This window comes from Flavobacterium sp. SLB02, from assembly GCF_009664855.1.
Classification (GTDB): Bacteria; Bacteroidota; Bacteroidia; order Flavobacteriales; family Flavobacteriaceae; genus Flavobacterium.
This window is the reverse complement of the sequence record NZ_CP045928.1, coordinates 3,941,206-3,998,876: the sequence shown is the minus strand read 5'-3', so window position 1 is coordinate 3,998,876 and position 57,671 is coordinate 3,941,206. Positions and strand designations below refer to the sequence as shown.

33 protein-coding genes (1 of these 33 running past the window's edge) are annotated in these 57,671 nt (G+C 32.8%); 15 read left to right on the top strand and 18 right to left on the bottom strand.

What is annotated here, in order from left to right; translation table 11 throughout:
* Positions 1 to 90, bottom strand: the beginning of a protein-coding gene (locus GIY83_RS14625) for a hypothetical protein (RefSeq protein WP_208682104.1). 1,398 nt of this gene lie to the left of the window's left edge; 90 of the gene's 1,488 nt are visible here — the first part of the coding sequence; it begins with the start codon at positions 88 to 90; its stop codon lies beyond the left edge, outside the window.
* 247 nt (positions 91 to 337) lie between these two features.
* Here GIY83_RS14625 and GIY83_RS14620 point away from each other — a divergent pair, with 247 nt between their 5' ends.
* Complete coding sequence (locus GIY83_RS14620; RefSeq protein ID WP_208682103.1) at positions 338 to 1,294, top strand: hypothetical protein; 957 nt, start codon at positions 338 to 340, stop codon at positions 1,292 to 1,294.
* A complete protein-coding gene (locus GIY83_RS14615) occupies positions 1,269 to 2,000 on the top strand; it encodes a hypothetical protein (RefSeq protein WP_208682101.1) in 732 nt (243 codons plus the stop codon). Before GIY83_RS14620 ends, GIY83_RS14615 begins: the two co-directional genes overlap by 26 nt.
* A 266-nt stretch (positions 2,001 to 2,266) precedes the next feature.
* Here GIY83_RS14615 and GIY83_RS14610 read toward each other — a convergent pair whose 3' ends face one another.
* The 10 genes from GIY83_RS14610 to GIY83_RS14565 form a co-directional block, all read right to left on the bottom strand.
* Positions 2,267 to 3,337, bottom strand: a complete 1,071-nt coding sequence (locus GIY83_RS14610; RefSeq protein WP_208682099.1) for a tyrosine-type recombinase/integrase — start codon at positions 3,335 to 3,337, stop codon at positions 2,267 to 2,269.
* Positions 3,338 to 3,406: 69 nt separating this feature from the next.
* Positions 3,407 to 4,069 carry a hypothetical protein gene (locus tag GIY83_RS14605; protein ID WP_208682097.1) on the bottom strand — a complete coding sequence of 221 codons (663 nt, stop codon included), beginning with the start codon at positions 4,067 to 4,069 and terminating at the stop codon, positions 3,407 to 3,409.
* Positions 4,070 to 4,071: 2 nt separating this feature from the next.
* Entirely contained in the window at positions 4,072 to 15,936 is an 11,865-nt protein-coding gene (locus tag GIY83_RS14600; RefSeq protein WP_208682096.1) for an RHS repeat-associated core domain-containing protein, read from the bottom strand.
* A 16-nt stretch (positions 15,937 to 15,952) separates the two neighbouring features.
* Entirely contained in the window at positions 15,953 to 16,669 is a 717-nt protein-coding gene (locus tag GIY83_RS14595) for a hypothetical protein (protein ID WP_194616290.1), read from the bottom strand.
* A 7-nt stretch (positions 16,670 to 16,676) separates the two neighbouring features.
* Entirely contained in the window at positions 16,677 to 18,890 is a 2,214-nt protein-coding gene (locus GIY83_RS14590; RefSeq protein WP_208682094.1) for a PKD domain-containing protein, read from the bottom strand.
* A gap of 100 nt (positions 18,891 to 18,990) precedes the next feature.
* Entirely contained in the window at positions 18,991 to 22,002 is a 3,012-nt protein-coding gene (locus GIY83_RS14585) for a hypothetical protein (RefSeq protein WP_208682091.1), read from the bottom strand.
* A 118-nt stretch (positions 22,003 to 22,120) separates the two neighbouring features.
* Positions 22,121 to 26,098, bottom strand: a complete 3,978-nt coding sequence (locus GIY83_RS14580; RefSeq protein WP_208682089.1) for an Ig-like domain-containing protein — start codon at positions 26,096 to 26,098, stop codon at positions 22,121 to 22,123.
* A 6-nt stretch (positions 26,099 to 26,104) separates the two neighbouring features.
* Positions 26,105 to 31,792: a hypothetical protein gene (locus GIY83_RS14575; RefSeq protein ID WP_208682087.1), complete on the bottom strand. Its 5,688-nt coding sequence runs from the start codon at positions 31,790 to 31,792 to the stop codon at positions 26,105 to 26,107.
* Positions 31,789 to 32,388: a hypothetical protein gene (locus tag GIY83_RS14570; RefSeq protein WP_208682084.1), complete on the bottom strand. Its 600-nt coding sequence runs from the start codon at positions 32,386 to 32,388 to the stop codon at positions 31,789 to 31,791. The genes GIY83_RS14575 and GIY83_RS14570 overlap by 4 nt, the downstream gene beginning before the upstream one ends.
* A complete protein-coding gene (locus tag GIY83_RS14565) occupies positions 32,375 to 32,875 on the bottom strand; it encodes an OmpH family outer membrane protein (protein WP_208682082.1) in 501 nt (166 codons plus the stop codon). The genes GIY83_RS14570 and GIY83_RS14565 overlap by 14 nt, the downstream gene beginning before the upstream one ends.
* A gap of 1,097 nt (positions 32,876 to 33,972) precedes the next feature.
* Here GIY83_RS14565 and GIY83_RS14560 point away from each other — a divergent pair.
* The 13 genes from GIY83_RS14560 to GIY83_RS14500 all read left to right on the top strand — a co-directional run bounded on the left by GIY83_RS14560 (position 33,973) and on the right by GIY83_RS14500 (position 45,394).
* Positions 33,973 to 34,815: a toxin-antitoxin system YwqK family antitoxin gene (locus tag GIY83_RS14560; protein WP_208682080.1), complete on the top strand. Its 843-nt coding sequence runs from the start codon at positions 33,973 to 33,975 to the stop codon at positions 34,813 to 34,815.
* Positions 34,815 to 36,026, top strand: a complete 1,212-nt coding sequence (locus GIY83_RS14555) for a hypothetical protein (RefSeq protein WP_208682078.1) — start codon at positions 34,815 to 34,817, stop codon at positions 36,024 to 36,026. Before GIY83_RS14560 ends, GIY83_RS14555 begins: the two co-directional genes overlap by 1 nt.
* Positions 36,004 to 36,345 (top strand): hypothetical protein, encoded by a 342-nt coding sequence (locus GIY83_RS14550; RefSeq protein WP_229029111.1) that lies wholly within the window; start codon positions 36,004 to 36,006, stop codon positions 36,343 to 36,345. Before GIY83_RS14555 ends, GIY83_RS14550 begins: the two co-directional genes overlap by 23 nt.
* Complete coding sequence (locus GIY83_RS14545; protein WP_194617065.1) at positions 36,326 to 36,826, top strand: type II secretion system protein J; 501 nt, start codon at positions 36,326 to 36,328, stop codon at positions 36,824 to 36,826. The genes GIY83_RS14550 and GIY83_RS14545 overlap by 20 nt, the downstream gene beginning before the upstream one ends.
* The gene (locus GIY83_RS14540; RefSeq protein ID WP_208682076.1) at positions 36,823 to 37,944 is read left to right on the top strand and encodes a type II secretion system F family protein; all 1,122 of its coding nucleotides are present in this window, start codon (positions 36,823 to 36,825) and stop codon (positions 37,942 to 37,944) included. The genes GIY83_RS14545 and GIY83_RS14540 overlap by 4 nt, the downstream gene beginning before the upstream one ends.
* Positions 37,945 to 38,016: 72 nt before the next feature.
* The gene (locus GIY83_RS14535) at positions 38,017 to 38,451 is read left to right on the top strand and encodes a type IV pilin protein (protein WP_194617063.1); all 435 of its coding nucleotides are present in this window, start codon (positions 38,017 to 38,019) and stop codon (positions 38,449 to 38,451) included.
* A 1-nt stretch (position 38,452) separates the two neighbouring features.
* Complete coding sequence (locus GIY83_RS14530; RefSeq protein ID WP_208682074.1) at positions 38,453 to 38,935, top strand: prepilin peptidase; 483 nt, start codon at positions 38,453 to 38,455, stop codon at positions 38,933 to 38,935.
* Entirely contained in the window at positions 38,935 to 40,341 is a 1,407-nt protein-coding gene (locus GIY83_RS14525) for a GspE/PulE family protein (RefSeq protein WP_208682072.1), read from the top strand. Before GIY83_RS14530 ends, GIY83_RS14525 begins: the two co-directional genes overlap by 1 nt.
* Before the next feature lie 4 nt (positions 40,342 to 40,345).
* A complete protein-coding gene (locus GIY83_RS14520) occupies positions 40,346 to 42,250 on the top strand; it encodes a type II secretion system protein GspD (protein WP_208682071.1) in 1,905 nt (634 codons plus the stop codon).
* 2 nt (positions 42,251 to 42,252) lie between these two features.
* A complete protein-coding gene (locus tag GIY83_RS14515) occupies positions 42,253 to 43,440 on the top strand; it encodes a hypothetical protein (RefSeq protein WP_208682069.1) in 1,188 nt (395 codons plus the stop codon).
* A complete protein-coding gene (locus tag GIY83_RS14510; protein WP_208682067.1) occupies positions 43,433 to 43,957 on the top strand; it encodes a hypothetical protein in 525 nt (174 codons plus the stop codon). The genes GIY83_RS14515 and GIY83_RS14510 overlap by 8 nt, the downstream gene beginning before the upstream one ends.
* Positions 43,941 to 44,894 carry a hypothetical protein gene (locus tag GIY83_RS14505; protein WP_208682065.1) on the top strand — a complete coding sequence of 318 codons (954 nt, stop codon included), beginning with the start codon at positions 43,941 to 43,943 and terminating at the stop codon, positions 44,892 to 44,894. Before GIY83_RS14510 ends, GIY83_RS14505 begins: the two co-directional genes overlap by 17 nt.
* 2 nt (positions 44,895 to 44,896) lie before the next feature.
* Complete coding sequence (locus tag GIY83_RS14500) at positions 44,897 to 45,394, top strand: hypothetical protein (protein ID WP_194617056.1); 498 nt, start codon at positions 44,897 to 44,899, stop codon at positions 45,392 to 45,394.
* Between the two features lie 304 nt (positions 45,395 to 45,698).
* On the opposite strand, the gene GIY83_RS14495 is transcribed toward GIY83_RS14500, so the two are convergent.
* From GIY83_RS14495 to GIY83_RS14465, 7 genes are all read right to left on the bottom strand, one after another.
* Entirely contained in the window at positions 45,699 to 46,364 is a 666-nt protein-coding gene (locus GIY83_RS14495) for an aspartate/glutamate racemase family protein (RefSeq protein ID WP_208682063.1), read from the bottom strand.
* Entirely contained in the window at positions 46,364 to 47,356 is a 993-nt protein-coding gene (locus tag GIY83_RS14490; RefSeq protein ID WP_208682061.1) for an L-histidine N(alpha)-methyltransferase, read from the bottom strand. The genes GIY83_RS14495 and GIY83_RS14490 overlap by 1 nt, the downstream gene beginning before the upstream one ends.
* A 71-nt stretch (positions 47,357 to 47,427) precedes the next feature.
* A complete protein-coding gene (locus GIY83_RS14485; protein WP_208682059.1) occupies positions 47,428 to 48,891 on the bottom strand; it encodes a BCCT family transporter in 1,464 nt (487 codons plus the stop codon).
* Positions 48,892 to 48,902: 11 nt separating this feature from the next.
* Complete coding sequence (locus tag GIY83_RS14480; protein WP_208682057.1) at positions 48,903 to 50,264, bottom strand: mercuric reductase; 1,362 nt, start codon at positions 50,262 to 50,264, stop codon at positions 48,903 to 48,905.
* A gap of 39 nt (positions 50,265 to 50,303) precedes the next feature.
* Positions 50,304 to 51,443 (bottom strand): ergothioneine biosynthesis protein EgtB, encoded by a 1,140-nt coding sequence (egtB, locus tag GIY83_RS14475; protein WP_208682055.1) that lies wholly within the window; start codon positions 51,441 to 51,443, stop codon positions 50,304 to 50,306.
* Positions 51,444 to 52,456: 1,013 nt separating this feature from the next.
* Positions 52,457 to 55,273 carry a pitrilysin family protein gene (locus tag GIY83_RS14470; RefSeq protein ID WP_208682053.1) on the bottom strand — a complete coding sequence of 939 codons (2,817 nt, stop codon included), beginning with the start codon at positions 55,271 to 55,273 and terminating at the stop codon, positions 52,457 to 52,459.
* Positions 55,274 to 55,408: 135 nt separating this feature from the next.
* On the bottom strand, positions 55,409 to 57,671 hold a 2,263-nt coding region (locus GIY83_RS14465), incomplete at its 5' end, for a S9 family peptidase (protein WP_208682051.1).

The following is a 57,671-nucleotide window of genomic DNA, read 5'->3' as shown; positions in this document are numbered from 1 at the left end:
ATTTTCTTTATCTATTTTTTCATCCAATAAAACAGTTTGGGCTGATAAATTGAAAGTTGCTAAGAGCATACATAAAAGTATTTTTTTCATACAATTTGTTTTGTTAATTTGATATCAAATATAAAATATTTTAACAAAAAAAAACTTCAAAAAAGAAATGTTTTTCTTAAAAAAAATGACCTGCATTTATCGCGTTTCAATTACTATTTATTCAATCATTTTCTTAACTTTGAAAATGCAAAAAAATGCCTAAAAGCGTATTTTTACAATAATTAAAACAGTAAAAAGTTCTCATATTTAAAGGGTTAAAAAGCAATTAGATTACTATCCTTTTGGAATGCTCGTGCCGAACAGACATAAATCTGCGGATGATTACCGTTATGGGTTCCAGGGACAGGAAAAAGACGATGAAATTAGAGGCGGTGAAGGAAATTCGTTGAATTATACTTATCGTATGCATGACCCGAGAATTGGCAGGTTTTTTGCCGTAGATCCACTAGAAAAATCATTTCCATGGAATTCTCCTTTTGCTTTTAGTGAAAATAGAGTAATGGATGGTATTGAATTAGAAGGATTAGAATTTGTAAAAAAACAAAACCCAAAAGCAACAGCTTTATTAATTGTTCCAACTGATGCGGGAACAAAAGGTTACACCTGGACTCCAATGTATGAAGATGCATTGAAGAATAAAAGTGTAGACATAATGAAAGTATCAAACTTAAATGATATTCCAGATTATCTTAAAAAAGGAATTAAAAGTAAATATAAAAATCTTTTATTTGCTGATCACGGGACCGTACCATATTCTGGACAAGTTATAGGAGGTCCGTCGTATCATATAGGTGAATTAAAAGATGGACATACAAGGAATTTTGAAGCAATTTCAAATTATCTAACAAAAGATGCAAATGTTATCTTTTTAGGTTGTTTTGTAGGTGCTCCACAATATGGCGGAGTGGAATATCTCAAAACATCAGCAAAGGCTTTTAATAGAAAAGTTTATGGGAATCAAGGTGAATCTTTTATTGGTTACACATTTAAAGATCTACCAATTAGTGGCTATCCAAGAACCTATGAATCTTATTTTAAAGAAGGTATTGAAAATGTAGGAAAATGGTCATTAGTATTACCTAGTGGAAAATTAAACGAGAATATTGGGAATATTAAAATTGATGCGTTTGGAACTCCTTCAACAACCACTGAGATTTCATACAAGCCCTTACAGGAAGATATGAAAGAAATATTAAATAAATTAAAAGCTAAAAAAAGTGAAAAGAAAAAGCCAAGGGGTTAAAGCCATTATAATTTTATTTGTTTCAAATTTTTTCTTTTTATCATGTAATAAAATAAAGGATCGAATTATTGAATCTAATCATTTTGATATATATAATCTAGATCAAAAATCAGATTTTAAAAAAAGTACAAATTGGTATTGTAAATATTATTATTATAATGATACTATAAGGAAAATTACTTTTTTTAATAGTAAAAATGATACGGTAATTAAAACTGATTCTGTCATATACACAAACAAAAAAAAATATTTGATAAATGTATCTTCTATTATATTTGATTCTGTTAAATTAAATATAATTAAAATCACATTTACCAAGGGAAGGAAAATTCAAAGACATTTTCTAGTACAAAAAGAAAATAAAGTACATTTAGTTTGTGTTGATATTGAAAAAAAAAATATGATGTTTCTTCGTAAAAGAATAGACACAAACATTCACAATATTGAATTTAAAAACATTAATGACTACTTAAATAAAATCGAAATTTCTGAAAATGAACAATATTATTTTTCCGATTTTAGAAATTATAGAATGTATTATAAAAATAGAAAGTTATATACAAGTATGTCGCATTATTTTAATGGAGGTAATACAAATGATTTTCCAAAAGAATTTGATTATAATTTCAACAATGAGTATTTAGATTTAGACAAAAATGATGACTTAAAATATCTAATGGACAAAACTTCTTATATTGAAAATTAGGGTAACAGACTACTCTAATGTAATAATGTAAAGACAGCGTGGAAATTCTTTCCGTTCCGAGTTATTATATTAGACATAAAATAAAAAAACTACAAACATAAAAAGTTGTAGTTTTTTTTTTATACCTAACTCTACGAAAAGTTTTAATAAATAAATTTGTTGTTTGCTGTGCGAATGTCCAACTTCACAGTAACAATTGGGTACATAGAACATTTTTAAAACAAGAAAACCTAATAGTAGAAATAATTCCAGTGATAGGTTTTACTTTAATAACTCTCCAATTTTCTATGAACTTTTTCAATTTCTTTATCCATATAAGCCTGCGCATAATGCACATATCGATTAAAAGAAATGCTGGCATGACTATGTCCACTAATTTTGCGAACTAAATGTTCTGGCATACCTAAAATTAATAACGTTGTTATAGCAGTTCTACGCATCATATGAGAACTCATCTTATCGCAAAAGCGATTTTTTGTTGTATCAGTTTTTTTAGTCAAAAGTTGAGTTTTACCTTGCCTTTCTCTTGAAACTTCGATAGGATTAGTAAAACCAGCAAGCTCTCCAATATGTTTTAAACACTTATTAAAATTGAATAAGCTCGTATTTCCAAAAAGGGTTAACTTATTGTTTGGGGAGGTATACCGTTGAAAAATAATTATTGCATAAGCTGATAGTTTAATAAAACTAAAAGTTTTAGTCTTTTTAGACTTGAGTTTTAAATACCATTCCCCATCAATTTTTTCAAAGTTTTTATTGGTTAATAAAAAGATATCAGAGTAACGCAAACCAGTAGAACACCCAAAGACGAAGATATCTTTGATGCGTTTATAACTTGGTATAAGTGTTTGTTCAAACTCTTTGTCATGAATCAAAAATTTCAATTGTTCCGGAGAAAGTACAAAGATTTCAACTTCTTCTTTACGGACGTAAAACAAACGTTGAAAATCACCTGTATTTAAATCTTTATCGTTTTTTAAATAGTTAAAAAACACACGAATCACTTTAATATTTGCTCCAACATAATTATCATGACAACCTTTTTTATATAAAAAATTTGTAAATTTTAGATAAAATTTTTTCCAGTAACTTTTCTCGGATGTCAATTCGCGTTTGTCAAGTTTCGAAGCATCACAAATACGCAATTCAAATTTTGCATAACTTGAAAACTGAATAAGATTATTTAATACATATTTATAGTTTTGTATGGAATCTGGTTTTATTTTTTCCCCATTTTTTTTGAGTCGCTTTCCGCTTTCCGTTTCTTTTATAAACTGTTTGAATAAGGGAACAATTGGACTCGTTTTTTTCATGTTTATGATTTTTTCAAAATACAATTTAAATAAAAGTAATGGAGTTGTAGCAAAAAAAGTACAACCTTTAAAGGTTGTACTTTTTTTAGTTAATTATTTTATATTGTCTTCTATTATTTTGCAATCATATATCATTACAGTAGAATAATACACTTCTTGATCAAAAAGTTGAAAATTGAAATCAAAATACACTCTTTTTTTAATTAACCTTTCTTTTACCTCCTTATTTGGCATTAATACGTACCCATTGGATTCAATTATCAAAGGAGTCTTTCCTTCGTTTTTTAATGTTGGGAAAATTTCCTGAAGTAACTCTTTTCTGAATTTTTCTTTAATTCCATTAAATTCTATTTTTCTTATTTCAACAAAATCTACTATGTTAGACGGAAGAAATGATATACAATCAGTATTTTTATTTCCATTAAATATTCTTTTTGCTGCTATAGTGTCATAATATTTTTTAAAAATTTGAATATTTTTTATTTGTGGTATTATATAATAAATATCTCCTTTTTTTTTCAAATACTTAAGAATATTTTTCTTGGTACTCGAAATTTTGATAATTTTTTTAATTTCGGTTTTTTTTAAATTTACACTAGGTTTAAAAATAATATTTGCAATTTGATAATTTACAACACTATCATTTTGACTTACAATATTACCAAATTTAACATAGTAACCATAATCATCGTAACTTTTCTGGGAATACATATTTGCTGTAATGATTGCAAATAATAATAAATAAATTTTCTTCATAATTACGGTGTAGGACTTACTGTTACATTTTCACGAGTTGGTGTAGAAACCTTATCAGGTGATAATAATTCAAATACATTCTCATCAAAGTCTATTCTACTATTTCCCATTGATTGATTATCCCATCTTGATTTTAATAAGTTTATAAGATCTGTGTAAGTTGGTGGACCAAGAGGTCCCAATGTCATAACTCCACTCGTACTAAAATATTTGGTAGTTTCATCTTTACCAGCTGTATAAGTTTGATTATGTTGTAAACCAAAAGTATGTCCGATTTCGTGCGCAATTACATTAGCATTACTTCCACCATACATAGGTGGATGCCCTTTTGCAACCAAAGTAGCAATTTGCTCTCTGAAAGTTCTAGCATTACCTTTAGATAGGCCGGAAAAATCGTCTGTTATGGTTGTTGTTTTTGAACTTATATAATTACCATCGGATTCTCCTGCTTTTATATTTAATGTAGTTGAGCTTAGAACCGTTTCACCTTTTTCATTAGTTTTTGCGGCCCATATAAACTGTTGATTATCTACATCCTCAGTTCCGTCTGCTTTTAGATTACCACCGTATACATTCGAATATTTTTTTAGTGACTGTGCTTTCAACGCTTCTTCTAATGAAGCTTTTTGTTCTACTTTAAAATTTAAGTGTACTGTAAATTCAACGTCATTCAACAATACCTTACTTCCATCTAGAACTTTCCACAAATCCATACCACTTTGTATTTCAGCAGTATGTTTTTCAGAAGAGGTATATATAACATAATTTATCTGCATAATTTTATTACCTTTTTCATCGATGAAAATTGTTATTGTAAAATCTCTTCCATCAGAATCCTTAAACATTAAAGGACTATTTCGAGCAAAAGCATAAGGAGATAAAGATGGATATTTACCTTCCTTGGGATCTCTAGAAAACCATCTTCCAATTCTTGGATCATACATTCTCGCTCCAAAATCAATACTATTACCTTCTCCTCCTTTAATTTCATCATCTTTTTCCATCCCATTAAATCCATAACGGTAATCATCCGCAGATTTATGTCTGTTCGGCACGAGCATTCCAAAAGGATAGTAATCTGAGTAACTAAATATATCAGGACTAAAGGTAGTAAAAGCGACTGTATTTTCTGTCGATTCTACACTTGTTGTTACATTATCTATAGCAAACAACTCAAAAGCACCATCTTTAATTTTAGTTCTGTACCACTGCAGATTACTTACAACTCCCTGCGCAGTAAATGTTATACTTTGTCTGCCTGAAATATTATCTGTTTTTTGAGCTATCGTATTTGAAAAATTCATTACTTTCAAATTGATACCCGACGATGAAATCAAATCTAAATCATATGTTATTGTATATTTTTTACCGGCAATAGTACTCATAGAGTATGAAATTCCAGAACCAACATCGCTTACGCTCGCTACTAATTTATTAGTATTTGTAGTCACACTCACTGTATTTGAAGCTCCAAGACGATTCCAATTAGCGCCATCTGTGATACTTGTCCAACCTGTAAAACTAAAATTATCAAGTGTTTCCTGACTTGGTTCATTAGCAACTTTAATAAGTTTTCTGTCACTAATTACACTTAGTACATTTCCTAAATGATTAGAAAGTTCATAACGCTTGTCTCCTACCAAACGAATTGTAGTCTCAGGAATAGCGACCACAGTTGTTTTACCAACACCTTGATCTAATCCTTCGCAAGCGTCACCAATACCATTATTATTGGCATCTTCCTGAAGAGGGTTGTTTATTGTTTTACAATTATCACAAACATCTCCTACTCCATCTTTATCGTAATCTGCCTGATCATAATTTGGAATTAATTTACAATTATCACAAGGTCTAACTATTCCCTCTATGATTACATCATCTCCTCTTCCATCTCCATCGGTATCTGTTTGAAATGGGTTGGGATAAGCGCAGTTGTCGCACACATCTCCTACTTTATCAGGAGCAAAACCTAAAGCGACCTCAGTGGTATCTTCCTGCTTAGGATTAAATACATCCGGACAAATGTCATCTTTATCTATTACACCATCTCCATCGCGATCTTTATCTGCCAATCCACAAAATGTAGTACTATAACCAATACTATTTAATGCCATAGGAATATTAGTAGATGATATTGGATGATTGTTTACATTATTTGTAATACCAGGTCCTTCATCAAAACTAAATGCATTTATCTTTATTGGATCTGTTCCTTTTCCGTTACTAATGCTATAGGTAAAATCACACATTTCATTTTTTAATGAAAGTTTATTTACTTTATATTCATTTGGACGATCTTCAATTTTTGCAGCTCCCAAAGTGTTATCTGGCATATTAATTTCTAAACGTCTGTCATTTCTTTTTAAGTTTTCATCATTCTGTCCAGTCAAAAGCAATTCTGTTTTTGAAACAGTAGAATAAATGTTTCCATTTAATGTAATTACAACTTCATATTCAGCAGTCTTTGTATTTAATTTAACTTCTGCATTAAAGTCCCATTCTCCTTCAGGAATCGCTTTAGTTTTGGTATCGATTGTATAATCAACCTGCTCGAGATAACTTCTAAAAGAATATTTCTTTTTTCCTTTTCTATTATAATCATGATGTACACGACGGTATTTTATCAATGATACTGTTGGTACGTAACCCGCACTTTCTTTTCTAACTGTTAATAATACAGTACTTCTATAAGAAAATGAATTCGATTTTGGAAAACTACCTTCTTTGGAAATACCATTTAAGGCTGCTACTGATAAATCTACATTAGCACTATTAGTGGAACCTATTTTAAAATGAGAGCTTAATGTAACCGCTTTTGTTTTAAGTGATTTATTGTTAAACAAATTAAGTTTACTATTTGAATCTGACCATGTTGTAAACCCTGTTGTAGTATCAAATCCCAGACCAAAAGTTGGCGGTACACTTTCTTGACTCACCATCGCAAAGGCAGATCTGGCACTCATTAAGTTCGATTTTTCTGCAAATGCTGCAAAATCATCTTTGGATATTTCTTTATTATGCTCGTATTGTTCTATACCTAAACGACTGCTTCCATATATAGATTGTTCAACAAGGTAGTAATTAGACACACCTGCTGCTGTAACCATTTCATAGGTACTCATAGGATTTCCTTGGGCATCACGCTCGTAATATGTAATTGTTGTTGACGTAGATGTAACAACTTTTTTAGAAGTTCTATTTCCTAAACCATCATATTCAAAACTTATTACCGTACCATTCTTTTTAGTTACTTTATTTACTTTACCATCAACTCTCCAGTCAATATCAATTCCTTCCAGTTTATCTGAAGTTAATTGCCCAATTGCATCATAAGTATAATTATCATCAGATTGATTATCTATGTCTAATGAAGTGTCATTTAAGTTTTTGCTATTTGTAAAAATACCAGCTCCAACAGCATCTTTTACATTTTGTAATTGATTTGTCCTTGTTTTATAATTATAAGCTGATGGATCTCTATCCAGATGAGTTTTATTTAAATAATTGTATGTTAAATGATCCATCTCGACAATAGAGCCATCTTCCTTAGGTGCAAAACGATTTAACTTTTGTAAATTTCCGTTTCGATCGTACCAGTAATTTGATTTGTATGAAGGCGTTGAAACCCCGGCAAGTATTGACTGGCTACTCATGCTCTTAATACGATTAAGCTGATCGTAGGTATAATGATTGAATTGAGATGCTAATGGATTTCCGTTAAGATCCGCTAATGTGGTTACCATATCCTTGATATTTCCATTATATAAATTAGCGGCACTCTCGTTATTTCCGGTTTTAGTCAAACTAAAAACGGTTGCATCGGTCGTATTTGATCTCGAAAGATAATCTCCTTTATAGTAATTCAAAGCAAATCCAAATGCATCTTTCGCTACATTTAATCCATCTTTACCTGCGTCTGAGTTAATCTTTAACTCTTCGGAGTTAACTCCTTTTAGCCATCCTTGAAGTGTGTAGATATAATCTAAACCTTGCACTTTTTTGTCTCCTATTTCTACACGTGCCAACGGACCATGATCATAATAGAGGTAATTTGCTTCTTTCTCCCAGATTGTATTGTCTTTACTGGTATAAACTTGCTGTATTCTATTATCTGCATCATAATCATATTTATGAATAAACTGATCCACTTTTTCAGGCTGATAGGTTACTTTATTTACATTTCCGCTTATTAGATCATAATCATAAACAATCTTTTTAACTTGCTGATTTAATGCAGTTAAATCGCCATTATTATTGGTATGATGCAGCATTTCTTTTACATTTCCGTGCACATCATAATCGTACAAAATAGCATTATTGTAAGCACTTGAAGCCTCAACAGAAGTAAGCTCTTCCATTAATTGATCATAATACAATATGGCAGTAACTCTTTTATGGCTGTTATTTACACCATAGTCTGTGAACCAGGTTTCTGAATTCTGCATTGGAAGATCGTACAAAGTTTTTGTTACTTGTTCGGTTTTTAAAGTGACATTATATGGATAATGATCTTCTACAGCATCCACTTTAATTAAATCTGCTTTTGGTTCAAGACTTACTGCTAATCTTCCTAATTCATTAATTACTGCAGGAGTTTTTAATGTTAATTGTCCTGCTTCCATTATACGTCCCAGCTTATCATAGCGCGTGTAGCTAAGCTGAGATAATGTTTTTTGTTTTTCATTTTGTGACGCTATAATTCGACCCAATTGATCATAAGCAAACACAGTTACTCCTGCATCCGGAGTTTGTTGCCACACCAGTTGATTTAATGAGTTGTAACGATATTGCGTTTGCATGTCATTTAGAGGAACTACTTTTATTCCATTTACATCTGCCAAGTCAACTTTTTCTGTATCATTTGCTCTTACGCTATCAATAGTAAGATCTGATGTAGGGGCTAATCTCTTAACTCCTTCCGGCGGTACTGTCTGAATTAAATTTCCTGCCTGATCGTAATAGTACAGCGTATATTGATATTCCTTGTCCGAAGCTGTTTTAGTAAGCTTTTCAGTAATTCCTTCTAATGCTTCCTTTGTATAGTTTCTAATGAATTCTTCTCTTTTAGCGCTAAAAAATGTGTCTTCTAGCTGTTGTTTATTAGATGCTTTTACAGTTGCCGCATACAATTCGCAAGGAGTTTTTATACTTGCGTTTTGATCTTCCAGACTAAATCTTGGAATCATTACCGCAGGTACACATTTTTGGTAATCTGCCACATATTTATCTGCAAACTGATTCCATGTGATTGCTTCCTCTGTAGGATTTGGCACATCAATTCTAACTAAATAGTTAAAATATTCATTAATTACACCATGAGTATCTTTGTTGCCATAATGTAATCTTGTCGCCCCAAATTTATCGATACCTAAAAACAAAGCGTTAGAACTTTTAATTGATCCTTTTTTAAATTCTTTTAGCTTGGTTAAATAATAAAGGTAATCATCACTGATATATCCGAAATTAGCTTCACAGAAATAAGTTCCATTTATATTTAAATTTTCATCCAGGACATACCCAGGAATTATTGTGTTCAATTCTGCTTTAAATGCACTCCATTTCTCTGTACAAATTACTGGTTCTGGAATTGCCGGAACACAGATTGCCGGACAAGCAGCAACTGCTTTACTTAAACTTCTGGCAGATCTCGAAGTAACAGACGGTAAATTATAACCTGTTATTCTAATTGTACCATCTTCATTTTCTATTGTTTCATAATAAGGCTGGTCACTTAATGCAAAGTCTCTTAATGCAGACTTTGATGCTCTAAGCGATGCTAATTTAAAACTAAAGAAATTACATATCTGGTAGGAATAACCAGCAGATTCACTTGAATGAACATTATTATAAATATTCACTTCTTCATTTACTGCTTTATTATTAATATCTGTATAATAAACTTTTGCAGATACTTCATCAGTAATATCCAAATAACCAATTTTTTTAATTGCATTGGCATCTTCAATCTGTAAGCTGATACTGGCATCGGTTTTATTGGTTGAATTCTTAAATACTATTCGATAAAAAGGTGTATCACCACCCTCAGGAATGCTCTTAGAAACCGTAAATGATGTAAGCTCAATGGGCGTGTTGTATCCAACTGGTCTTTGCGCATAACGAGTATTTCTTGCTACCTGAAATTTCTCAATCAAACCTGACTCACCAATAAAATGACTCATCTTTAAATTAGCAGCCGAATTTTGTGAAATCCCAAATGTATTTTTTTCTATAGCTTCACTTATAACATCTCTTAAATTTTCTTCATAATTAGACTCTTCAGATTTAGAATTTTCGCATGTAGTAATCATTGATGGAACTACAACAGGTATATAATCTTGGAGGGATCTACAAAAATCGAATGATTTTGATGTAGTCGATCTTGGTGTAAAACTTGTTAAACATGCAAATTGTGGATATACTGTAACAGTGTTACCTATTTTATCTGTATAAACAATTTTAAGTCTATTTTCATTAATTATGTCAAGAGAATTAATAGTTGCAACATTAAAAAGAGGAAGGTCTCTAATATCAATAAAATTTCTTCCTACATCAGCTCCCACATTAAGGTCTGACCATCCTATTGATACCATGTTACTGAAAGATGGCATAATAGATATATTATAATCTGTAAGAGTAACAGGTAATTTGTAAGTAGGGTCTGTTGTTTGATCATTGCGTCCAGACTGAAAAAATTCAATTAATCTAGATGCCTCAATAAACTTAGACATAGCTGCATTATTAACTGATAAAGTATTTGGTGTACTGTAACTTCCTGTTGCAGGAAACTGAGAACCATATTGATCAATACAATCATTCAAGACATTAAGAAGATTGTTCTCGAAAATACGTTCTGGTTCTGGTTTTGTACAATAGCTTACAGATGTACCGTTATCACAATTATCTCCAATTCCATTTCCATCATGATCATCTTCTCCACAAGGAGCGCAACAGGTAAAATATAATGGGGCTTTTAAATTACCAGTAGAAATTTTTGCATTAATTTGACGTATTCCTATAAGTCCTTTGAGTTTAATTTTTACTAAATTAGAAGAACTACTTGCCAATAAACTTCCAATTGATACTCTTGAGATCGCTTTTGTTCCCAAATGGGTATTACCCAATTGTAAAGTAACACGTTTTTGATAGTTTACCGTAATATCAGCATTGTACCCTGCACTATATCCTGGATTATTCCATGTAACAATATCGCCAGGCTGAATTCCCAAATACTCATATAAATATCCATTAGTAAAGTTTGAATTATTTACAAGATTTACATTACTCCCCACTAAAGTTCTACTATTTTGTAAATCAAGTATTAACTCATTAAAAGCATTGCTAAATCGTTCTTGTTTTCCACAACTGGCAGATAATGCATTTGCAGGGGAATAGTCGGCTATATTTATTTTTGTTGTTCCTTCTACTAAAACCTCTTCGGGCGTATAACAATCGGGTGAAGTTCCTTCTCTTTTTATTGTAGCAATAATTTGAAATTTATAGGTTCCAAAATTCCTGTCATAAGAATTTGGCAGATAATATAGATTTTTAAAATCTACAATATCTTTCCAATCCAGTGCAGTTGTTACACCACATGGATTTACATGATTACTTGTATTTATAAATTCTAAAATAATAGGAGTAGAAATTGGTAAATCACCACTTGTAAAACCTATTGTCAACTTATTTGACGTATCTTTTGTACTGACAATTTTTGGTGTTTCAAGAGAAGTACTTAAATTAAAACCACTATTTACCTGTGCATCAAAAAGACTACGTGTCAAATAAGGCATACTAGTTGTTGGAATTCCCTGAGGCACAACTAATCCCTGACTTTGAATTGTTCTGTCTACCATCCCTTTTAAGAAATTCTCTAAAGCAAGATAACTTGGGCTTTTTCCTGTCTCTAAATAAACTCTTGAATCTGCCTCTGCTGTTGCAACTGCTAGAAGATCCATGTCGTCCATACTAGAATCATAACCATAATCTGCACCAATAAAACGTTTTTCTTTTAATGCAAAAAGTGCAGAAAGGGCATCAGAACAAGCTAATTCAACTTTTGTACTTGATGGATTAGTTATAGGTACCGGAACAGCGTCTGGATTTGGTGTACGGGCAATTAAATCCAGAATTCTTTGATAATTTGTTTTTGTTTTACCAGATGCAACTCCAGTATATTTCTTTAATAAGGTCACAAAATTATCAGAACTTTCAGGATTCCCGATACACTCGTTATAATTATTGTTTTTTATGGCACTAATGTGTGCTAAAACAGTTCGTGTTTTGTCTTTTAGTCCAACATAGTTAGCTTTAAAATTGGCCCAAATTCTTTCTTTTGTAGTCAATTCTGCAATATTATTATTAATTCCAAGAGCCCTGATTTTATTTAATAAATCAGCTTGTGAAAGATTCATAAAAGAATTGTAGGCAGATTCAGGCGCAATACCATTTGAAAAAACAGCAAAGTAATACGCTGTTTGAAGCATATTCATTTTTTTTGTACCAGTTTTCATTCCATCAAAATTTGATGTAAGGGCCTCACGCATTATATCTTTACGCACTGCAAAATCTTCACCATTCTCACCATTCTCACCATTGTATGAGTTAGGGGAATTGTAAAAAGGATCCTCTGTAGTATCAATATTTAATAATTTTTCTAAAATTCCGTTTGATGCATAAACAGATTCGTCTATCTTTTTTGTTTGGGCATTATAAGATTCTTTCTGGAAAAGCTCTGCATCAAATGAATTTGAATTTAATCCCGCACTATTTAGTTTATCACAAATTCCTAAATTATATGCATAATATTGGTATTCGGGATGAAACTTTACAAGAGCATTTGCCCAACTGTTTCTCCAGTTACTTACAAAATAAGCAACCTCTTTTAGGTACTTTGGTTCTGCTAAATAGTCATTTGGATCTTCACTTTGAGGATCGTGCTTTAATGCAGTCAGACTAACTCCTTCTAAAGCTGGTTCAAAAACGGCTGCTTCCGGATGTCCCGCTACTTTACTTATTAATTTTACTTTAACATATGAAATAGATCCATCTTCTTCTTTATAAAATCCTCCCTCAGGATTTTTCCATGAATTATTACTGATCTTTACAGTAACATCAAGACCTGTATCTTCATCTTTATACGTTTCTGTAGAAAACCCACCATATGATAAATCATTGTTTATATTAAATACACTTACCGGATCAAGAGGGGCATCAATGGATGGATTATTTTTAACATCTTCATCACTAACATCAGACTCTGCTTCAAGTCCTTGGACAGAACCGTATTGTCCGTGAGGGCTAACATCTCTTAGCAGCATATCAAGATTAAGATCACATACATTTACCGGCTGCTCACACAATTCTCTACAACCTTTTAGCAAACCTCTAAATTCAAACTTGAAGCTTTTTTCATAATTGTCACGATCGTTCTCATTAAGTTCCAGAACGGTCAACATATTCTTTTTTACATAGTTATTTTCTGCAATAACTATGTAAGATTCTCTACGAGAAACGTCTCCTAACTTATTATCATTAGAAAGTGTTGCCTGAAATGATGTATACTCTGCATCTGTAAGATGACTGCGTACTAAACCTTCTTCACAACTTCTACAAGTTATAGTACAATCTGCTGCTGTAACATCAGCTTCTAAAGCTGTTAGATCCGGAAGACAAATTTTATTATCTTTTAGTTGTTTTATATAATCATCTGCGTAAAGATTTAAGATAGTATTATCAATACTAAGATCTTTACTTAAAGAATAAGCTCCTACACTTAAAAACTTACCCTGATCTAATGCATTAAATGTTCTTGCAGGAAAACTCAACGCAGATGAACTATTTGCACTTAAACTATATAATCCAATTTTTGCTGATAAAGCATCTGCACCTGTCAATAATTCATCTGCACAATCATTTTTAAGACTAATAGACCAATCATAAACAAATGGATAAAATTTACCGTTTAGACAAGCATCTGTAAATGCATTTTTTGTTTTATCAAAAGAATATTCAAAAGTAACGGCCTTACTATTAATCACTGAAATAACAGAATTTAATTTTATTCCGTCTTTTAATACACTATTTTCTCCAGAAGCATAAGGATCATTGTTTGACAAGAGATTGGATGTAGTGGTAAGATGCAAACTTGTATCTTTTTCATCATCTAATGCTTCTAAACTTCCTTGTCTATCTCCTGCCATAGCTGTTGCTACAGTTCTTCCCTGAGGGTCTAAATAGCTAACGCTTATTTGGCCGTTGGGATCAATTATTGTATTTTTTTTATAATGGGAATAATCACCAACTTTATATCCAAAAAGCCTATTTAATTCCTCTTGTGAAGGTTGAGAATAAAAGTAGCGCATTTCATGCCCTTTTCCTATTTGATGATCTGGACCTACGCCTCCTTTACTTTTAATTCGGCCAGTATTATCCGGAGTATATTCTATTTGAGAAAAAGGATATCCCTGAGCATCGGGAACTAAATCCTGAAAAGTATTACTGATTGTATTATTTGTCGAATAATATTTACCAGATCCATCTCCATTTGCAATTGTAGGAACTAGAATCGGTTGGCAATTTTTAATACTATCTTTTAAATCCCAATCAAAATCTTTATGAGAAAATATTGATCCTTTTGTGTTTTTATTTAGATCATTGTAAAAATGAATTGCTGAAGATTCTAAAGGACTTGGCAGTACTTCGATAGCTGCTCGACCTTGATTATCATAAATTACCTCACCAACTATTGCTTTATTATTTGAATTTATTTTAGTTACAGTTTGACGATTACGTAATGATCCGTCAAAATAACTGACAACTTCTTTTTTCTTTCCATCTTCAGCAAATGAAGCTTGATATTGCCAGTTTTTTGCCCCTAATTCATGAGATTGGTCTATTTCAACATACGTCCAATCACTAACAAAATTTAATCTTTTATTAATTTCAGAAACAGACCATCTTCCATTATATACTTTTGTTAGATCATCCAAAAATCTTCCAACAGCCCTAACCCTGTAAATTACATAACCACTAGAGTAGACAATAGGAATTCTGTAAGAAGTTTCTTTTGTCTGGATTCTTGTGCTATTTAGCATAAAATCTTTCTCGGTCAAAGCAATGTCTTTACTATCCTTCTTGGCAATGCCGTTAGCTCCAAAATTATCAATCCAGGTCCACTCTAATTCATATTCCAGAGCCGGTGCGTTTAGATTTTTCTCCCACTTAATTATTAGTTCATCTGCATTGCTGGCAGCCGATGCTTTTGAAGCAGTCGTCCCTGTATACTTAATAAATTCTGCGCTAGGTAAAGCGGTAGTATTTTGTAAATTATAATATCGGTCTGTATTAAACTTTAATGCCAGATATGGAGCGTTGTGAATTCCAGGAGACGAATATGTTATTGAAGTAACTTGTACTGTTGCTTTATGAATACCTGGAAGTTTATAGACCAAATAGTCATTTAGTTTAGCTCCTTTGGTTACATTATCATGAGTTATTTTTAATGTAATTATAAAGGGATCATCATGTTGTTTTAATTTTCCATTCTCTATATAACTTAAATCTTTTAGTCCCAAATTATTATAAGGAATTATCGAAAGCTTAATAGTACAATCGTATATTTCTTTATAAGCATTAGCATTGGAAATATCATCATTGAATCCAAAATGAATTGATACGGCATCATTTACCGAAACAAATAATTTCTTGTCATTTAAATCTGAAAATCTAGGATCTTCTACACTTAATAATGGATTTTTTAGTAATTCATCGCCCTGCTTATAATCTGTTTTTCCCTCCTCTTGCTGTCCAAAAGAAAACAAACTAAAAAATAAAAATATTACTACTATAAAATTTTTGTTGATATACATATATCTATAATTTATCTTAATTATTATTGGCAACATTTCTTTGGTCTATTATCTCATACTTTTTTAATTGTTGAGATAAAACAATTTTTCCTCCAGAGGAATTAAAATAGGTTTCACTTTTAAATAATGAAACATTTACCGGATTCCTGTTAAAACTGCTATTAGTTATTTCCAGCCTGGGATAATGCACATCTGCTTTGCGATAATCCTTAGAAAAATCAGATGGCGTATTATAATAAAAAACCTGTTTTTGTATAAAATAAGTTTTGGATACACTAACAACAATCTTTGAATACGGTATACCTGTAAATGATTTTGTAGTTAATGTAATTTCCCAATGTGTTTTAAGATCAATACATTTTTCAATTTTGCATATCTCAAGCAATGGCTTTATGTCAAAACCTCCCTTATAATCGGGAATCGGTTTATTGATTTCAATCATTTTTTCAGGATGACTGATTTTTAAATTGACTTTTTTAGTATTCAAAATCTCGGTGTTACCAATTTTGGTGTACATTTCATTTTGTGCGTTTTTATAAAACACGCCACTATAGCTTTCCTCTACTTTTTTTGAATCAAAATCCTTAAAGAGAACGTAATTCATTTTATATTGAAGAGGTTTTGCTGCTGCATAATGTTCTCCTACTTTTTTGAATATTTCTTTAGCATCTTGTGAATATCCCAAAGTGCAATAAAGCAGACCCAAAACACTTATTATTTTTTTTAAGAACATTTTTTAATTATTGTGGGTTGATAAAATTTCCAGAACGCGTTTCCTGAATAGTTTTGATTCCTTGACTTGTTTCTTTTTTGACACGAACCAATCCTCCTTCATTGTCATACTCATAGAAAGTACTGTAGTTATTCTCATCTAACTCAGACATTAATTTGAAAGTTTCTGAATCATAGACAAATGTCTTAAGACTTCCTTCCATGGGATGAATTCTTAAATCATCAAAATAAACCGGTATACCTGTGTTATTATTAATTAAGACTACTCCCGCAGTAATCGTATTTTCAGGTACAGTAAACTTTCCTGAAATCCTCTGCCAGCCATCAATAATAGCCCCTGATGGCTTTAGGGTAACGGTATTAATCACTTGAGATGGTGCTGCAGGATCGCTTGGATCGGGATCGACTGCCTCTGCATCATCATAAAACACAATATTTATTTCGGTATTTTCATAATTTTTAACCTGAATATTTGTTTCTTCCTTTACCCATGCACTTAATAAATATTCTCCATTAGCTTTTGGCTGAAATGAGAAACAATTGCTACAATAATCTTTTACAGATAATTTTCCACAGCCAACTCCAGCTTTTATAATATTATCTGAAAAATAATACGGTTCATCGTTTAGCATTGTAAAGTCATTGTGTGCAAAATAAGAGGCACTATCAAAACCATTAATTCTCTCTAATGGAAAAGCATTGTCTTGATAATCAAACAAATACTGCAATGACTTACCTAAATACAATGAGCTGGTTGAATCGTAACTCCCTTTTCGAAGTGATGGCACAAAATTAGGATCTTGGTTGCGTGGCGTACCTGGATCTGCAAGAACATTATCTACATAAAAACCATTATTGATACCTACAACATATAAGTGAGGCTTATCTTCACTTTTATCAGGCGAATTTTGATAATTATCAAATTTTTGCATAGTTGTTTTTAATGCCTCCGGATTTGTTGTCTGACATCCGTCTGTAATTAAAAACACTAATTTTGGTTTTAGATTAAAATTTGATGTAGTTACTAAGTCAAGACCACTTTTCCAGTAATCAGATCCTTCGCTTATCCCATTACCAGGTGTTCCATATCTTCTGCCATAATTTTCAATCCAATTGTAAACAACTCCATCCTTTAAAAGATCTCCCTTAGAAACAGCACGTTCAAGAATATGATCATTACGTAAATTGCCGTCAGTATCAGAAAGACCAATTAAAGAGATCCACATTTTATTACCAGTTTCATTAACTACTGCCTGCTCATATATAAAAGATTTTAATTGTGCTCTAATTCTCTTTGCCTCCGTTTCATCTATAGATCCAGATTCATCAACCACAATCGCAATATGGTTTTTACAATTTTCTCCTCCACCATCATCTTCTTCACACAAACCAACAGTTATCTTTTCCTGAAATACGGTCTCACATTTGCCTTCTCCGGTTGCCACTAATTTTATAACAAAATCTCCGGGAAGAGTTGGTGTATAAGTATACAAGCCTGTTTTATTTATTACCTCATTGACCAAAACTCCTGCAGTATTTGTGGCTGTCCAGGTATATTTTAAATTAGTTGATGTGGTTTCGAAAGCAAAATTTATTGGTTTTCTAACACAAAGTCCAGAATCTTTAACTTCAATATTCTTTGTAGAATATGATATACAGCCACTTGCATCTTTAACTTCAAGAGTAATTCTATAAATACCTGGAAGGGTGTATTTTTGATAAGCAATTGCCGTAGTCGCAGAATCTTTTACCGTTACATTGTCCAGATCATAAAAAACCCATTCATAGGTTGCACCAGGAGAAGCAGGCTCAATAGAAAATTTAGTATTAACACCACTATTAACTATCTGATTTTCTTCCATAACGGCACTTAATGCTTTAGCAGAAACTTTAGCATTAATTAATATATTCGAACCATTATTTGCCGAGATTAAGCTGCTTTTTGATGTTTCACTATTTTTCAACTTTAACTGCTCTTGTAAAGCTTTCTCTTTTTCAAGAACTTCTAAAAATCTTTTAGTTTCTTTTTCTCTTAATTGATTAATATAAAATTCAATAATATCATCACCAACTCCGTTAGCTCTGTACTGCGCTGTTAGTGTCGGAACGTCTATACCTAGATAGTTATCTGGAATATCTTGCGAATACATTGAAGTAATGGAACATACTACCAGACATAAAGTAAGGAGCCAGTATTTTCTTATTGTAAAAGCTTGTAGCATAATTAATTCTCTTTATGAGTAGTTATTTTTTTTTACATTCACAGGTTTGTCCTGTTCTTTTTTATATCGCAACCAAAATAATATTATGGTAGTCCCTAGATCAATCTCCTATTTTAATTTCACTATTAATTGGAGAACAAAATCTTGAAGGACAAAAATCTATATGTCTAACTTGTGTCTTACTATTACAATCTGCTGTTATACCCCCGTTGTTGTCAAGTGTTTTTCTACAAGTTGTCAAATATTGTTCTGAAGAAATATATAAAGTAGTATCAATTTTCAGGTAAGAAGGATCAATAAATCCTACTTCTGGATTATAAATCAGTCCATTTTCTTCAACAAACGAAACATCATTTTGACTATCAGCTGTAAAAGAGAATTTCACACTAGTTATCTTGTTTTGAGCATTTTTGGTTGAAACAAAATTATAGATCTTATTACCCCCTCCGCTACTTATATATGGTCTTAGAACAAGCAATTCTGCTGGAGCGCTTCCATTAATTTGAGCATCACTTTCACCATTTATTTTTCTGGTAAGTATATTTTTCATTAGATTCTCAAAAAGCGTTTTCATTTCTGCTGCGTGTGGATTCGTCAAAGTACATGAATTACAACCCACACCTGTATTGTTATTTTCCAATGTTAACTTATTAGAATTTGCCGAAAGTATATTACAGCCACCTACTCTAAAAGAGAAACTATTAAATGCTTTTCCTTCTGTGCCGGTAACTCTTCCCTTAAAAATTACATCTACATAGTCTCCTGGAAGTAAGGTTAGATTATTTAAAAATGTGGCTCTAAACCAATTAGAATTGTCACAAGAAGAAGTCCAATTTGGTAAATTACCTGATGATTTAGGAGGACAAAACATATCCCTATCCATACTCACATCATTATTAGCATATGTAAAATTTGCAGAAAGTGCTGTAGCTGAATTTAAAAAAGCTTTAGGAAGATCACAATTATAATTTATATTAAGAGTACTATTTCTTGGATTAGACCCAAACTCAAAAAAATCGCCAATCTGTGGTCTTAAGTTAATTAATTCAGAAAGAACTACAGGTGTGGAACCAGCATTAGAAAACTGCATTTTAAAATCCACGACCTCTCCATTTTTTACATTAATGCCAGTATCATTCCATTCATTTGCTAATCCACACTTTACAAACATTTTACTCTTCACATAAGTGAATGAAGATATTGTGATAATATTATCCTGAGGCTGGCCGTAAGTTCTTGATCCATAAACCCTTGTGACAATTGGTATTTGAGCATCTGCAATTACATTATTTTTAACTCTAACATTAAATTCAATAAATAAATATTTTTTTGAACAAGGAAAGTTAAATCCTGACATTGTAACTGTTCCAGGTTCTCCATATACAGGAGTTGATACATTAACCGTTCCTAATTCTGGTATGTAAAAACTAGGATTTCCTTCTAATCGTTTAAATTGATCAGATTCATAATTATTATAATTATCGTAAATGTATCTAAATCCTCCTTCGTAGACTAATCTATTATCTAACTTTATAGTAACTGAGTTATTAGTATCTCCTGTTCCATTATTATTGATTCTTTGTCTATATATCATTAACTCGCCCGGAACAGCTGATGCATTGAAATTGTTTTCATAATTTTGAGTTGCTTTTCTAACCTGGTTATAAATTGATAGGTTTGGATTACAAGAATCGACTGTCCTACTAGTATTACCTTCGAAAATTGTCTTTCCAGATGAACTGAAATTTAACTTAAATGTTAAGTTCCATGGTGCTGGCTGAATAGCTAATTCATCATATTTTAAATTTAACCAAAATGATGTCTGTGGTGCAGAAATCGTACATGAAGTTTTAAACTCTACTTTTCGTGTTAGAGAACCAGGAAAAGGTGTCGACTGTTTATTACCTGCTGCATCAATATAATTAACTTCATATAGAGTTCCACAAGCTGTTTGATATCGACTAGCACTTGAAACTTTTACTCCAATTGGAATATCAATAACAAATACTCTATTATCATAAGCCGGATGAAAAGGAGGCATATTGAAATAGATCAGAAATATTGGATCATTTTGCGGACAAGATGGGCAAGGAAGATTACCAGTACTTGAGATAGTAATAGCTTCTAATTGACCTTCTCCCCCTGTTTCACCAGTAGCACAATTTACATTTGAACAAGTTGCCGGATTTACTGAAGTTTGTAAATATGAACTGCTTTTTGCTGTTTCTGTATATTGTAATTGACAATCTTTCTTCTTTCCTGTCACATAAGCCGTAATCACTTTTTGTCCACTGACACAATCATTTTCTCCATCAAGACAAGGATAAGTTATAAAAAAATCATAAACAACATTAGATGTTGCAGGAGACAATACAATATCAGGAGTATCAAAAAGTATTTTTTGTATATTCCCCGCTGTTGATATACTTACATTATCTACTGGTATATAAGTATTATTTTTGTACACTCCTAAGACAGTTGCACATTTATCTAATTCTATATTTACTTTTGCATTATTAATATTAAACCCTTTATTTCCATCATTATAAACTTGAACTTGATAACGAAGTACTTGTCTAGGACATACTGGCTGGCTTACGCTTGTTAATAGACTAAGACTTACTCTAACTGGATTTGCAGTGCGTGCAGTAACTTCAATACTGCCTTTTTGCTCTGAAACAACAGTACATCCAATATTAGTAGTAGTTGCTACAATTTCCTGCGTAACATCATCACAAATACCCGGCTTAAATTGCATAGCAATATCCATTGTTAAACTTTCTCCTTGTTTACCATCATTTACAAATCCAGAAATTGTTAAAACAGTTTTACCATTATTTACTGCTTCAGTTATAACAATTCCAGGTGGAAGATTAAAATTGGAACCTGGAGTATAGGTTAAATCTCCTATTTCTAATGTTATAATTTTAGCTGTACATGCGGCTGCTACTTCACTAGTGGAGTTTATTCGAACTCTAAAAGGTCTTCCATTTTCCTTAATTGGCGATGGCTCCAAAGGAGAAAAACTAATAAAAGTCTGCCCAATAGAATAATTAGATAACAATAATATCCCGATAATAAGAAACCAATGCTTTTTAAAACAATTTGTCATATTTTCTAATATGTTAATTTTATATTTTTTGCTTACTTTATTTCACAATAGAGCAAGATAAGTTATAAGTAGTTTTACCACTACTACAATTTCAGCCAGTAATAATTCGTCTTTTAGACTAATTCAAAATTTTTATTTTACCTATAATCGGATCGCAGGTTTGAGTTACAATAACATCTCTGTAAAATGTAGTTTCAAAACCATTTTGATCTTTAATTATAAGAATTAAACGGTAGTTACCCGCAATAGGAAATCTTTGCAATGCAATAGGATCTGTGATAGTTTCCTTTAATGTAACATTATCCAATTCGTTGAAAATCCACTTATAGGTTAGGTTATTTACCAATGCTGATGGTACATTAATTTTCTCAGAAACAGCCAATTGAGAAGATATCTTTCTTGCTGTAAAACTAGTTGTTAACGGTTCAAATGAAAAGCTGATAGTATCTAACGTAGTTGGTTTTTCTATTGAGGCAATAATTTTCCCTTGTAATGGTATATAGCTTAAAATTGTAATCTCTTTATTGGCCCTAACAGTAACTCCGTAAGCATCAACAAAAGTGTAAACAACTTCTACAGTTCCTGCCTGAGTTCCCTCTACTACTCCATCATTAGTAATTGTTGCCGCGCCTGAACCGTTTTTTATACTCCAAACTCCTCCTGCTGTTTCATTTTGGAATGGCAATGATTTTTGTGAAACTGAAATTGTATCTGGACCTGTAATAGCTGGTAAAACAGTAGCCGCTTTTATAGTAATTTCTTTGCTGGCCCTAACAGTAACTCCGTAAGCATCAACAAAAGTGTAAACAACTTCTACAGTTCCTGCCTGAGTTCCCTCTACTACTCCATCATTAGTAATTGTTGCCGCGCCTGAACCGTTTGTTATACTCCAAACTCCTCCTGCTGTTTCATTTTGGAATGGCAATGATTTTTGTGAAACTGAAATTGTATCTGGACCTGTAATAGCTGGTAAAACAGTAGCCGCTTTTATAGTAATTTCTTTGCTGGTTGTAACAGTAACTTCGTAAGGATCTACAAAAGTGTAAACAACTTCTACAGTTCCTGCCTGAGTTCCCTCTACTACTCCATCATTAGTAATTGTTGCCGCGCCTGAACCGTTTGTTATACTCCAAACTCCTCCTGCTGTTTCATTTTGGAATGGCAATGATTTTTGTGAAACTGAAATTGTATCTGGACCTGTAATAGCTGGTAAAACAGTAGCCGCTTTTATAGTAATTTCTTTGCTGGTTGTAACAGTAACTCCGTAAGGATCTACAAAAGTGTAAACAACTTCTACAGTCCCTGCCTGAGTACCCTGTACAATTCCTCCTTGTGTTATTGTTGCTGCGCCTGAACCCTTTGTTATACTCCAAACTCCTCCTGCTGTTTCATTTTGGAATGGCAATGATTTTTGTGAAACTGAAATTGTATCTGGACCTGTAATAGCTGGTAAAACAGTAGCCGCTTTTATAGTAATTTCTTTGCTGGTTGTAACAGTAACTCCGTAAGGATCTACAAAAGTGTAAACAACTTCTACAGTCCCTGCCTGAGTACCCTGTACAATTCCGCCTTGTGTTATTGTTGCTGCGCCTGAACCCTTTGTTATACTCCAAACTCCTCCTGCTGTTTCATTTTGGAATGGCAATGATTTTTGTGAAACTGAAATTGTATCTGGACCTGTGATAACTGGTAAAACAGTAGCTGCTTTTATAGTAATTTCTTTGCTGGTTGTAACAGTAACTCCGTAAGGATCTACAAAAGTGTAAACAACTTCTACAGTCCCTGCCTGAGTACCCTGTACAATTCCGCCTTGTGTTATTGTTGCTGCGCCTGAACCCTTTGTTATACTCCAAACTCCTCCTGCTGTTTCATTTTGGAATGGCAATGATTTTTGTGAAACTGAAATTGTATCTGGACCTGTAATAACTGGTAAAACAGTAGCTGCTTTTACAGTAATTTCGTGCGAAACCATTTCACTTTTACAATAGCCATTCTTTACTGTATAATCAATTTTTACTGTTCCAATTCCAGTTCCTGTTACAAGTCCAGAAGCAGTTATTGTTGCACTTCCTGTTCCATTTGTAATAGACCAAACTCCTCCAGATGTATTGTTATAAAATTGAGTTGTAGATCCTATACTAATTATACTTGATCCGCCAGTTATTGCACTTACTATTGGATTTGCATTAATTGTTATTGCAGAAGTAGGCGCTGAGACACAACCTGTCGTACTTGTAAAGATAAAAGTTGCAGTTCCTGAAGAAATACCAGTTACAATACCTTGATTGCTAACTGTAGCTACTGCCGCATTATTGCTGGCCCAGGTTCCGCCTGTTGTAGGTGATAAAGTTGTGGTACCATTTATACAAATAGAATTCGCACCTGTTATACTTACTGCAGTGTTTGCACTAACTGTTACAACAGGACTTGCTAATGAGTTACAACTCCCTGTTTTTGTAAAAGTAAACTTTGCAGTTCCTGAAGAAATACCTTTTACAACACCTGAATTAGTTACTGTTGCAACCGCTTTATTACTGCTGGTCCAGATTCCGCCTGTTGTAGGTGATAATGTGGTTGTTGCGTTGACACATATTGAATTAGGTCCTGTTATACTTGCAACCGGGCAATCATTAACTGTTATTGGAGAAGTTGCCGGTGAAGCACAACCACCTGTCTTAGTATATACAAATGTCGCTTTTCCTTGGGAAACTGCTTTCACTATTCCCTCATTACTTACTGTTGCAACTGCTGTATTGTTGCTGCTCCAAGTTCCTCCTGTAGTAGGAGATAATGTTGTGGTTCCATTTATACAAATAACTGTTGAACCTGTTATACGAGCTGGTGTGATTGAACTTACCGTTATCGCTTGTGTTGCTATTGAAGAACAACTACCCGTTTTAGTATAAGTAAAACTTACTAATCCTGGCGAAATACCAGTTACAATACCTGAATTACTTACTGTGGCAACTGCTCTATTACTACTGCTCCATGTACCTCCTGTTTTTGGAGATAATGTTGTGGTTCCGCTTACACATATTAAACTTGGTCCGGTAATACTTGCAACCGGGCAATCATTAACTGTTATTGCAGAAGTTGGCCATGAAGCACAACCATCTGTTTTGGTAAATATAAATGTTACTTTTCCCGCAGCTTTACCCTGAACTATACCTGCATTATTTACCGTTGCTATACTTGTATTAGTACTGCTCCATATTCCGCCAGAAGTTGGAGATAGTGTTGTTGTTCCATTAATACAAATAACGTTTGCACCTGTTATACTAACTGCTGTATTTGGATTTACTTTAACTGCTGGTGTTGGCAATGATGCGCACCCACCTGTTTTTGTAAAGGTAAAAGTTGCTGATCCTGAAGAAATTCCTTTTACAATTCCTGCATTACTTACTGTTGCTACAGTATTATTGCTACTAGACCATGTACCTCCTGAATTAGGTGATAATGTAGTGGTTTCATTTATACATATAATACTTTGTCCTACTACTTCTGCTTTTGCTGTAGCATTTACTACTATTGGAGAGGTTGCCTCTGATGAACAGCCTCCTAATCTGGTAAAAGTAAAAGTCGCTGAACCTGCTGAAATTCCTTTAACGACACCTAAATTATTAACTGTAGCCACTGCTGGGTTATTACTGCTCCAGGTTCCCCCAATTATTGGAAACAAAGTAGTAATACCATTTATACAAATTGAAGTTGGTCCCGTTACACTTGCAGATGGCACCGAATTCACCACTATCGTTCTATAGCTACCACCTTTACAATTTGAATCGTCAGAGTCATATTTTAGAATAAAAATACCTGCTCTTAAAGCTCTAACCAATCCGTTGTTACTTACAGTTGCAACTAATTTATTCGAAACTGACCAATTTCCTGAATGTCCTGCATGATTGGATAGATTTGACACACTAAATTGTGTTTGTGAACCTGCGCATATATTATCATCTCCTCCAATAATAGCTCCTACGGGATTTCTTTTTCCCAAATTGCTACCATAACTATTTTTTTCATTATTTTGAGAAAACAAAACCGTTACTGAAAACAAACATAACAGTATATAGATTGACTTATGAAATACTTTCATTTTATATTAGTTTGTTTTTAAGTTAACTGTAGATGCTTTTGGTTTACAAGGCACAATTTGTTTTTTAACTACTGCTTTTTTGTTTGCTTCTATTTTCAAACTTTTTCTACCTGTGTGCGATTGTTTTGTTGAAACACTCACCTCATTAAGTTTTAGCTGATCTTGAAAATCGAAATGAGAAGCTGCACCACAATTGGATAAATCATAATCCTCAAATCCATCAGAGGCTAATTCACTATATTTAGTGTTAGAAGCTACAGCGACAGGAAAACGATTATTATATCCGTATAAAGCAGATGAATAACGATATAAAGCATCCCTATTTTCAACTTCTTGTCCATAAGGACTATACTGTGTAACCTCAGAGGCAAAAGTCCATTTTTTAAATTCCTCTCCCGTTGTAATATTCCACTTATCGGAGAAAACATAAAAAGGAGAAAAATCAGTAAAATAGCCCGTTTTACGTGGAGTTGGATCAATTGTGTAATTTCTACCTGTTAGATATGCGTAAGACTTATTTGCTCTCCAATTACCCAATACATTATAAAGATACGGATTATAGGAGCGCTTAGCAACAGCATCTAAATCTTCACTAATTGACTGGGTTTCATATCCAAATGCTAATTCCCCATTTACAAAAGTCATTTTTGGTAAATTACATTCACATTGCGAGGGCCATTGATTGTTATATTCTATTGCAGATGCATTAACGATACGGTCATTGGCTGTCTGTGATGAAAATGGAGCCTTACCGATATCTCCCTTTATTCCCGTTATTTTATTATTACCATCATAATTATATAAAGGATTTCTCATAGAAGTTATACTAGCCATAGATGCCATCTGCATATTACGGTGTCCAGAACGAATAATTTTTATTTTTCCTGCATTTACCGTACTGCCTTTAATAAGGAGTCCTTTACTATCTAATAACTGAAAGCTAGAAGCATTAACTTCTACCACCCAGCCTTTAAGAGCATTTATTTTATCTTCTCCATCCAGTCCCGGAGTTGTTCCGCTTAACCAAACTTCATCTCCATCAATTAAATAATCAGACTCTTTATGATCTCCTTCAAATTGATATTGATCATTTCCTGTTTTTAAAACCTTCCATTCTAATCCGGCATTCTTAGCTGCTTGGCTCATTCCATCGTAGCTCCAGTAAGCAGGAAAATTAAAATTAAAATATTTATCATTATACTCATTTACCGTTTCTGTTAGCAAAACATCTCCGGTATCTGCATCCCAAGCAAGGTTTTTAGTTGATACTATTGATCCTAAATCATACGCTACTTTTTCTGCCAGTATGGCCGAAGTATGAACGACTTTTGTCGTTACTGCCGTTCTCATCAAGGTTTCATGTTTAGAACGTGAAGGCACTATTGTCGGTATTACGACCACAACTATTGTAAAGGGTAATGTTGCCACATTCACAGCGACACCATTTGTTGAAGTAACGCTTTTATTTTCTCTAAAATCGTTAATTACATCATAATCAACTCCTACAAGTTTACGTCCTATCACTCCTTTAGAATCTACTGTTTTTACAGTATTATTTAATAATCCATAATTTTTAGTTTCAGGATTTGCACCGGTAGTACTATAATTGTAATCTACTCCTGATATTGCTTTCTTTTGCCCTTCTCCATATACGCGCTGGTTTTTCATCTTACCGTCCATATCATTGGTATGAATAGAATAACCCTGAGATAGTGTGATATAATCCTTAACATTCAAATTAATCAAGTTGGCAAGAACTCCAGAAGATTTATGACCTCCTGATAATACGGTTCTGTCTACTATGGTTGGAAAATCATTAGAAGTATAAAATTCTGTGACAACTTTACCTGTAGCATGTTTCTTTACAACTGATCCATACGATGGATCTTTAGTATTTTCTCTGGCTAAATTACTTACTTCTACCCTGCTGTATGTAACCTTTGGAGAAGGAAAAAATGACTCCCCAAAAGGTTCCTCGACATAATTATCAGTATCTGGACCTAACAATAATTCTGGGTTATTTTTATCATAAAAAGGTTTTACAAATGGATTTTCCTTAGATCCTAAAGGCTCATAAGTAGCTACTCCTGATGATTTATCTAATGGATTACCATCCTTATCCACAGCATTATATGAATACTCCTGCCCGTAAAACTGCTTGTATGTATCAGATCCCGGATGCCCGGTCATCACATCCCATTGGTCATAAATCATTATTTTTTTTACTCTGCTTCCGCCACCTAATTTCTTGTTGTCAGGATGGCTTAACCTTACCCATGATTTACCTGTAATAAAATTACTTGCAATTCCGTTTTCTTGTAATTGCTTATTTGGACTTGTAAAAATCTTAAGCAAAGCAGGAAGCCAGCCTACTAATTCTGTAACCAGACCTTTTAGATTACTAGTATCTTCTTCATTATCCATGCTATATACTAACCTATTCAGGTTTTTTCTACCAAATCCCCACCCTGTTTTGGATATTGGATTTACTTCTTTCTTTCCGTTTAATCCATCTTCTTTTCTAACCTTTTCAAGCGGAATAGCTACATATTGCTTTCCGTTAAATTCATTAAAGGCATAATCATCTATCTTTTTACTCAGCCTCATATAACCGGTAACGTAGTCATATTTATCGGTTTCACTAATCCCAGGCTTTGGATCTGGATTCACCATATTAAGTAAAAACCTAAAATACAAAGGATTATCTTCATCACCAATAGTTTTAAGGTACTTACTAAAGAAAGTTGAAGCTATATCAGAATTTCCATTTGAAGCATTTTCAACAATTTTGTGATCTAATTCAACATAAATATAATCTCCCAAATCTTTTTTATCAGGAATGTTAGAATCATTAATGTTTGCTGCTGTAAAATCAGTTTTGCTGCCACTACCCACAACTTTAAACATCTGCATTACATCTTTGTTTTGTACTTTACTGTAGTCGTCAGATTCATAGTTCAATTCCATAATACCACCAGATGGTAAATGAATCGATTTTAAGAGCCAGACCGATGCATTATTATTCGTAGTGACTTTTTCTTTTTGATCGACAAAAGGATATTCTGCATTTGATAAAGCATCCATTGTACCGACCCCTGTTTTCTCGTTGATTTTTTTATAATTTCCCCAAACATCATAAGCTTTCATGTCATAATTAGGATTGTTATTTTCATCATTTGATAAATTATAACCTGGCTTAGAAGCGTCAAATTCAGAAGCATAATTAAAAACATATGGAGTATATTCTCCCATTTTAGATTTTTTGTAGGTAAAATAAACTTTATCCAAGGTTAATTTTCCTTGCTGTCCTTTAAATTCTGCTTTGCCTTTATTTTTATTATTATCAATTCCTTGACAAAGGCTATAACTATATTTAAAATGTGCTTCTTTAATAGGAGTTGCACTATCTCCTTTTGCTAAGTATTCTGGTTTTGAGTACAATGAAATCTTGTCCAGTTTATATACTGGAGTTGTTTCATCTATTCCTCCGTTTTCGTCTTTAACTCCGTAACCATCATTTCTTGCAGAAAGATGAAATATTGCAATATGTGTTTTAGTTACTATTTTCTTGATATACAATAGCTCTTTCTCACCGTATAAATAATTGGCTTTATTATCTTTTTTGCTTGAACGCAATCCTTCATCAAAATTGGCCAGATTCTTTTCAAAGGGAATTCTCCATCTGTAGTTATGTTCTCTATCGACAGATTTATTTTCATATTCAAAATTAGTGTAGGTACCTAAATCGTCATCTGAAGGTCCATTTGCACTAATATCCTGATAATCTGACGACAAAACAGATGTTAATAAATATGTATGCGCATATGCCGGGGTAGTTACTCTGTTAAAGTATTGATCTCCCCCTTTGCTATTTCTGGCAGAATTGTCTACACCCGGACTATATTCAATTAAACCTCTCTTGGCTTTAACCTCTCTGTATTGATCTTTATCACTAACATCAAAAGTTACTTCTTTTTTAAGACTATTGTAAGCTGCAAGTCCATAAACATAACGATCTCCTCCTTCTTTGGTAATTTTAATCTCTGCAGTGTGATTGTCTTTTGCAAACTCACTAAACTGTTTTGAAAATCCAAAGTTTTCAGCTTCAGCTTTAGTTAACTTATCAATAGATTGGTTTCTCGCCAGCCTTGTTTTTCTGGCCACCTGATTTGTATTTGCAATAGTTCCTTTATTTGTAGAGTAATTTAGATTTGTTTTTTTATCAAATCCATTTCCTTCAATTCCCAGCAAAATCGGGTCGTAACTACCTAATTGCTTTTCAAATAAATCTAATTCTTTATCGGTATGAAAACCTCCAATATTTTTAAAAAACACCTTTTCATAACCTGGCGTATTATTCTTTTTTTCTTTAAATCTTCCTAATGCCGGATTCGAGTTTGACCATAACGCGCTGTAGCTATCACCTATGGTAACTGACACATCAACACCAAAGTGAACACCTCCACCACCACCAAATTCTAAACCTAATGATCCACCGGCACTATCGTCGTTTGTTTCATTATCATAAACATATCCAACCTGCGATTTATAAGGACGATACATTCCTGAAATACCCTGTCCCTGAATACTATATATATCGTAAGTATTATTTGTAATGGGAAGCGAAGTTGTATTTTTACTAAATGTTCTGTCTTTTTCTCTGTTAAAATCCAAAACTGCAGATCTGGGAGCACTATAAGTGTTTTCAAAACCATAGGCTTTTTCTACTTTATACTTCTCAGAATTCTTTATTCCTTGAGAAGTTCTATATCCTGAAAATTTAAATCCTGGCTCTATACTCCAGACTTCCCCTTCGATATTGGTACTAAACATAAAGTTCGAAGAAACCATACCTATACGCTTTGTTGGTGTAAACGAGGCATTATTAAATGACACCGAACCAGATACTCCATTACTTGAATTAGTCTGAACTTTTGTTTTATCCTCTTTACTTTTATCCTGATTCGATTTTGTAGTAAATGTAGCTCCCAAGGTCATACTTTCAACACCTCTTCTATTATTATAACTAACTCCCGCATTAACTCCCGGAGTACCATTATCTGTCTCTGTTCCAATTCTTTGAGAAAGAGAGATATTCGGAGACACAGTTACACCCTCAGATGCAGAAGATGAAATATTTGTGCCAACACTAAGATTTTGGCTTATTTGATAAGAGAATCCACCATTTACGGCTACCCCAAATCCGTCATAATTATTATATTTAATGCCTATCCCTGCATTTATTTTTGCTTCTTTCAAACCAACAGCAGCAAGAAAGACATTAGCACTCGAGCCCACTGTAACATTAGGCTTCATGCTATTTTCATAAATCATTTCATCTCCGTTAAAGTCATCCGGCAGACCTCTTAGCTGTCTGGAAATCTGACCTACGTTTAGATCCCATCCAAGCCCTACCCACGAAGCTTCCTGATCCATACCTACTCCAGAGTTATAGGCCAGATTTAAAGGATAACCTCCAACATCCATAATTGGAATATTATAATTAAAATCTCCACTTGAAAGGTCAACCATATCTGATGTTCCTATTGGGGTAAAGGATTCAAACTCTGGTTGTGATGGTCCTCCTGTCAATGCATAAATCTGCATAGGCTGAAACGTTTCTAAAAGAATCATCATAGCTAAATAAATAGCAATCGTTTTTTTAAACTTACTTCTTTTCACTTGTTGAATCATAATGCTAATGGGGTAAAAGGATCTTTGAACTTAAATTTTAATGTCCCTTTTCTAAAAAGGTGATCATCGTAAATCAATTGTATTTTATCGTTAGGATCAATTCCTGAGAAAAATAAGAGTACTTTTTGTAATGGAGCAACTTTATAGCTACGCTCATAGTTAGCACCGGAACATCGTATGGTATCTCTTTTTGAAGTCACTACATAAAAATCTTTATCAAGACCAAATGACATATATTTAACTGCATCGGTATAATTGAGTCCGGTAAATTCTTGATCAAGTAAATCTTCTTCTTCATCGTGCTGAAATGTAAATTCTATAACACGTTCTGTTTTGTTCTCTTCGTAAAGAGAGTCGATATGATGTAGATTTTCTATGCCCTGAGACTTTAATAAAAAGTATTGAACAGGAACTTCTATAGCTGTAAAACCAATATCATCAACAACTTGCGTATAAGATCTGGATTTCCATCCAATTTTTTCAAGATTAAAATAACGGTCTCTAATCTCAGAATCCTGATTATTGTTTTCATCTTTTTTACAGGAAACAAGAAGTAAAATAAAAAATGTAAAAACCAAACGCCTATATACCTTCATACTTTTTATTTAAGTAAGTAATAAGATCGTTTGTAACGTCAATTTCTTCATCTGCAAACAAAATCGTTTGTTTATTGTCAGAACCTATAATTAATTGATAATTTCTATCTTTCGAGAATTCTGCAGAATAGCTCTTTATTCTTGCCCATATTTTAGTGCTTTGTTCAGCGGCAAAGAATTGATTGAAGTGTTCTAATTCTTCTTTGTACTGAACAAATTGCTGCATTGTTATTTTTTTTTCAGAAATAGATAATCCCGGATATTGAAGTTTGCTATATAAAGAATCAACTTTTGATTTTTTTAAGTTAAATTCTTTTTCGCCGGAATTTTTCAACTCTTTTGTCATACTAAAATCGTTAAAGAGTTTAACGTTGTCTACATACACAGTTTTGTTTTTTTGTGTATAAGTATAAGTTAAATAAAAAATGACAATAGCTATTAACAGTACATTACATACTAATAATGCTTTGGTGGTATTTTTAATCACAGAATAAATTTGTTAAATTTGGGATGAATGCAAAATTTTTTATTAATCGATAAAATCTGTTATTTTATTTATAAATGTATTTTCACTGTATGTTAAAACGTAATTCTTTTCTAAAAACCTAAATCAAAAACGCTTGTTTTACTTTAATCTCAAACAAAATTATACCTTTTCCTTTTCCAATAAGGTGGCGAGTTGCGAGTTATGTCAACTTGAATTCTTTTTGTTTATTAATCATAAACTTGTTATTAATTTGTTAACGGGAGCAAATCTATATTTTAATTATTGAATTTAATTACGGCTTTCCTCATTCAAGGCTATTTCTTATTTAAAAAAAAATATAAACCACTAAAAAACAGATACTTAAAATTAAAAAAAAATATTTTTTTTTAACGTATTACTTGAATTTAAAAGAAAAATTGTCAAATTTAAAACACTTTGACAACTAAATAAGGGAGTAATTTATATATAAAAACCTCTAAAAAAATGAAAGTATTTCAACAAAAAAAGAGTAAAATTCTTAAAATGAAATTAGAGTCAAAACGTTAATAATTTCGAAACAACAAATCAAATGAGTTGTTTTATTGATTACAAAAAATGAGTTATAATAACGCACCACTATTTTTATAAAAAGGCTATTACCGAAATATTAAAATAAGACTACCTTCTTTAAAGCAGTTTTTACATCATTCTTTATTTTGCAAAAATATCAATTCTTCACATTCCCTTATTTCATATTAAATAAAAGCGATTAAAACAAAAAAGTATCCTAACAGATATAATTTTGGTATTCCTTTTTTTATTTATTGACTCTGTAATTACCTACTTCTATTTTAAATTCTAATATAATTCATATAAATAGCCAAAATGCTGCAAAAAAAAATAAAAATGCATTATTTAAAAACATAAAAAACTGAAATACAATACATTAACACAAAAAAACAATACCAATGTGGAAAACCGTAAAACAATTTGAAAAATATAAAATAGTTTTGTCCCCAAAGATGACCTGTTTATGAAAAGTATTGTAGTAGGAGAGTAAAAACATCTATTTTAATATTAAAGTATATTGCTCACATTTAAAAATTAAAGCCGCCCCCTTGAAAACATATACTATACCACGTTTTACAGCTATCATTTTAGCTTTCATTCTATTTTCTTTCGCAGATCCTTATTCTATTAAGCGAATTTCTGACAAAGATTACAGATATGAATTTTATACTACTAGCAAAAAAGTTACCGCTAAGAAGAACAAAACTTATTATTGGTTCAAAGGAGGACTTATACATGAAGCACAAGGTGGAATTGCAGGGGATCTACTCCACGACAAGTTTATTAAAATGTATCACAATAATCAACTGGCAGAACAAGGCGAATTTAAAAATGGACTTCGCGTTGGACAATGGAAGACCTGGCATCAAAGTGGTGTTTTAGCCTCTACAACAGAGTATAGCAAGGGTTTGCGTTGTGGGAAATATTTCAGATATAACGAAAGTGGAAACTTAGTCGAAAACGGGAAATTCAGTTCTGATCTAAAAACAGGAAAATGGACCGATACGCAGAGCAAAGATATTACTATTTACAGAAAAGGTATAATTGTTAAGCAAAAAGAAGCGTTCACAAAATCTGAAAAATACAGAATCAAGCACGAAAACACCAAATTGGAAAATGCACAGGATGCTCAAAAAGAGCTCGAAGCAACTTCTGACGCTTTTAAACTTGCCAACTATAAAGCAAAAGCAAAAGAGGAAAAAGAGATTGCCAACGTAAAAGCTAAAAAAGAAAAAGAAGCAAAAATTGCATCAGATAAAACTGAAAGAGCAGCAAGAAAAGAAGCCAGAAAAAAAGCGAAAGAAAATGCTAAAAATGAACCTAAAAAAGATTCAAAAATAGAAAGGTTCTTTAAAAACATTTTCAAAAAGAAGGATAAAGCAACAAAATAATGGTTAAAGCTCATAGTTTGTTGTACGCCATCTATGTCTGCTTAATTGTCTCTATAATTTGTGGAGCACTGTTGTATTTTTCAAACTTATACAATCAGCTTAATTTATATTATAACTTGCAGGAAGAACTTTACATTCAGAATCAATCGGTTTTAAACTTTGCCTTAGGCAATAAAACGGCTCCTGTGGAAATTGAGAAAGATGTAAATTCAGGCATCCAAGGCAGTTACCAAACTAAATCCTACGGATTGCTTTCTTTGGTTTTGGCTCAGTCTTATATTTCAAACGATACGGTCTCTTCGGTACATTTTGTTGGGACCAGAAATATAGATAAAAATGCTGTTTATTTGACTAAATTTTCAAAGTCATTGTCCTATTCGGGCGAAGTAAGACTTGTTGGAAACAATCAATTGCCTAGCACTTTTATTGAAACTTCTTATATCAACAACAGTTTAAACAAACTTGTTACTGAAGGAAAAATTTCTCTTTCAGAGCCAAAATTGCCAGAAATAAATCCCGATTTCAAAAAAATATTTTTCGGTATCAAATCTGAAACGGTAAAACTTACCGATATAGAAAGAACAAAGGATTCGTTGTATTACAATTCCTTTTTTAATATTACAAAAGTGATTCAGGTAAAATCAACCCTGGGCAATATAATATTCAAAGGCAACTTTATTTTACGATCAGAAGACTCTATTCGTGTCAAAAAAAATACGGTTCTCGAAGATGTCATTTTAATTGCTCCAAAAATAACTCTTGAAGAAGGTTTTAAAGGAACTGTTCAGCTATTTGCTACCAAAGGAATCGAACTTGAGCAAAAAGTAACACTTAATTATCCATCGGTATTATGTGTTTATAATGAAAGTCCCGACCAATCTAAAATAAAAATAAAAAAAGAATGCCATATTACCGGGGCCGTCGTTTTATTTGGAAACAACGATACTGAGATTGATAAAAACACAATCGAGATTGATGAGAAAGGTTTGCTTTTTGGCGATTTGTATTGTTCGGGAAAACTCATGCTCAAAAGCAATGTTTACGGCTCTGTTTACACCAACCGTTTTTTTCTGAAAACAGCTTCGTCCAGTTATGAAAACATAATTAGTGATATCGAAATTAATACAGAGAAACGTCCTGCTTATTTTATTTCAATTCCATTATTTAACACTCAAAAAACAACCTATAGTGTTATTAAAAAAGTATTGTAATCTGGCAGCCAATTCTATATTAGAATCTGTTATTGCATTGACGATAATTTCGGTTTGTCTGTATTTTGCTCTTATGATTTTTGCATCGGTTTACACGCCAAAAACATCGGCCAAATTTTATGGCACCCAAAATAAGGTTAACGAACTTTTTTATTTATCCCAATTAAAAAGTGATTCAATAGCCAACGAAGGGGAAGATGATAATCTATTGATAGAAGAAGAATCTGTAAATGATAATCTGAAAAAAATTTCAGTACAATATAAAGACAGTACACAATTTAAATTCGAAAAAAGTTTCTATGTTCAAAATTCGAAATAACACAAAATCAATTCCTGCTTTTTCTATTATTGAAGCCGTTGTTGGTATGGCAATAACAGCTATTATCATGGGGGTTTTGTTTGTTATTTTCTCAATTATTACAGGAAGAATGCTCGATTTTAAAAACCAAAATCAATTGGTTAACGATTTGAACAGATTAACCTATAGTTTAAACAAAGATATTTTTGAGAAAGAAAAAATGACGGTTCTGGAAAGTGAAATTTCCTTTAAAGGATATACAGGCCAAAGGGTTTCTTATCAATTCTCAGAGGATTATATTTTAAGAAACAGCGAAACCTTTATCGATACTTTTAGAATTAAATTGCACAAAATGATTGTAGATACTGTCAAAAGCAAATCACAAGAGTTTGTTTTTCAGAAAGTAAAATTAAATATAGAATCAAACGAGAAGGAACTTGATTTACACTTTTACAAAAGAGTTTATCCAAATGAATTATTAGAAAAACTAAAAACAGAATGAGTTTTGATTTAGCTACATATAAAGCGCCACAGGCTGAGAAAAAGGATTTCAGGATGGAAACCAGTTCTTTGCAGTTCTCTAAAAAACTTTCTGATAAGAAAAAGGAAATTTTTTACAGAGAACTGGGTATGTTATTAAGATCTGGTGTTGATTTTAAAAAAGCACTTGAAATTTTGGGCAATCAGTCTGCCAATAAGTTTGAAAAAGAGCTAATTCTTGAAATTAAAGAAAAGGTAGTTGAAGGAAGAAGTATTTATGAATCAATGCGCGAAACCAATCAATTCTCTGCTTATGAATATTACAGCATTCAAATTGGTGAGGAAACACGAAAATTAGAAGAAGTTTTAGGCGAATTACAAAAGTATTTCAACCGAAAAATTCAGATGAAAAGGCAAATTATATCCGTGATGACCTATCCTAGCATTGTCATGTTGGTCACGATTTTGGTTTTGTATTTCATGTTAAACAAAGTAGTTCCGATGTTTAGTTCTGTTTTTAAACAATTTGGAAGCGAATTACCAAAAAGCACCCAGATTATCTTAAAAATATCGAATCATTCCGGGATGATATTTTCAGTTGTAATCGGGATCATAATTGCTTTAATTACCACTCATATGCTGTTAAAGGAAAAAGATAGCTATAGGTCGTTGACAACAAAAATGATTTTAAAAATTCCATATTTCGGAAACTTGATTCGCAAAATATACATTTCTCGTTTTTGCCAGGCAATGAATTTATTGATAACATCACGAACAACCTTGATAAATTCATTATCTCTAACAGCAAAAATGATCAGCTTTTACCCTATAGAAATTGCCATCAATCAAATTAAAGAAGACATAACAAGGGGAGCGTCTTTACATGAAAGTTTAAAAAAGCATTCTGTTTTCGAAAACAAAATGGTTTCTATGGTAGAAGTTGCAGAACAAGTCAACCAACTTGAATTAATGTTTGAAAGACTTACCGAGCAATATAATGAGGAAATTAGTCACCAAACAAAGATGATTGGTGTCATTTTAGAACCTATGATTATTATTGTAATTGGTGCTATTGTGGGAGTAATTATGGTCTCTATGTATGCGCCAATGTTCGATTTAAGTAAAATTATAAATAAATAAATAAATAAACGCCATTATTATTCAGATTATATAAGCGTCAATTGATTAACACATTTTAACAAAGAAAAGCAGATGTTAAAGAAGATTAAAAAATACCACAAATTAAACCAACAACTTAAAGTTAAAGCTTATTCTTTAACAGAAATTTTAATTGTACTATGCATTATTGGCATATTGCTTTTGATGGTTTTACCAAATCAAACCTCTGTCATTGGTCAGGCAAAAGCTATCGAGGCTCAAGCCATGCTAAATCAAGTTTATGGTCTTGAAAAAAGTTATTTCTACAGACATTCAAAATATTCAGGCAGTTTGGAAGAAATTGGTTTTGAGCAGGAAAAAACGGTTGAAGAAGGTGGTCAGGCGGTTTACAAAATCGAAATTTTAGAAGCATCAAATGATTCTTTTTCTGCAAGAGCGACCGCCACATCTGACTTAGATAGCGATGGAAGTTTTAATACATGGGAAATAGACAGTAAAAAAATATTAACAGAAGTAACAAAAGAATAAGTTGAAAATAGCCCCAGCCGTCTTATTGCTTTGTTTAGCAGTTGTTTTTATTCAGGATTGGAGATTCCGAAAAATACATGTGGCATTACCACTTGTCATTTTTGCAGTTTCGCTCTTTATAATTACAATTGAAAAATACAATTTATTAGAAATCGTACTCTTTAATACAGGTTTCTTTTTGATTACACTTGGTATCTTGACTATTTATATGAGTTTGAAATCCAAAAAATTTCTTAACCCTTTTCAGCATTATTTTGGATTGGGTGATCTATTGTATTATCTTGCTATTACTCCGCTATTTTTATTAAAAAACTATATTTTATTTTTCATTCTGTCTCTTCTGTTTGCTATTGTTCTGCAATTTTCATTAAAGAAATTCATTAAAGAAGAAACTGTTCCATTAGCTGGATTTTCGGCCTTGTTCTTATTTATTATAATACTGAAAGACAGCTTTTTTGTTTTTCAAAAAATAACTTTATTATAATGGCGCAAGATATAGTAATCCTTCCTGAAGTACAGCACGTCGTTTCTAATGATCTTGCAAATCAATATCGAATATTACCCAAATCTATTTCTGAAAACACTTTAGAACTATATGTCGACAATTCCAATAGCAATGAAGATTCGAAAGAGGAATTAGAGCTTTTTTTAGGAAAAAATATCCTTTTCTATCCTATTGACGCCTACGAAATTGAAAAGGCTTTGTCTATTTATTATCGAAAAGAGCGTCCTTTAGCCTCTAATAAATCTCTGAATGTTGACAAAGGTGATTTCCTGGAGAACCTATTGACTGAAGCCAAATCCCTAAAATGCAGTGACATTCATTTTGAGGTTTACGAAAATTCTTCTAGAATTAGGTTTAGAATTGATGGCCAATTAATTGAACGCTATAAAATAGAGCGTGATAATTATCTTGAATTGGTCAATAAAGTTAAGATTAAAGCTAAATTGAATATTACTGAGAAAAGACTGCCGCAAGACGGACGTATAACTAATGAATCTTTTGATATCAGGGTTTCGATTCTGCCAACACTATTTGGAGAAAAAATAGTAATGCGTTTGTTAGGTCAGGATGCCTCAAACATAGATTTAAGCACCTTAGGTTTGCAAAAAGAAGAGCTTGAAAGTTATCTTGAGGCGGTAAAAAAACCAAACGGAATTATATTAATAAGTGGTCCAACGGGTTCGGGTAAAACGACAACGCTATACGCCACATTAAGATTATTAAACGACAGTCGAAGAAATATTGTAACAGTCGAAGACCCGATTGAATATACTCTAAAAGGTATAAATCAAGTCCAACTTAAGGAAGATATTGGACTAACATTTTCTTCAGCACTAAAATCATTTTTACGTCAGGATCCTGATGTTATTATGCTGGGAGAGATTCGTGATTCTGAAACTGCCTTAATGGCAATTCGTGCTTCTCTAACAGGGCATTTAGTTTTATCAACCATACATACAAATTCAGCAATAGGCACTATTTCGAGATTAATTGACATGGGGGTTCCTTCGTATCTAATTGCCGAAACTTTAAATTTATCGGTTGCACAAAGATTAGTTCGAAAACTTTGTACAAACTGTAAAAAAGAGACTGTAAATAATCCGAAAGATTTTCCGCTGAATTTTAAATTCCCTTTTGAAATCTCCTCCTATTATAAACCTGTGGGATGTAATAAATGCTTTCATACCGGATATAAAGGAAGAACAGCAATTTATGAAATCTTAAATATAGATCACTCTATTGCAGAATCTATTAAAAATAATACAATTAGAAAACTGTACAATAATGAGAGTAACTATAAATCACTGCCTGAAAAGGCATTTGAAATTTTAGCCCAAGGAGAAACCTCTCTAGAAGAAATATATTCAATTTTAATAAACATATAAATAAATGCTAAAACAGATAGTTTTCGCACTAGCTGCGTTATTTTTTTCAAATATTATTTTCGCTCAGCAAGACATTGTCGAACTGGGGCGAAAGTTTGACGAGTTTGCAATACAAAAGAAAGGTTTAAATGAAACTATTAAAATAGATGTTTCCGGGCTAACACTTCATGATTTTATTGCATCAATAGCCGAGGAGCATCAGTTAAACATAGATGTTGATACTGAATTGAATCAACCGGTAGCCAATAACTTTTTTGATGTAACTGTAAAAGATGTTTTTATACATCTGACTCAAAAATACGATCTTGATGTCTCATTTATGAGTAATATTATCGTTTTCAAAAAAAGAAAAGTCATAGCTATAGTTGAAAAAAAACAACCTAAAATCATCGATGTAACGTACAATTCGCAAAATGATTTCCTCTCTGTAAGACTAGAAAATGATACCTTATCTGCAGTTGCAAAAGCAATTATTGATAAGTCAGGAAAGAATTTAGTTTTAGCACAAGATGTAAAAAACATAAAAATATCTTCTTATATCTTAAATCGTCCGTTTGATCAGGTAATTGAAATGATGGCAAAATCAAATGATTTAAGCGCTACAAAAGACGATAACGATGTTTATTTCCTGCAAAAAAACACTACTCAAAATGTAAATGCTTTAGCCATTGGTCCTAAAGCTAAACAAGCAAGAGTAAGCCTTGGAGTTCCCGGATTTTATGAAGTAAATGTAAATAAACAAGGTTTTTTGCAAGTAAACGCCTATATCGCAGATGCATCAGATTTATTGACCGAAGCTGCAGAAAAACTTCATATCAATTACTTTTTATACAACAAACCTGAAAACGAAAAAACAACACTCTCTGCTGACAGTATTACTTTTGATGAGCTTTTGGCAAACATATTTAAAGGAAAAAAATATACCTACAAAAAGCAGGATAACTTCTACTTAATTGGTGAAGAAGCTACTGAGGGATTAAGAGTTACAGAAATGATCCAATTAGAAAACAGATCTATTGAGTCTGTTATCAATACGCTACCAAAGGTTTTTTCTGAAAAATTAGAAATAAAAGAATTTATAGAATTAAATGGATTAATTGTTTCCGGATCAAGATCTATTCTGGAGGAGTTAAAAATTTACATCAAGCAAATTGATAAAGTTGTACCTATGGTACAAATAGAGGTTATTATTGTGCAATACAATAAGTCTTATGATATACAAACCGGAATGAAAGCAGGATTAGACAAACTAAATTCTGTCAAAACAACTGGTGTTTTGTTTCCTAATTCTGATGTAACTCTCAATGGCTCTTCAGTGAATAGCTTGATAAATGCTTTTAATGGTTTTGGTCTTTTTAAACTCGGAAAAGTAACCGAATCTTTTTACCTCAACCTTAAACTTCTGGAAAACAACTCAGTGTTAAAAATTGAATCTACGCCAAAAATAGCAACTATAAGTGGACATGAGGCCAAATTATCTATTGGAGAAACCAGTTATTATTTCGAGCAAAATAACCGATTAATCAATAACAGTATTGGTAACGACATTTTGAATTCCGGAACCTGGAAATCTACAGATGCCAATTTAAGTGTATCGATAAAGCCTTATGTTTCTACAGATGAAAATGTAACATTGACTATTGCTGTAGAAAAAAGTTCTTTCCTTGCCAGAGTTGGTGAAGATGCGCCTCCGGGAAAAGCTACTCAAAAATTTGAATCTCTGGTAAGGGTGAAAAATGGCGAAATGATATTACTGGGCGGCCTTGATGAATTGAAAAAAGAAAACTCAGGAACAGGAACTCCGTTAATCTCCAGAATACCTATTATTAAATGGTTTTTTAGCAGTAGAAAAAAAGCAAAAAGTGATTCTAAACTTCACATTTTTATTAAACCAACCGTTATTTATTAAGGATGTTTGCCACTCTATCAAAATTCGTAAAAATTAACGACTTAAATGTTGTTGGAGTAATCAAAAAAGAAGATTACGAAATCTATAATTTGCTTACTATTAAAAAGAAAGCAAATAAGGTTTCTATTGTTTCTAAACAAACTTTTGAAAACTTTGAAGCATTAACAAAAGTAGCAGACAGAAAACTTCCTCTTTTGATAGTTGTAGAAGGAAAAGGAGTTTTAAATAAAGAAATTGATTTTGAAAATGAAACAGATGTAAATTGGCAAAAAAACATCGATTACAATGCCATTTATTATACAGATATAAAAGGTGCAAAATCAAATTTCATGAGTTTTTGCAGAAAAAATATTGTCGAGCAAACCATTACACAGTTTCAAAAAAAAGGCTTTCAGATTATCGACGTTTATATTGGTTCATTTTTAGCAGCTTTATTAAACAATGCCTTAAAAAAAGAAAATCTACTTTCGACTGATTTAAAATTAGAGTTTGAAAATGAAAAACTAATTGGCTTTTCTAAACAAAATGAAAATGCAACAGCAGTCAATTATCAAATTGGAGAAGAAAATATTTCGAACATTTTTTTACCTTTATATGGGGCCATTATTCACTTTTTTGTAAAACAGAGAGAAGTTTCAAAAACTATAAATGATAGTTTAAATAATGAAGAATTAATTTATAAAAAAGCTTTTAATATTCTTGGAATTACCATTCTATGCGGTTTTCTTGGTTCATTGTTAATCAGCTATTTTTTAATTCAATATTACGGTACCAAGAATTCTGAACTAAATCTTCAAACTGTTTTTTCTAATCAGTCCTATCAACTCATATTGGATTTAGAAGCTGAGAAAGAAAAAAAACTTGGAGTTTTAAAAGAATCGGGAGTTTTGTCCTCTAAATTTCTTTCTTTTTATAGTTATGAAATTATCCGAACAATTCCAGGTGGTGTTTCTTTAAACGAATTAAACGTTGTCCCTTTAAAAGAAGAATACAAAGAGAATAAGAAAGCTTTATTTAATAGTGATACAATCATTATTAAAGGCGAAACATTTCAGGAATCAGCATTTAATTTTTGGTTGGAGAATTTAAAGAAGATGAATTGGCTGCAACGATTTGAAATCATTAGTTTGAAAAAGGATAAAAAAAATAAATCAATATTTGAAATTAAAATAATTATTAAAAATGTTTGAAAACTATTCCTATAAACAAAAATTTTATGCCTTGATAATACTCTTTTTTATGCTTTCGGCAACAGCATACAAAAGATCATTTCATACCTTATTTGAAGTTATTTCAGAATATAAAATGCTATCAAAAAAAGCCGATGATATTAACAAAAAATCTAAAAGTACAGGAACATTAACCAATGACATAGCATACTTAGATAAAATTATAGGCAAAGAAGGTGTTACAAAAGAAATGGTACAGCAAGGCATTGTAAGTTTTGCATCAACAAATTCAAAGAACATATCTATAAGTGATTTAAAACCCATACATGATTTCCCTGAAGATGATTATCATATTATTACAAATCAGCTGGATGTTACCGGAAATGCGAATCAACTATTAGAACTGGCATATAATTTTGAGAAAAAATTTGATTTTTCACGAATGGTAAGTCAAAATTTTTACACCACAAAAAAGAACAATAAATCTGAAGTTTTACATTTAAAAATGATTTTCCAAAACTATGAAAACAATAAATAAAATTATATTAATAAGCCTTGCAATATTAACTTATTCATGTGAAGATATTCTTGAAGAAGATATTACTAATGATATTGTACAAATCATTTCCCCGGCAAAAGATACTAAAATTGAAAGCAACGTAGTAAGTTTTAAATGGAACAGCTTAAAAGGTGCAGATAAATACCGTATTCAGGTTTTTACAACTGATCAGGTGTTATTATTGGATTCATTAACTACAAAAGCAAATTTAACTCTTCCCCTTAATGCAGGAAATTATCTCTGGCGTGTACGTGCAGAAAACTATGCTTATCAATCTACCTACTCCTTCCCTTCTAGTTTTTCGACCACTATTCCCGATGATTTAACTAATCAACAAGTTATATTATCCAGTCCTGATAATGATAAATTTGTAAATTTTATTAATGTAACCCTAAATTGGATACCTCTCAATAAAGCAACAAGTTATAGCGTAAAAGTTGTTAAAACATCAACCGGAGAAGAAGTTTTTTCGAAAAACGATTTAACAGACAATTCTGTAATGCTCGACAAGCCGACATTGGAAGATGGAAATTATGAATGGAGAATAAAAGCCAAAAACACAGATAGTGAAACAAAACAATATTCGGCCAGAAAATTCAATATTGACACTACCTCACCAAATCAGCCCAAAAACACGCTTCCGGCAGACAATTCTACTCAATTAGTTAATACGGCAGTAACATATACGTGGAGTATTCCAGCAGATGTTGGACTGGCAAAATCTCCAATTTCTTACGTAGTCGAATTTGCTAGCGATGTTACTTTTAATTCTATTGTTGACACAATTAACAGCAATACAACAACACTACAATATACATCTACAACTAAAGGAGTATATTACTGGAGAGTTAGAGCTATTGATGGAGCTGGAAATATTGGAACTAATAGCACAGGATATAAGTTTACAGTAAATTAATAATGGCAAAAAAAAAGATCAATATAATTCTAATTATTGTAGTTTTAGGCCTATGGGGAACCGTAGGTTTTAAGACTATTAATGGCTACTTTGGCCAAAATACTGTTATTGCAAATACTGAAATACAGACAAAGAATTTGTCTCTTAAAAGAATTGATAAAGATACATTTGCATTAGAAAAAATAAATCGAGATCCGTTTTTAAATAAACAATTTCAGCAACAAGCAGCACGGGTAAAATTGGTTTCCTATCATAACCCGGTAAAAAAAGTGCCTGCAATAGTACCAAAAAAACCAATTACAAACCTTAACTGGCCTACATTAAAATATTTTGGATATTTAAAATCTAAAGATCAGGAATTGGTCTTGCTAAAAATAGATTCAAAACTGCATAAACTCAAATTAAATGATCCTGTAGATGGTTTGGTAGTAAGACGAAAATTCAAAGATTCTATCGAGGTGTCTTTTAACTCACAAAACAGAATAATTCATTTGAGGTAGGTTGCTTAGAGCTAAATTATATCTTAATTTTTTCGAACAGTTTTAAGTATATACTGTGCATGAGAGTTTGAAAAATAAATTTTAAAAAAACAAAAAGCTTCAGAGAAATCTAAAGCTTTTTACGTTTTTCGTTTTTTATAATCTTCATTTAATTAGAACGATGCTGCAGTCCTGGATTAGAAGATGGGCCAACCAACTTTATTATTCCCAAAACCAGATTAGATTTTTCGATTCCTAAAGAAAAAACAAAAACCATACATATCTGCCTTCGTGACGATCCCAAATCTAATAAATATTTGCTGAGCTACTCTATATTTTTAACAGCGGTTTCTATTTGAATCCGGGACATATCAAAAACGTTAACACCGAGAGTATCCCACGCTACTGATAATTCTGTACAGGCCAATACCACAGCATAATTTGTACTGTATTTTTTGATGACATTGGCAAACTCTTTTAAGAGTTCTTCACTTTCTGTTTCCCAGTAAATATGTTTACGAACGCCCTCTATTATCAGGCGTTCTTCTGCATCGGGAAGTACAACTGCAATGCATTGCTTATTAAATGCGGCTTTTAAATAATTCGATTCCATTGTATGCAATGAACCCATTAAAACGATCTCATTGAAACCATCTTCCTTAAGTTTGGCTATGGTGAGGTGCACCGGATGAATAATCTTTGGTATTATACTTAGTTTATCAATAGTTTCATGCAAAGTAATATTGGGAATTAGAATAGCATCTACCTGTAAAGGCTGTAATTCTGCTAAATAATTATCAACAAGCACTGTAAGCTTCTTTGAGGGTTGAGGGAGCAAATTATTAAGCACATCAAAATTGGCATTCCATAATTTAAAAGGACAAGTACTGTATCCGGATTTCTTATTATGATAAAGACGGTTGAGTTCCTTAATATAAAAAAGAGTAGAACGGCTTCCTAATCCCAGTATACCTAACGATTGTATTTTCATTATAAATGCTCTAAAACATAATTGGCAAAATACTCTTTACGATCCGTAATTCGCTCTTTGATAACAAAGGCTGTCTTTTTTAGAATTTTATCCAATATTTTATCATTGTATTTTCTTGAAATTTCAGTCAAAATTTTCTCTCCTTTACCAAAATGAAATATCTTATTGAGCTTTTTTATAAATACATCCTGCTCTTTGGTACTTACTAAAAAACTAGTAGCAATACCTTGTTTTTCATCGTATTCAGGTTGGTGTTTAAAATTTTCTATTTGAAAATCAGCATCCAGTTCCCGGTTGATTCGTTCAAGCAAGTTTAGATTAAAAGAAGCCGTGACACCTTTGCTGTCATTATAGGCAGGCAAAACAATAGCTGCTGGTTTTATTAAATCTACCCCTAAAAAAAACTTGTCACCAAAATTTAAATTTTCACTCAGATTAGCAATAAAATCTTCGGCCACCTCATCGGGCATATTGCCAATATTGGATCCTAAAAACAGGATTACTTTTGGATGTTGATTCTCTTTTAATGATTCTAAAACCTCAAAATAATCCCCTTGTTTGGTTTTTACACCAATATGAGGCATTTGTTCATTGAGATCTTTTTGCAGCTTTTCTAAAGCATTTTGCGAAATATCTACCGGAATGTAGTCAAACTGGTAATTTTCACGCGAGAGTTCCCCTAGCAGCTCTTTGGTTTTCATGCCATCACCTGCCCCAAGTTCTATCAGTTCAAAATAAGTGTCCTGATTTAATTGTAATGCTTTAATTATCGAAGCGCTTTTATCTTTAAATATTTCATGCTCTGAACGCGTGATATAATATTCAGGTAGATGCATAATTTCGACAAAAAGAGCATCTCCTTTTTTATCATAAAAAAACTTTGAAGGCAAGCTCTTCAAAGACTCGTTTAATCCCTGATTCACTTCTTTTTTAAATTGCTCTACTGTGCTTTTTGGGGATTCTTTTTTATTTAAAACCACTGTCTCTTTCATAATATAAGGCTATTGGTTATTTATTTTAAGTTATCTTAAAAATACAACACAAAACGATGCGTGATGTTATACTATTTTCGAAAAATGTTCTCTTTAAAGAATGCTACTATACAATAAAGATACAAAAAGCTAAAAGGTAAAGCCATAATAATTAACAAATTACTAACCCCATTTAGCAGTTCACTGGTGCCAAGGGCAGTAAGTCCTAATGCAGTGGCAGTAATGATAATACCCCAACCAAGCTTATGTTTTTTAGATGGATTTTCATTGCCCTTGTCACTAAACATCCCTAATACAAAAATGGCTGAATCCACTGAATTAATAATGGAAATAGCAACTAGAAGACCTGCAACCAAAAAGGTGATTTGGTGAAATGGAAGATGTTCTAAAAAAACAAATAAAGAACTAAAAAGGTTATCAAACTCTGTAGTATTCCCCTTGTCTATAATCTCAAAAGCAGAATTAGCAAATATCGAAAACCAGATGATGGTGGCCAAAGTGGGTACTAAAATGGTAGCCATCAAAAATTCTTTTATTGTTCTTCCTTTGGAAATACGGGCAATAAAAATCCCGGTAAAAGGAACCCATGCCAGCCAGAATGCCCAGTAGAAAACCGTCCAATCCTGGGTAAAGGTTCCTTTGGTTCTGTAAGCTCCTGTAGCCAGACTCATTTCAAAAAAATGAATCACATACTGATAAAAAGCCGTAAAAGTCTGGGTGAGGTAAAGATTGAAATTAAGAAACAAAGCCACAAAAAGCATTAAAACAATGGAAAAAACAAAATCAAAATCAGCCAAAAATTTAATCATTTTTGTAATTCCTGTCAAAGCAGAATAAGTAGCGATGCATCCCATTACAAAAACACTCATCAATAAAAAAGAGGTTCCAATATCTGTCTTAAAAGTATAATTGAGTCCGCCTATTAATTGTGCTGTACCCAATCCTAATGAAGCAATTACCCCTGTAATGGTGATCAGTACAATGAAAAGAATGGCGCTAAATTTCAGTACATTATTCTTAATATCAGGAACTATGGCATGCAATAAATTAGGTGCTTTTTTGATGTAAAGATTGTATGCAACCAGTAAAGCAAACAGACTGTACATGGCCCAGGGGGTAAAACCCCAATGGAAAAAGGTATATTGAAGTGCGGTTTCTTTAGCATTAATAGTGAGAACCGGGCTATTATTGAAATAATAAACTGGCTCCTGCACCGCGCGAAGCAATAAACCAGAACCCATTCCGGTACTGTACAATAAGGCAATCCAACTAAAATAGGAATATGCTGGTTTTTCTGATCCCAATCTTTTATTTCGAATGGGTAAAAACAGCAACAATAAAGAAGCGAGCACTATAAGGAGTCCCAATCCCAAATAATAAGTACTAAAAACCCCTAGTAATTGTTTGTTGATCTGACTCAATACAGATAACAAAGTAGCCGGCGCCAAGATTCCGCTTATAAAGAATACAGCGCCAAAAATCATCCCGTACAGAAGTAGATTGTTGGCCCGAAAATGACTGGATAATTTTAACATTAAAATACTTCTTATTTAGCAATGGGTTTTAAATCTTCCAGCATCGTTGGGATAAGTTCGCTCACCGTGGGATGAATATGCACCGAATCCCTTAAAACGGTATAAGGCTTTTTGGCATACATTAAATTGGTAATCCCATTTATGATTTCATCGCCGCCAACGCCAAAGACACAAGCTCCTAAAAAAAGATTGGTTTTAGCATCGATTACAGCTTCCATAAAACCCAGGGTTTCTGCTTTTTCTTTAGCGCGATTTACTTTGGTCATTGGGCGATACCCTACCAAAATTTCATATCCTTTTTCCAGGGCTTCTTTTTTTGTCATTCCAATTCTGCCCAGAGGCGGATCTATAAATAATCCGTAAGTGGTGATTCTCTCGCTAATTTTTCGCTTTTTTTTCTTTAAAAGAAAACTCTTCACAATTTGAAAATCATTGTAGGCCGTATGTGTAAAAGCGCCTTGACCGTTACAATCTCCAATGGCAAAAACACCCTGAACATTTGTCTGACAGTAATTGTTGACTTTTATATACTTTTTATCATCCAATTTAATAGTGGTATTCTCCAATTGCAGCGTATCGGTATTAGGAGCCCGACCAATGGCTAATAACAAATGCGTCCCATTTATTTCCGCAGTATCTGTCTTAAGGATAATACTCTGTTTTTTATTTTCTTTTACACTAATGTCTTTGGCATTAAAAACAAGATCGACACCTTCTGCCTTCATGATTTGAGCTACCACATCAGTTACGGTCTGATCTTCTCTGTTGATCAATTCTTTATTACGTTCAATGATGGTGACTTCACTGCCAAACCTTCTGAAGATCTGAGCAAATTCCAAACCAATATAACTTCCTCCTATGATGATCAAATGTTTAGGAATCTCTGTAATTTCCAGAATGTTTTCATTGGTATAAAAAGGAACCTGCTGATATTCTTCAGGCACTACTGCCCTTGCCCCTACATTGATAAATATTTTTTTGGCAGTCAGGATTGTATCTGCAACTTTTACCTGATAGTTGCTCAAAAAATGAGCTTCACCATGATATAAGGTAATTTTTTCATCTCTGTTAATCGCTTTCTCGATATTGGAACGGGATTCATTGACCAACTCATCTTTACGCGCTTTAATTTTTTTGAGGTTGGCTTTTGTTCCTTTAGGAATTTCAACACCTAAATCATCACCATGAAAAGCATCCCAGACTCTTCGGGCACTGGCGACATACGCTTTGGTGGGGATACAACCATTATTGACGCATGTTCCTCCTAAAAAACTCTTTTCAATAATGGCAACGGTTCCTTCTTTTGATAGGCTAAAGGCCAAAGGAATACCTGCCTGTCCGCTTCCGATGATAATATAATCAAACTTTTTCATAGTATTTTTGTTTTTTAAAACTGAGCTGATTTCAAAAAATCACCTCACCAATCGTACACCGGAAAACTGCCAACGCATTGAGGCATGAAAAAAATTACGGTAGGTCTTTCGGCTATGGTGCTCGGGCGTTGCTATTGAAGCTCCTCTTAAAACCATTTGATTGACCATAAATTTTCCGTTATATTCTCCAAGTGCACCGGGCGCTTTATTAAAATTGGGATAAGCCAGATAAGCACTGTTGGTCCATTCCCAAGCTTTTCCCCAGCAGAATTGGCTGCTGGCTATTTCCCATTCAAATTCTGTGGGCAATCGCATTTCTTTCCATTGGGCATAAGCAAAAGCTTCGTAATAATTCAGGTGCATGACAGGTAAATCTGCTTCGATTTTCTGCAAGCCATTTAGATGATATACATACCATTGATTTTCTATTTTATGCCAGTACAATGGCCCTTGAACTTCATTTTGGTTGACCCATGCCCAACCTTCATCATGCCAGTAATTAAAGTTGCTGTAACCGCCCTCTTCTATAAACTCCAGGTATTCCCCATTGGTTACCAATGCATTTGAAATTTCAAAATCAGCCAAATACACTTTATGTCTTCCTAGTTCATTATCAAAACAGAAAGAAGATCCTGCATGTCCAATTTCATATACCCCCGCTTCAATTTTTATAAAACCAGTCTCTTTCTGTTCTGCAAGAGGTAAAAAATGATTACCATAGTAAGGAAAAGTGGCCTGTGTTCCCAATAGGTATTTTATATCGTATACTAAGAGTTCCTGATGCTGTTCTTCGTGATTGATTCCGATCTCAATAATATCAAGTATTTCCCGGTTCAAATCGTTTTTCATAAACAGTTCAACGGCAGCAGTAACAGAATTCCTGTAAGCGTAAACAGCCTCTACAGATGGTCTTGTCATAAATCCTCTGGCGGGACGCTGCACCCTTTTTCCAACTGTATTGTAATAACTATTAAATAAATAAGAGAAATCAGGATGGTAAACTCTATAATCAGGGTTGTATTTGGTGAGTAGAAACTCTTCCCAAAACCAGGTAGTATGGGCCAAATGCCACTTTGGCGGCGAAGCAAAATCGCTGGGTTGTACCGAATAATCCTCTACAAGTAAGGGAGTGCAAATTTGTTCTGTTTTTTGTCTGACTTTTAAGAAACGTGCTATCATACTAATAAATTACTGCTGTTTGTGAGTTGTATTATACTCTAAGTTAGTAATTTAAAAAAAAGAATAATTAATTTTAAATAAAAAATAGTATTAATTTAATAATTCTAGTCTAGAATTTGGTCTCTTGTTTTTGGATTAAGGCTTAATTATAAAGACGTTACATTAGAAATATGAAATTAATTGAATTAATACATACAGTATTTAATCCTTAAAAAAACTGGAAAATTTAATTAGTGTGCCAGGATAGATACCGAGTCTGAAGCATTATTAGTCTATATGAAGAAGGATTTATACATGAGAGCCGATATCCGAATTTTTGAAGTTGAGCAAAACACAAGATGAATTACTCTTTGAAAAAGATGGTATTAAATATATCCAACTATTTCCCATTGAATATATTGAGAACTTAATTGAGTTTGATTTGAATATGAAAAATAAAGGATTTTCTCAAACACAAATCGCCGAAAGACTTTTAGAATATAGAAAACATGATCTATAACAAATAATCATAATTGATATTTAGAAAAGTTACTGGAAAAGCAATCAATAGGTAATGAAATTAATTTTCTTTAAAGCATCTTCAAAACACCTCCAGAATTGTCCCCTTAGGCTTACAGGGTTAAAAGTGAAAGCCTGAGAAATCAATATTTTTCAGGCTTTTTGTGGTTCAATAAATTTGGTTTGCATTTTATCAAAAAATTTAAGCCCCTGTATTTTCAAGAAAAAAAATCATTCGAGTCTTCTCATTGAGGCAAAATATTTAACAACTCATTTAAACTATTAAAAAAACTCAAGTCCAAAAGTAAATCTTCAAAACTGAAACTAAAATTAACCCACTTTTACTACAACATATCGTTATTTTAGAAAAATGCCTGATCTTGAACACTACCGGTTTTTTAAAAGAGCTGTCGGCAAACAGCTCTTTTTAGTCTTTACTAAAAGCTTACTAATTCAAAAATTCATAAAAGACTATTAAAATTAATCTTAAGAATTGCCGTTCTTATACATCATACTTACTTAAAAGCAGGCTCACTTGTCTTTGCCTGCATCAAGACCTGGACTTTATCTGCTTGCCGAAGTACTTGACTTGCATATTTTTTAATATCTTTTATCGAAATATTTTTAATCAGTGTCTCATATTGAGAGCTGCTTAGGAATTTATCGCTAGTTTTTAACTGCTCTACAATAGTACTGATCCAATATGAATTGGACCTGATATTTTGCTGATTGCTTTTGATCAAATCTTCTTTAATGTCTGATAAATCTTTATCTGAAACATCATTTTTTGCAATACTGTCCAGTTCCTTATATACAATGTCAAGCAATTTGTCGTCTTTTTCAGGATTACAGTCAAAGCTTATACGAAGGGAGAAAACCGCAGATGGATCTCTAGATAATGAACTCTGGGTTTGTACACCATAACTTCCGCCCTGGTCTTCTCTGATTTTTTCTAAATAACGTTTGTCTAATAATTGGGAAAGCATATAGGCCATAATTTGGTTTTTCTCTGAAAACACTACATTTCTATTTTCCAGATGTACATAAATACTGGTTTTAGCAATACTCATCTCTCTGATCAGTTTTTCTTTAGAAAATCCTTTTGCCATTGCTGTTTTATGGTCTATGAACTTTTCCTGAGTTTTATTTCCTGCAAGATTCCCCAGATATTTATTGATTAGGTCAAGGTCATTCTCAGCAATATTTCCAACAAAAACAAAAGTAAAATCAGAAGCGTTTGAAATACGCTCTTTGTATATTTTACAGGCAAGCTCAAAGTTTAGTTCTCCAAGGTTTTCTTTGCTTAAAAGAAAAGTTCTTTTACTGTGGTTAGTGTCTAACAAAGCAATTGTATCTCCAAAGATTTTGCTGTTATCTTGATTTATATTTTCAAGTGTATTGCCATAATAATCGATGATTCGCTTGTAGGCCTGACTCTCGAATCTTGGATTTTTAAAATATAAATACGTCAGTTCCAAGAGTGTTTCTAAATCCTTTTTAACGGCACTTCCGCTAAAACCTTCGTAATGTTCACCAATAAAAGGACTTACCTTTACGGTCTTTCCTGAAAGTTGTTTTTGTAAATCGGTAACTTTAAAATCTCCTAATCCGGAGTTTTTGGCTAAAACTGCTGCAATTTGTGAGGATGCAAGATCTTCTTGTGGCAATAAAGAAATTCCTCCCGGGCTAAAGGCTGAAAAAAGAATCTGATCCTGTGCTAAAGTGGTTGGATAGATAATTACCCTGGCTCCATTATCTAAAGTATATCCTTTGGCTTCTTTGATTCCTTTAATTTCAAATCTCTTAACAATTGGTTTAACGGTAAGTTTATCTGCGACCAAAGCAGCATTTGCAACTGTCTCGCTATAAGGTGCTAACTTTTGCTCTTTTACTTTTTTAATTACCGCAGTATAATCTGTCTCACTTGGATAGGTAAGATTTTCTTTTTCTGGTCCTGAAACGGTTAAAACCTGATTTTTTTCTGTTGGAAGGGCGCGAAAGACTTTATTGATTCCATTTAGGTCTATTTTAGCTAAAGTTGCTTTTACCAACTCCACCTCGTCTTCTAAACTCATTACAGGAGAAGCCTCTAAAAAGTAATTCTGCAATTGCGAAGCCCAGTTTTCATTACTGATCTTATCTTTGTTTTTTAGCTGATTTTCATAACCCGTGCGCATATTTTCTTTTACACGATCGAGTTCTTCTTTGGTAAAACCATTTTGAATTGCTCGCTCATATTCTGTGTACGCCTGCTCAAAGGCTTCTAGCAATCGTGCGTTTTTAGGATTAAGCGTTAAGGTAAAAAAAGAGGTCAAACGCGTTAAACTCGAATGACTTACTCCCACTGAGAGTAAAGCCGTTTCGTTGTTTAATGTATATTCTCTAAAACGATTGTTGAGCATTTGTAAGGCCAATTGTTCTGCAATACTATTTTCAAAGGCTGCAAGATCCTGAATTACTGGTTTATTCTTTTTAAAGTTTAATGAAATGGATGTTCTCTGCGCTTCTTTGTCCAAGGCCAGTTTATACAACAATTTATCGTTATCAGCAATTACTTCATAAGTACGCTCTACAGCGTTGGCAGGCATTGGAATTGAACCCATTATTTTCTTAACCTGCTGTTCTATTTTGGCAGGATCAATGTCTCCAACAACAATTACGGCCTGATGGTTTGGCAGATACCATTTTTTATAGTAATCCCGTAACTGCTTGTATTTGAAATTTCGGATAAGATCCATATCTCCCAAAACATCTCTTTTTGCGTATTTTGACCCGTTGTAAATGACCGGTTCTAACTGCGATCCAATTCTTAAATCGGCGTTTCTTCTGGTACGCCACTCTTCTTGAATCACGCCTCTTTCGGCATCAATTTCGGCATCTTTTAAAGATAAAAAACCAGACCAATCGTGCAAAACATATAAACATGAATCCAATAAAGCGGGATTCTTAACCGGTACATTGCTTAAATTGTAAACCGTTTCATCATGGGCTGTATATGCATTAATATCACGACCAAAGGTTACACCATGTTTGGCCAACATATCAATTATTGCTTTTCCTTTAAAATGCTCTGTTCCGTTAAAAGCCATATGTTCTAAAAAGTGCGCCAGACCATTTTGATTCTCGTCCTCTAAAATGGCCCCTACATTCTGAACAAAGTAAAAATCTGCTCTGTCTTTGGGCCATTGGTTATGTAGAATAAAATATTGCATTCCATTACTCAAAGTGCCATGAACTACATCTTTTCGCAAGGGGATTGTTGTTTTAAATTGTGCTGATACCTGAGTTAAACCCAGAATCATAAAATGCACTAAAACTATTTTTACTTTCATCTTATTGATTTCTAATGTTTTTTTGATTGATTTTTCTTAAATTTAGTATAAGAAATTCCTGCTGTGTATTTGAAGGCTTGATTAAGAAACCTTCAAATAACAGGCTTTAGGATTATACTAATATATAGGCTTGTACTACATCCAGTTGGGTTTATCCGAACCTTTTAAATAATAATCAAAATACTGTTGCATTTTGATTGTCCAGTCTTTTTTATTTGCAGCATCCTCTAGAGTATGTCCTTCTTTTTTATAGTTGACCAATAAGGCTGTTTTTCCTAAACGACGAAGTGCAAAAAATAAGGATTGCCCTTCCTGATAAGGCACTGCACGATCATTATCATTATGAAAAATAAGTACAGGAGTTTTAATATTCTTAGCGGCAAAAATCGTGGAGTTTTCAATATATCCCTGCAAATTATCATATAGAGAACTTCCCATACGGTATTGATCAGCTTCGTACTTGAACATGGTGGAAATCCCATTGGATCGCATAACGGGATAATTGGCCGTAAAATTACTTACTCCAGAACCTACAATTGCACAATTGAAAAGATCTGATTTAGTAAGTAAAAATGAGGTTTGGTAACCGCCAAAACTATGTCCCTGAATGCCAATTTTTCCTTTTTCGGTCATGCCTTGTGCAATTAGATATTCAACACCGCTAATTACATCATTATACACACTGTTTCCCGGATCTCCATACCTGTAATGTACATCTGGCTGAAAAACAATATAGCCCTGGCTCACTAAAGTTGGAATATTGATGTTTGATGTACTAACCTCAGGGGCTTGATACACATTGAAATCTTGGGTATGTTTTTCGTAAAAATGAACAATAACAGGGTATGTTTTTTTGCTTTGGTAATTCTCCGGAAGATAGACATTACCTTGGTTTTCTTTTCCGCTGAAGCTTTTCCAGGTCAATACTCTTGCAGTTCCCCAGGCATATGTTTTTTGCTGTGGATTGAGATCGGTAACTTTTTGCTGAGATCCAAAACTAGCTGTTCCCCACCATAAATCCGGAAAAATAGTATAGCTTTCTTTTGTAAAAAGTACCGTTGAATTATCTGCTGAAACAGTCTCAATCTTTACATTATAATCAGGATTTGCAAATACCTTTGTTATAGAATTCTTATTGGTTAATTGGTAAACTCCTTTAGATTTATGCACAGTATCAAAACCTACTAAAGTAATTGACTCTCTATGGTCTAAATCCCCTATAAAGCCATTTTCGTTATAACGAAGTTCTATATTGTTTTTTCTTCCAAAACCCTCAGTGATACAATAGGCCTTTTTTTGATTGGTAAGATCAATTGCCCACAAATCATACTGATCGTAAAGCACAACTGTATTGCCGTTATTTAACCAGCCTGCCAGACCAAAGGCAGTATTGGCAGATGCCATATCTACATTCTGATCAAAAACAGGGAAAGGAATCTGTGAACTTATGTTTTTAAACTGCATTGTCTCACTGTCAAAAACCATCCAGCATTTTTGTTTCTCATCATAAAGAACAGCAAAAGTTCCCTGTGGATTAGAGGATGGGCTACCAAAAACTCCTGTTAGTACTTTTCTCGCTTGTCCTGTTGAAGCATCAATCCAATAAAGATCACTACGTTCGTTAAAAGTCCAGTCTACTTCTATTGTGTATGGTTTTTTATCAAGGGCAAATACACCTTTGAAGTTCCCTGATTCCGGGATAATTACCTGATCAAATTGGCCAACTGAAGCCACTTTAACCACTTTGTTGTTTTTGATATCATACAGAAACTTTGGTTCGCTTGGAAGTGTTTTTGAATTTCGCAGCATTTCTTGTCTGCGCTCCATACTTCCCTGGTTGGATCTCCAAATTTCAATATTTGATCTGGCAATCTGAGTATTTTCCTGCCCCTTATGAGAATTCACTACCAATGCAATGAAAGTACTCTCTTGATTTAGTCCATAAGCTGTTTTTGAAATTGAAAAGTCAGGATCCTTTAAGAGAACATCATCATAATTGAACACTGGCTTTGTTGATTTATTAGTCAGATTAAAATAATAGACCATATTGAAATCGGTACTATTGGTTCCCTTTAGGGTAAAAGTACCGCCGTTTTGTTTTTCATTTAATTGAAAATCACCAAAATCAGTTGCTCTGGCGCTGTAGAGAGTTTCCTCTTTACCCCCTGGAATTCCGTATTTTAAATATGCTCTGTCTTTTTCAATTTGTACATATACAATGGCCTGGTTCTTTAAAAACCGGGATGATTTTATGTTATTTACAAAAACGCTGTCCTGGCTCTCTAAATTGTAAAAAACCAAACGCTGAAGAAAAAAATCTCCTTTAAGGGTTTCTGGACGTGAATAATACAGAAAATCTGTTCCCTGAAGAGCATTGGTGTAATGCTTGGTTTTCCAG

Excerpts from the sequence above, each read along its gene's own strand:
- GIY83_RS14595 (WP_194616290.1), bottom strand. The coding sequence starts at position 16,669 with ATGTTCTTAAAAAAAATAATAAGTGTTTTGGGTCTGCTTTATTGCACT.
- GIY83_RS14620 (WP_208682103.1), top strand. The coding sequence starts at position 338 with ATGCTCGTGCCGAACAGACATAAATCTGCGGATGATTACCGTTATGGG.
- GIY83_RS14500 (WP_194617056.1), top strand. The coding sequence starts at position 44,897 with ATGGCAAAAAAAAAGATCAATATAATTCTAATTATTGTAGTTTTAGGC.
- GIY83_RS14605 (WP_208682097.1), bottom strand. The coding sequence starts at position 4,069 with ATGAAGAAAATTTATTTATTATTATTTGCAATCATTACAGCAAATATG.
- GIY83_RS14545 (WP_194617065.1), top strand. The coding sequence starts at position 36,326 with ATGTTCAAAATTCGAAATAACACAAAATCAATTCCTGCTTTTTCTATT.
- GIY83_RS14540 (WP_208682076.1), top strand. The coding sequence starts at position 36,823 with ATGAGTTTTGATTTAGCTACATATAAAGCGCCACAGGCTGAGAAAAAG.
- GIY83_RS14520 (WP_208682071.1), top strand. The coding sequence starts at position 40,346 with ATGCTAAAACAGATAGTTTTCGCACTAGCTGCGTTATTTTTTTCAAAT.
- GIY83_RS14585 (WP_208682091.1), bottom strand. The coding sequence starts at position 22,002 with ATGACAAATTGTTTTAAAAAGCATTGGTTTCTTATTATCGGGATATTA.
- GIY83_RS14485 (WP_208682059.1), bottom strand. The coding sequence starts at position 48,891 with ATGTTAAAATTATCCAGTCATTTTCGGGCCAACAATCTACTTCTGTAC.
- GIY83_RS14505 (WP_208682065.1), top strand. The coding sequence starts at position 43,941 with ATGAAAACAATAAATAAAATTATATTAATAAGCCTTGCAATATTAACT.
- GIY83_RS14495 (WP_208682063.1), bottom strand. The coding sequence starts at position 46,364 with ATGAAAATACAATCGTTAGGTATACTGGGATTAGGAAGCCGTTCTACT.
- GIY83_RS14570 (WP_208682084.1), bottom strand. The coding sequence starts at position 32,388 with ATGAAGGTATATAGGCGTTTGGTTTTTACATTTTTTATTTTACTTCTT.
- GIY83_RS14535 (WP_194617063.1), top strand. The coding sequence starts at position 38,017 with ATGTTAAAGAAGATTAAAAAATACCACAAATTAAACCAACAACTTAAA.
- GIY83_RS14480 (WP_208682057.1), bottom strand. The coding sequence starts at position 50,264 with ATGAAAAAGTTTGATTATATTATCATCGGAAGCGGACAGGCAGGTATT.
- GIY83_RS14600 (WP_208682096.1), bottom strand. The coding sequence starts at position 15,936 with ATGTATATCAACAAAAATTTTATAGTAGTAATATTTTTATTTTTTAGT.
- egtB (WP_208682055.1), bottom strand. The coding sequence starts at position 51,443 with ATGATAGCACGTTTCTTAAAAGTCAGACAAAAAACAGAACAAATTTGC.
- GIY83_RS14575 (WP_208682087.1), bottom strand. The coding sequence starts at position 31,792 with ATGATTCAACAAGTGAAAAGAAGTAAGTTTAAAAAAACGATTGCTATT.
- GIY83_RS14555 (WP_208682078.1), top strand. The coding sequence starts at position 34,815 with ATGGTTAAAGCTCATAGTTTGTTGTACGCCATCTATGTCTGCTTAATT.
- GIY83_RS14470 (WP_208682053.1), bottom strand. The coding sequence starts at position 55,273 with ATGAAAGTAAAAATAGTTTTAGTGCATTTTATGATTCTGGGTTTAACT.
- GIY83_RS14580 (WP_208682089.1), bottom strand. The coding sequence starts at position 26,098 with ATGAAAGTATTTCATAAGTCAATCTATATACTGTTATGTTTGTTTTCA.
- GIY83_RS14525 (WP_208682072.1), top strand. The coding sequence starts at position 38,935 with ATGGCGCAAGATATAGTAATCCTTCCTGAAGTACAGCACGTCGTTTCT.
- GIY83_RS14510 (WP_208682067.1), top strand. The coding sequence starts at position 43,433 with ATGTTTGAAAACTATTCCTATAAACAAAAATTTTATGCCTTGATAATA.
- GIY83_RS14515 (WP_208682069.1), top strand. The coding sequence starts at position 42,253 with ATGTTTGCCACTCTATCAAAATTCGTAAAAATTAACGACTTAAATGTT.
- GIY83_RS14590 (WP_208682094.1), bottom strand. The coding sequence starts at position 18,890 with ATGCTACAAGCTTTTACAATAAGAAAATACTGGCTCCTTACTTTATGT.
- GIY83_RS14490 (WP_208682061.1), bottom strand. The coding sequence starts at position 47,356 with ATGAAAGAGACAGTGGTTTTAAATAAAAAAGAATCCCCAAAAAGCACA.